This window comes from Saccharopolyspora sp. NPDC045941, from assembly GCF_056431445.1.
On the sequence record NZ_JBWKKU010000038.1, the window covers coordinates 37,242 to 91,428 of the forward strand.

Here is a 54,187-nt window from a genome sequence, read left to right on the forward strand (position 1 = left end):
CGTCTTCGGCTTCGGCGACGGGGCGTCAACCACAGGTGCCGTCTTCGGCTTCGGCGACGGGGCGTCAACCACAGGTGCCGTCTTCGGCTTCGGCGACGGGGCGTCAACCACAGGTGCCGTCTTCGGCTTCGGCGACGGCGCATCACCCACCGAGGCCGTGGCCGGTTTCGGGGTTTCGGACTGCTTGGGGTGCAGGGCGTCCGCGATCGACGGGCGCGGCGTCGTCGGCTCGATGATCGTCGGGACGCCCAGCCTCGGCGTCGACTGCGGCGTCGTCGGCTTGGCCGGTTCCGGCTTGTCCCGCTGGGTTTCGCCGAAGACCGGCGGGGCCGCGTCCGGCGGTGTGCCGAACAGCTCCTCCGGCTTGCTCTTCAGCCGGGACTGGTTCTTGCGCTCCTGGCCACCGCCTTGGCCGCCGGCCATTCCGCCCATCGGCATCATGCCGCCGTACATGCCACCGGCCGCGGCGCCGCCCGCCACGGCCGCGCCACCGGCGGCGGCAGCGGCCGCAGGCGGAATCGCCGAAGGCTCCCCGGCCCGCGTGGTGTCGCCCGGGGTGAGCTCCTGCTCGGCGCCTCCGGCAACCGTGGTGCCCGAAGCACCAACCGCGCCACCACCACCGGCAGAACCGCCGCCACCAGCACCACCGGCCGGTTCGCCGCCACCGGACGCGCCGCCACCAGCACCACCGGCCGGTTCGCCGTCACCGGCAGCGGCCGGTTCGGCCGCGGCGGGATCGGCGGGCGCCGGAGCCGCCGGGGCGTTGAAGTCCCAGGCCTCGGCGGGCATCCGGTGTTCGAGCTTCGCCGGACCCGCGGAGCGGCCCGCGGCCACGTCGTCGCAGAACCGGGCGAACGCGCGATAACTGTCCGAAATGGACTCCGTCAGTTCCTGCGCGGGCTGCGCCAGCTCCGCGAGGTGCTTGCGCGCCCGCTTGTGGCCGTCTTCCGGCTCCAGCAGCGCGCCGGACACCGAGTCCGCCGCCTCCGCGACCAGCGCGCCCAGGTCCTCGAACTGCGACTGCAGGGCATCCACCGTGTGATCCAGCACATCCGCCAGCGCGCGCATCGTGTCGACCAGGTCGTGGCCCGCCAGGCCGACCTCGCGGATGTGCCCGAGGAAAGCGTCGGCGTCCTTGCCCTGCCAGGCCGAATCGATCCCGCCGAGCTTTCCCTGCACGCCTTCCGCGGCGTGCTCGATGCTTTCCGCGCCTTCGCGCCAGACCTGCGCGGCTTCGAGTAGTTCCTCGTGGCGGCCGACCAGTTCGGCGAGGTCGGCGGGGATCGAGTTCGCGAAGTCCAGTTCGTCGGCGACGCGGGACAGGTAGTCGAGGTGTTCGGCCACCTCGGGGCTCTTGGCCATGATCACGCCTCCTGCTTCCGGAACTCGACGGCGCTGTCGTCGTCGCCACCGCTGTGGAAGTCCACGACCTCGCCCAGCTCATCACCGGCCCGGGTCAGCGCCTCCCCCGCTCTGCGGCTCTGGTCCAGCAGCAGCTCGCAAAGCCGTTGGTACGCCTCGGCAGCGCCCGCCTCGCGGCCGAGCGCACCGAAGGCCTCCGGGGTCACCTCCGCGGCCGCCATGGCCGGCTGCGCGGCCGCTATCTCCTCGCCGGCGGCGCGCACCTCGCGCGCGCACGTCGCCAGCCATTCGACGTCGATCCGGATCCCCGACATCCGGCACCTCCCACGTTGGTCGCTTGTCTTTCAAGCGGCCCAGCCGCTCAGCCCGCCTGCGCGACCGGCACCGCTGCGGGCTCCGCTACCGGCACCGCCACGCAGGACGAGTTCGCCAGACCGCTCCTAAAACGAACCGCCCGCAGCTCACCGTGGGCTGCGGGCGGATCGCTTGTTCCTCGGACGTTCGAGCCGACCAGTTCGGTTCCAGGTTCGCGGGTGGTTCTGCACGACCACCCGCGAACCGTCAGCTACCTGGCTGGACGCCTCCGGCTTGCTGCTGTTGCTGCGGGTTCTGCGGCGGGCGGTTCACCCCGCCCGGCCCCACCGGGACCGAGTCGTAGGTCAGGCTCGCGTTCGCCGGGTCGAGGAAGTCGCCCTTCGGCAGCACCCGCATCAGCCAGGACGGCCCGGCCTTGATGTCCCCGGCGCCACCGATCACGCCGAGTCCCTGCGCGGTCGCGACGTCCTTGATGCCGAACTGCACGCCCTGGTCGGAAACCAGGAAGATCGGGCCGCTGTCCGCGCCCGCCTCGTTCGACGCGCCGCGCACCACGGCCGCCTTGCCCGGCGGCATGTAGAAGTAGTCCACGTTCTGCCCGGCACCGTCGTACTGGGCCAGCTTCACCGGCGGCTTCGCCGTCGGCGAGCCCTTGTGCACGGTCACCGTGATGTTCTGGTCACCGTTGACGTTCTTCCAGCTCAGGCACGACGTGTCGGACTGCTGGAAGGTGACCGGGGTCGGCACCGCCATCGGGAAGCCCGACAGGTTCAGCTGCTCGGAGGTGTCCGCGATCGGGGCGTCGGTGACCGCACCGGTCGCATTCGGGACTTCCTGGCTGTTGGTCTTCGACGCGTGCAGCACGGCCGCCGCGCCCTCGCTGATCTCCTGCTTCCCGCTCGGCAGCAGCAGGAAGAACTGGTCCGGCTGGCCGGGCACGGTGCGCTTGACCACGTCACCGGCCTGGTAGCGGGACATGTAGGTCAGCTGCGTGCCCTCGCTGGGCACGGTGGGCACCTGCAGCGCGGGCACCTCCGGGATCGCGTTCAGCATGTTCGTGCTGATCGTCCGCGGGGTGGCGCCCCGCAGCCGGAAGATGTCCATGACGGTGGTCTCCGTCTGGTCGATCTTCGACTTGACCGTGTGGGTGTGCGCGCGACCCGGCAGGTCCTTCACGCGGTAGACGAGGTATTCCTGGCCGGACGTCTGGTCCTTGACGTACAGCGACTGGTTCGGCGCGATCTCCGTGCCGTGGTTGCCGTCACCGCCGATGACCGTCGTCTCCACCTTCGCCGACGCCTCGACGCGGGCGCTGTTGAGGGTGTCCCGGACCTGGCCGACATCGCAGATCGCCCAGGACGGCTCGGCGACGTTCTTCGCGTCCGGCAAGTAGGTCGGGGCGTTGACCATGCCGGTCAGCGCGCCGCGCGGGAAGTCCGCCAGCGCGGCCTGCTTCACCGTCGTGGTCGGCACCGGGCCGCCGCCCTGGCCGCCACCCTGGGCCATGACCAGCAGTTTCGCCGATGCCATGTTCATCATCGGAATCAGCCGCTTCTGGGCCTGCTGGTCGGAAGTGACGACGAAAACGCTGCCGCTTTCCTTCGCGATGATGATCGATCCCGGTTCCGGCACCGAACCCTTGCCGCCGAAAAGACCCCAAACCAGGAAACCGATCATGCCGACCGCGGCGAGCACCGCGCCGGCGACCGTGGCCCGCTTGTGCGAGCCCATCGGATCGTGGAGCATCACCGCGTCTTTGCGCACCAGCGCCGACTCCATGCGGCGCAGCACGAACCGATACGCCTGAACCTGTGACTTCGTTGTGGGTGTTGATGCCATTCTTCGCCTACAGCTCTCCCGTCCGAGGTACGGTTTCGCAGGATAGTCGCAGAGAGATACCGAATGGGTGCGGTTCGACCGAGTCCGTCAGTATTCTCGTCAGGCGGCTGACTCCAGAACGCGTCCCAGCGCACTGTGCGCCGCACCAACCTGCGAGGGGGAGAGACCGAACGGATGTCCGTGACCACACAACATCCGGCCCAGCCGACTGCTCCCGGGCCCGCCAATCCGCCCCGCGCTCGAATTCGCGCGCGCCGTCGGCGGATCAACGGCGTGACGCTCGGCGGCATTCCGGCGGCCAACATCGTGCTCATCGAGGTGGGCCTCGCCATCGGGCTCATCCTGGCGATCATCGGCGCGAAGCTGAACCTGGTGCAGGTGCTGCTGCCGGTCGGTGCCGGGATCGCGCTGCTGTCCATCATCATCGCGCTGCTGCGGCGGCGCGGCCGTTGGTTCACGCAGTGGTTCGGGCTGGTGCTCGAATACCGCGGTCGCAACCACACCCGCGTTTCCCAGCCGGCCAGCGTCGATGCGATGGAACCGGCTGAGGACAAGGACGGCGACGGCATCATCGGCCCGGACGAGAACCACCGGGTCGCGCTGCTGCGCCTGGTCGTCGAGGACCTGGTGATCTCCCGCGCCCAGGACCACGACCGCAACCCGGTCGGGATGTCCTGGCACAAGGGCAAGTGGACCGCGGTGCTGATGGCCGAGCCGTCGCCGTCGCTGCTGAACCCCATCGAGGACACGCCGAACCTGCCGCTGGGCGTGCTGACGCCGTGCCTGGAGGACCGCGGCGTAGTGCTCGACGCGATCCAGGTCATCTGGCACTGCTACCCGGGAAGCGCGGCGCTGCCGTCGAATTCCCCGGCGCTGAACTCCTACCTCGAGGTCCAGGGTCGGCTGCCCGCGGCGGCGCGGCGCACCACCTGGATCGCGGTGCGGCTGGACCCGCAGCGCTGCGCCAAGGCGATCGGCGAGCGCGGCGGCGGCATCATCGGCGCACAGCGGGCGCTCATCGGCGCGCTGTCCCGAGTGCGCAACGCGCTGGAGCGCAGCGGCATTCCGACCCGCCCGCTGGACCCGGACGAGCTGCTGCAGGCCGGGATTTCCTCGGCAGAACTGCACAACGTGCTCGGTTCGCAGCGGCCCGTGGGCCTCAAGGAGCGGTGGGACGGCGTGACCGCGGGTGGCGTCGGCCACTCCAGCTACGCCATCACCAGCTGGCCGAACCAGATGAACGACAGCCTCAACGTGCTCACCGGGATCCGCGCGCTGTCCACCAGCATCGCGCTGTCCATCTCGCCGGTCGGCGAGGCGGACGAGGTCGGCCTGCGCGGCCTGGTCCGGGTCAGCGCCCGAACCCCCGCCGAACTCGACACCGCCGACGAGCGGCTGAAGGCGATCAGCAACCGCATCGGCCTGACCCTGACCCCGCTGCGCGGCTCGCAACTGGCCGGCTACGCGGCGACGCTGCCGCTCGGAGGTGCGGCATGAGCCGAAGCAGAACCATCGACGTGCCGGGCAGCCGCGGCGCGGCACCGGAATTCCTGGTCACCCCGGAAACCCTGGACGCGATCAGCCCGTCCGCCGACCGCGGCGGCGTGATCATCGGCTCGGACCCGCAGGGCAACGCGCAGGCCGCGTCGATGCTGCGGCCGCACCCGACCCGCATGGTCACCGTCGGCGGCCTGTACCTCGCCCGCCAGCTGGCGCTGCGCGCGATGGCCACCGGCGCGTGGGTGATCGTCGCCACCGGGCGGCCGGCGGCGTGGAAGATGCTGGAGCGGGCGGCCGGTCAGACCCCGGACGGGAAGCCGGTGCCGCTGGTGCAGATCCGGCGGCTGGCGCCGTTCGACCTGCCCCGGTCCAGTGAGGACACCCCGCTGCTGGTGATCCACGACGGCGGCGCGGTGCCGCAGGAGCTGTTCCCGCCGCGCGCCCCGTGGCAGACGACCATGTACGTGCTGCCCTACCTGCACCCGCAGGTCAGCAGCGGCACCGCGGCGAACACGGCGGACCTGGTGCTCCTGCAGCGCCTTCCGCTGAACCAGGCGCAGCTCGCCCAGCGCATCTGGAGCCTGCACGGCCACCAGGTCCAACAGCTCACCCAGCTCAAGGACGACCAGGCGATCGCCCTCGGCAACATGACGTGGACGATGATCCGCCTGGTGACGAAGGCGATGGAACAGGAAATCCTGGGCCCGATCCGCCGAGGCGACTGACCTCTCCGGCAAGCAACGAAGAAGCCCCGGCCAAAACGGCCGGGGCTTCTTCGTTTCCGGCACTGCGCACAACGAGTGATAATAGCCGCTGTTCATTCCGAACGCTGCGCGAGCGAACGACGACGAACGGCGATCGAATCGGGAACTCCCGGGCGATGGTGCACGCGTTGCCGGTCAGGTAGAGGCCGTGCCCGAAACCGTTGTAGCGCACCGTGGCCGAGCCCGGCACCGCCAGCACGTCCTGTAGACACCGTGGATCACGCGACGGCACTCGGAGCTCTTCAGGTCGTCGTCGGCCAGGCCTGCCTGGAGAGCTTCGACGCGGGTGAACAACCCGGGGTGTTGGCCAAGGCGAGTGCGTTGACAGTCGTGCACCCAAGGTTTCCGAGCGGACTATCGAGTCCTCTGTGGATAGACGACCAGCCCCGAACGGGTCAGCCTGTCCAATTTCAGGCAAAATTGGAGGCGCCGCTCCGCCTGAACCTCAGGGGAGGGTTCGCATCGCCCGGGTCTGGGTGGCCCTGGTTTCGAGGTCTTCGTCCGACGGGTAGTCGATCGCCGTCAGCGTCAGACCGTGGGCCGGAGCCACCGCCGTTGTCCGGGTGGTGGATTCCAGGAGCTCCGCCGGCCACGGCTCGGCCTTCCGGCCGTCGCCGACCATCAGGAGCGTGCCCACCAGGCTCCGGACCATCGAATGGCAGAACGCGTCCGCGCTCACGCGCGCGACGATCAGGTGCTCCGCCACCCGCTCCCACTCGAAGCGCTGGAGCTCGCGCACCGTCGTCGCGCCGTCCCGCGGCTTGCAGTACGCCGCGAAGTCGTTGAGCCCCAACAACTCCTGCGCAGCGGCGTTGAGCGCCGCCACTTCCAGCGGCCGGTTCCAGGCGAGCGTATCCCGGCGCCGCAGCGGGTCCACGCCCCACGGCGCGTCCGACACCTGGTACCGGTAGTGCCGCCGCAGCGCCGAGAACCGCGCGTCGAACGCCGTCGGCACCACTCGGGCCCCCAGCACCCGCACGTCCGGCGGCAGGATCCGGTTCCACCGGTGGACCATCCGGCCCAGGTCCGGAATCCCTTGCTCGTCAACGGAAATCCGCCCGCCACCGGCCGGGTCGTGGGGCACGACGTCGAAGTGCACGACCTGCCCCGAAGCGTGCACCCCGGAGTCCGTCCGCCCCGCGACCACCACGTGGCGCGGCACCGACCGCCCCGGCGGCTGCTTCGCCAGCGCATCCTCCACCAGGCCCTGCACGGTGCGCTGGCCCGGCTGCGTCGCCCAGCCGCAGAAATCCGTTCCGTCGTAGGACAAATCGAGGCGCACGCGAACGAGCCCGCCCTCCCCAGCGGGAGCGACGGGCTCGTCCACAGCAGTACTACGTGCCTGAATCAGGACTCGTCCTTCTTCTCGGCAGCGGTGTCCTCGGCCTTGGCCTCGGTCGCCTCCGGGGCCTCAGCGGCCTCGGTGGTCTCCGCCTGAGCCTCGGTCGCCTCGGCCTTGGGGGCCTCCGCGTCCTTGGCGAACTTCGTGCCGCGAGCGGCCTCCGCCTCGGTGGTGACGAGCTGCTCGGTCACCAGCGCGATGACGGCCATCTTCGCGTTGTCACCCTTGCGCGGCATCGTCTTGATGATGCGGGTGTAACCGCCGGGGCGTTCGGCGAAGTGCGGACCGATCTCCGCGAAGAGCTTGTGCACGACGTCCTTGTCGCGGATGGTCTTCATGACCTCGCGACGGTTGTGCAGGTCGCCCTTCTTGGCTTTGGTGATCAGCCGCTCGGCGATCGGCCGCAGCCGCTTCGCCTTGGCCTCGGTGGTGGTGATCCGGCCGTGCTCGAACAGCGAGGTGGCCAGGTTGGCCATGATGAGCCGCTCGTGCGCCGGCGACCCGCCGAGACGCGGACCCTTGGTCGGGGTGGGCATCGGTTGCTCCTCTCAGGGCGCGCCGGTGTACCCCGGACGCGCAACACAGCTACAGCTGCTCTGTCTCCGCGTAGTCCTGACCGTCGTCGTAGCCGTTGTCCTCGACGGGCCCGACCGCGCCGACGGTGGTCTCCTCGGAGGACCAGCCTTCGGACGGGTACTCGGCCGCCGCGGCCGACGGGTCGAATCCGGGCGGGCTGTCCTTGAGCGCGAGCCCAAGGCCGGCCAGCTTCATCTTGACCTCGTCGATGGACTTCGCACCGAAGTTGCGGATGTCCAGCAGGTCGGCCTCGCTGCGCGAGACCAGCTCGCCGACGGTGTGGATGCCCTCCCGCTTGAGGCAGTTGTAGGAGCGCACCGTCAGGTCGAGGTCCTCGATCGGCATCGCGTAGGCCGCGATGGTGTCGGCTTCCGCCGGCGACGGGCCGATCTCGATGCCTTCGGCGTCGATGTTGAGCTCGCGGGCGAGCCCGAACAGCTCGACGAGGGTGCGTCCCGCCGAAGCCACCGCGTCGCGCGGGGTGATCGACGGCTTGCTCTCCACGTCGAGGATCAGCTTGTCGAAGTCCGTGCGCTGCTCGACACGGGTCGCCTCGACCTTGTAGGTCACCTTCAGCACCGGCGAGTAGATCGAGTCCACCGGAATGCGGCCGATCTCGGCGCCGGTCTGCTTGTTCTGCATCGCGGGGACATAGCCACGACCACGCTCGACGACGAGCTCGATCTCCAGCTTGCCCTTCGCGTTGAGGGTGGCGATGTGCAGGTCGGGGTTGTGCACCGTGACGCCCGCCGGCGGCACGATGTCGGCCGCGGTGACCTCACCCGGACCCTGCTTGCGCAGGTACATCGTCACCGGCTCGTCTTCCTCGGAGCTGACGACCAGCTCCTTGATGTTCAGGATGACGTCGGTGACGTCTTCCTTCACACCCGGAATCGTGGTGAACTCGTGCAGCACACCGTCGATGCGCAGGCTGGTGACCGCCGCCCCCGGGATCGAGGAGAGCAGGGTACGACGCAGCGAGTTGCCGAGGGTGTAGCCGAAGCCCGGCTCCAGCGGCTCGATGACGAACCGGGAGCGCGTCTCCGACACCGCCTCTTCGGACAGTGTGGGTCGCTGGGAGATGAGCACTTCGTTTTCCTTTCCTCACGACGCCCGCTATTTGACGCCGATGGAATGGCGTTGCCCGCGAAGCGCGGGCCGGTGGCGGATTCCTGCACCGCCACCGCTGGCTGCGAGCCGCCGGCGGCCGTACCCCGAAGGGAGCCGCCGGCGGGACGCGTCACTTCGAGTAGAGCTCGACGATGAGCTGCTCGGTGACCGGAGTGTCGATCTGCGCGCGCTCCGGGCGCTGGTGCACCAGGATCCGCAGGGTCGAGGGCACGACCTGCAACCAGGCCGGAACCGGACGCTCGCCGAAGGTCTCCTTGGCGATGATGAACGGCGTGGTGCCCAGGGACTTCGGCTTGACGTCGACGATGTCCCACTTCGAAACCTGGAAGCTGGGGACGTTCACCTTCTTGCCGTTGACCGTGAAGTGGCCGTGGCTGACCAGCTGACGCGCCATGCGGCGGGTGCGGGCCAGGCCGGCCCGGTACACGACGTTGTCGAGCCGGGACTCCAGCAGCTGGAGCAGGTTGTCACCCGTCTTGCCGGGACGCCGGTTGGCGTTCTCGTAGTACGAGCGGAACTGACGCTCCAGCACACCGTAGGTGAACTTCGCCTTCTGCTTCTCCTGGAGCTGCAGCAGGTACTCGGTTTCCTTGATGCGCGCGCGGCCGTGCTGACCCGGGGGGTACGGACGGCGCTCGAACGCCTGGTCACCACCGACGAGGTCAACCTTGAGACGGCGGGACTTGCGGGTCGCGGGACCGGTATAACGTGCCATCTTTGTCTACTCCTTCCCGCGCCTCAGACCCGACGCCGCTTCGGCGGCCGGCAGCCGTTGTGCGGCTGCGGGGTCACGTCCTGGATGGTGCCGACCTCGAGACCGGCGGCCTGCAGCGAGCGGATCGCCGTCTCGCGGCCCGAACCCGGGCCCTTGACGAAGACGTCGACCTTCTTCATGCCGTGCTCGGCGGCCTTGCGGGCCGCGTTCTCGGCGGCCATCTGCGCGGCGAACGGGGTGGACTTGCGAGAGCCCTTGAACCCGACGTGGCCGGCGGAGGCCCAGGCGATCACCGCACCGGTGGGGTCGGTGATCGAAACGATGGTGTTGTTGAACGTGCTCTTGATGTGCGCCTGGCCGTGAGCGACGTTCTTCTTTTCCTTGCGCCGCACCTTCTTGACGGCACCAGCGCGAGACTTGGGTGGCATGGCTTAGCTGACTCCTAGCGAGGCTTACTTCTTCCCGGCCTTCTTCTTGCCGGCGACCGTCTTCTTCGGCCCCTTGCGGGTACGGGCGTTGGTCTTCGTCCGCTGCCCGTGAACCGGCAGGTGCCGGCGGTGCCGAAGCCCCGCGTAGCAGCCGATCTCGATCTTCCGGCGGATGTCGGCCTGGACCTCGCGGCGGAGGTCACCCTCGACCCGGTAGCTGCTCTCGATGTAGTCGCGCAGCTTGGTCAGCTGCTCGTCATCGAGGTCGCGCGGCCGGGCGTCGGGCGAGATTCCGGTCGCGGAGAGGATCTCCTTCGACCGGGTCTTGCCGATCCCGTAGATGTAGGTAAGCGCGATCGCCATGCGCTTTTCGCGCGGCAGATCAACGCCGACGACCCGTGCCATCTGGCCGGTTCTCCTTCGTTTTTCCAGGTCTGCTCCCTCGCCGCCCCCGCAACTGGTGCGGAGCCCCGGCCTGGTCCGGGGGTCAGTCGGCCCGCGTTAGGGCCGACAGGTCAAGGGAGTTCCTTCTCGATCCTTGCGACGCTGTGCTGCGCTCAGCCCTGACGCTGCTTGTGACGGGCGTTGTCGCAGATCACCAGCACCCGCCCGTGACGGCGGATGACCTGGCACTTGTCGCAGATTCGCTTCACACTCGGCTGGACCTTCACGGTCGTGCTCTCCTGCTCGGACGCGTGTCCGGTCACCCGGACACCGTGGAGGTCACTTGTAGCGGTAGACGATGCGCCCACGGGAAAGGTCGTACGGCGAGAGCTCCACCACGACCCGGTCCTCGGGCAGGATGCGGATGTAGTGCTGACGCATCTTGCCACTGATGTGTGCGAGGACCTTGTGGCCGTTTTCCAACTCGACACGGAACATCGCGTTGGGAAGCGGTTCGATCACCCGACCCTCGACCTCAATGGCCCCGTCTTTCTTGCCCATGTCCTCCGCGTTTCGTGACGGTGACGGTTTGCGGACCTAAGTCCCGCCGCGTGCACCGGAGGCCCCGGCACCCGCGACGGGCACACCGCAGCCCGGCCCGAAACACCGATGACGACCCGATCCGGATGTTCGGAAGCGGATACCCAGGCACAACGAACCGGCGCTACGAGTGCGCCGATGTTCCACTGTACGCCCCGCCGATCGGGCACTCCACATCGGGGCAGCTCAACGCCGCCTTGGTCACTCCGCGCAACATTGATGTCACGCTGCACGACTGCACCACTGCGGCGGGTTGCGTGGGCGCTCCGAGCCTCACTACGTTCGATCACGCTCGACACCGGGGTCGAGGCCGACACCGTGGGACAACCGAGGAGAAGCGTGACGCCCCAGCAGGACCAGCAGATCGGCAAGGTCGGGCAGAACTCGACCAGCAAGCTGGACGAGTACCGGACCTTCTTCCAGACCGCGGTGCGCAACCCCAGGATGGTCGGGGCGGCGACTCCGACGTCCGCCGCCGTCGCCGCCACGGTGGCCCAGGTGGTGCCGACCACCGGCACCCCGGTCGTGGTCGAGCTCGGTCCCGGGACCGGCTCGTTGAGCGACGGCATCCACCGCCGGCTGCCCACGGGCGCCCGGCACGTCGGCATCGAGCTCGGCGAAGGCATGGTCGAGCACCTTCGGGCCCACAAGCCGTGGATGGAGATCGTGCACGGCGACGCGAGCGACCTGCTCGCGCTGCTCGACAAGCACAACATCGACCGCGTCGACGCCGTCATCAGCAGCATCCCGTGGTCGCTGCTGCCGAGCGACGCGCAGAACCACATCCTGCGCCAGGCCGCCGAGGCGCTCGCCCCGCAGGGCGCGTTCACGGCGCTGACCTACCTGCCCGCCGACCAGACGCCGGGCGGCCGCCGCTTCCGCGCCCGCCTGGCGCACACGTTCGACGAGATCATCACCCACACCACCTGGCGAAACATCCCGCCGATCCTGCACTACATCTGCCGCCGGCCGCTGCGCTGAGACCCCGACAGGGGGTGGCTCGGGTCTCGTCCGGGGCAACCCCGGAGGCCGCCGGGCACGACGGGGGCGCAGGCTTTGCGCATGAGCGAGAGCACCCCCGCAACGCGACTTCGTGAAAACGCCCTGCCACGCGCTGCGACCCGCGGACGGCAGCGGGACGCTGCGATGGAAGCACCAGCTACCACCGCCGCGTTCGGCGAACGGGCAGGAGCAGCCGTGAGCAAGCGAAAGAAGCTGCGCGAGTACTGGACGTTCGTGGGCCGCGCGGTCCGCCAGCCGTCGACGTTCGGCGCCGTGCTGCCGACCTCCCGGCACGTCGCAGCCGCGGTGGCCACCGTGGTGCCCAGCTTCGGCACGCCGACGGTGCTGGAGCTCGGCCCGGGCACCGGTGCGCTCAGCAGCCCCATCCAGCACCGGCTGTCCGAGGGCGCGCGGCACCTCGCGGTCGAGATCGACCAGGAGATGGTCCGCTACCTGCACCGCACCAAGCCCTGGCTGGAAGTCATCGCGGGCGACGTGACGCATCTGCGCGAACTGCTGGACTCCGCCGGGGTCGACCGGGTCGACGCGGTCATCAGCAGCATCCCGTGGACCCTGCTGCCGCCGGACAAGCAGCGCGAACTGCTGGAGCAGGCAGTCTCGGTGCTGGCGCCGGGCGGGGTGTTCACCACCGTCACCTACCTGACGACGCTGTGGCGACCGTCCACCCGCGAGTTCGTGTCGGCGCTGGAGGACACCTTCGACGAGGTGCTGCCGCGCACCGCGATCTGGCGGAACGTGCCCCCGGCCCGCGTCTACGCCTGCCGCCGGCCGAAGTGACGGCACCCGACCAAGCGCAATTTCCATTGAAATCAGACATTCGATTTCCATTGAAATCGAACAAGTTGTCCACAACCTGCGGCGTGTCGCGGCCCGACACGCCGCAGGACCGCAAGTTCCATTGAAATCGAACCTTCGATTTCAATGGAACTTGCGTCGGGACCCGATCAGTCCTCGGCGGCGGTGAGGACCCAGGGGCCGTCTTCGGTAATCGCCACCGTGTGCTCCCAGTGCGCCGCGCGGGAGCCGTCGTCGGTCACGACCGTCCAGGCGTCGTCGAGCTCCTCGGTCTCCGCCGAGCCCAGCGTGAGCATCGGCTCCACCGCGATCGCCATGCCGACCCGCAGCTTCGGGCCGCGCCCGGGCTTGCCGAGGTTCGGCAGGAACGGCTCCATGTGCATCTGGGTGCCGATGCCGTGCCCGCCGTACTCCGCGATGATCCCGTACTCCAGGCCGTCGGCCTTCGCGGCCGCGCGGGCCGCGGTCTCCACCGCGTGGGAGATGTCGGTGAGCCGGTTCCCGGCCCGGACCTGCTCGATGCCGGCCCACATGCTGGCCTCGGTGGCCGCGGACAGGGCTCGGTCCTGCGCGCTGACCTCGCCGATCGCCAGCGTCACCGCGGAGTCGCCGTGCCAGCCGTCCAGGATCGCGCCGCAGTCCACCGACAGCAGGTCGCCCTCGGCGAGGACCTCGCTGCGGGACGGGATGCCGTGCACCACCTTCTCGTTCAGCGATGCGCAGATCGACGCCGGGAACCCGTGGTAGCCCTTGAACGACGGCACCGCGCCGGCGTCCCGGATCACCTGCTCCGCGACGGCGTCCAGCTCACCGGTGGTCGCACCGGGCTTCGCGTGCTCGGTCACCGCGGCCAGCGCGCGGGCGACGATCAGGCCGGCGGCGCGCATCGCCTCGATCTCGCCCCGCGACTTGAGCTCGATGCCCTTACCCCGACGCAACAAGGCACTCACCTTCAGGATTCTTTCTCGGATTTCGGTTCCGGCCGGCCGCCGCTGCGACCGGCCTACCGGCTCAAGCGCGGTTGCGCAGCGCTTCCAGCGCGCGGGCCGTGATCTCCTCGATCGAGCCGACGGCGTCGATCTTGACGATCCGGTCGCTGTAGAACTCCAGCAGCGGCTCGGTCTCCGACCGGTAGACCGCCAGCCGGCGCCGGATGATGTCCTCGGTGTCGTCCGCGCGCCCGCGAGCGAGCATGCGCGTGACGAGCTCTTCCTCCGGCACATCGAACTGCAGCACCGCGGTCAGCTCAGTGCCGCGCTCGCGCAGAATCTCGGCCAGCACCTCGGCCTGCGTGGTGGTGCGCGGGTAGCCGTCGAGCAGGAAGCCCTTGGCCGCGTCCTCGTCGGAAAGGCGGTCGCGCACCATCTCGTTGGTGACCTCGTCCGGGACCAGGTCGCCGGTGTCCAGGTAGCTCTTGGCCTTCTGGCCGAGCGGAGTGGCGTTGCCGATGTTCGCGCGGAACAGATCTCCGGTGGAGATGTGCGGAACGTCCAGCTGCTCGCTGAGCACGGCTGCCTGGGTGCCCTTGCCCGCACCGGGCGGGCCGACGAGAACCAATCGCACCAAGGGTCTGCCTCCGAATCAATCCGATCGCGCGCCAACTGCTGACGAGCTCCGCGGGCGCCCACCTGCATCGGGGCAGCCGCGCTCACACCCTACGCATGGGGCGACGCACCAGGTCGCCCCACCCGCAATGGGGTATCCGGGCATGCGTCGACGCGCGCCCGGACCGTCCAGCCTACCGGAGGAAACCCTCGTACTTGCGCTGCGTGAGCTGGCTCTCGATTTGCTTCACGGTGTCCAGACCGACGTTGACCATGATCAGCACCGCGGTGCCGCCGAACGGGAAGTTCTGGTTCCCGCCCTGGCCACCGGTGATGCCGAGGAAGAAGTTCGGCAGGATCGCGATGACGCCCAGGTACAGCGAGCCGGGCAGCGTGATCCGGGACAGCACGAAGCTCAGGTACTCGGCGGTCGGCCGACCGGGCCGGATGCCCGGGATGAAGCCGCCGAACTTCTTCATGTCGTCCGCGCGCTCTTCGGGGTTGAACGTGATCGACACGTAGAAGTACGCGAAGAAGATGATCAGCGACATGTACAGCAGGATGTGCACCCAGCTGGACGGCGACACGATGTAGGTCTGGATGAACCGCGCCCACCAGGTGTCCTGGTTGCCGGCGAGCTGGCCGAGCAGCTGCGGCAGGTACAGCAGCGAGGAACCGAAGATGACCGGGATGACACCGGCCTGGTTCACCTTCAACGGCAGGTACGTGGAGGTCCCGCCGTACATCCGGCGGCCGATCATGCGCTTGGCGTACTGCACCGGGATCCGGCGCTGGGCCTGCTCGATGAAGACCACAGTCGCGATGATCACGATGGCGAAGGCGCAGACCACGGCGAACACCAGGCCGCCGTGCGACTGCAGGATCGCGCCGCCCTCGGCCGGGATCCGCGAGGCGATCGAGACGAAGATCAGCAGCGACATGCCGTTGCCGATGCCGCGCTCGGTGATCAGCTCGCCCATCCACATCAGCACCGCGGCGCCGGCGGTCATGACGACCACGATGGTGATCAGGTTGAGCACCGAGTCGTCCGGGATGACCGACGTCGAGCAGCCCTGGAACAGCTGGCCGCGGACCGCGAGCGCCACGATGCCGGTGCCCTGCAGGATCGCCAGCGCGATCGTCAGGTACCGCGTGTACTGGGTCAGCTTCGACTGGCCGGACTGGCCTTCCTTCTTCAGCTGCTCGAAGCGCGGGATGACCACCTGCAGCAGCTGGATGATGATGCTCGCGGTGATGTAGGGCATGATGCCCAGCGACAGCACCGACAGCTGCAGCAGCGCACCGCCGCTGAACAGGTTGAGCAGCGAGTAAACGCTCTGCGAACCGCTGCCCTGGATCTCCTCGATGCACTGCTGGATGTTCGGGTACGACACCCCGGGGGCGGGGATCGTGGCACCGAGCCGGTACAGCACGACCATGCCCAGGGTGAACAGGATCTTGCGGCGCAGGTCCGGCGTCGCCAGAGCCGAGCGGAAGGCGCCGAGCACGCGAACCTCCTGTACGCGAGCCGGTCGGAACCGGCCGGGAAAGATGCGGCAATTTCCGCAGCACCCGATGTTTACGGCACTGCCGGGGCGACTCTAGCAGGCCCGAACGCGGCCACGGACGGCGACCGAAGCCTCACTGCTGATCACGGCGTCAGCCATTGGCGAACAAAGACATTCACAATTTCCCCGAAAACCGGGAAAACCACGTGGCAGCGTTCCCGGAATCTGCGAAATCGGCGGCGTCACAACGCAATTCGAGGGGCCCGAAAGTCCGAGTTGTCCGATCGGGAACGCCCCGCGCACTTCACCTGATCGAGAAAAAGGCCGAGGGCCGGGCGACTTGTCGTCGCCCGGCCCTCGGTGGGAAAACCGTTGTCAGCGGTCCAGCTTGGTGACCGAACCACCCGCAGCGGTGATCTTCTCCTGGGCGCTGCCGGTGAACGCGTGCGCGGTCACCTCCAGCTTGATGCCCTCCAGATCCCCGTCGCCGAGGATCTTCACGAGCTCGTTCTTCTTGACGAGACCCTTGGCGATCAGCTCGTCGATGCCGACGGTGCCGCCCTCCGGGAACGCCTGGACGAGCCGACCGATGTTCACACCCTGGTACTCGGTGCGGAAGCGGTTCTTGAAGCCCTTCAGCTTCGGGAGCCGCATGTGGATCGGCATCTGCCCACCCTCGAAGCGAGGGGAGACGTTCTTGCGAGCCTTGGTGCCCTTGGTACCGCGGCCCGCGGTCTTGCCCTTGGAGCCCTCACCGCGACCGACGCGGATCTTGTCGCGCTTGGCGCCGGGGGCCGGACGCAGGTCGTGCAGTTTGATGACCATGTCAGTCGACCTCCTCGACCGTCACCAGGTGACGGACGGCGTTGATCATGCCGCGCACGTTGGAGTCATCCGGACGCACCACGGACTGACGGATCTTGCGCAGCCCGAGGGTGCGCATGGTGTCGCGCTGGTTCTGCTTGGTGCCGACCAGACCACGCACCTGGGTGATCTTCAGCTGTGCCATGTCGATCAGGCCCCCTGCTGCGCCGCACGGGCCCGCATGATGAACGCCGGCGCGACGTCCTCGAGCGGCAGGCCGCGACGAGCCGCGACCTCCTCCGGGCGCTGCAGCATCTTCAGCGCGGCGACCGTGGCGTGCACGATGTTGATCGGGTTGTCGCTGCCCAGCGACTTGCTCAGCACGTCGTGGACACCGGCGCACTCCAGCACCGCACGCACCGGGCCACCGGCGATGACACCGGTACCGGCGCTGGCCGGACGCAGCAGCACGACGCCCGCAGCGTCCTCGCCCTGCACCGGGTGGGTGATGGTGCCGCCCAGGCGCGGGACGCGGAAGAAGTTCTTCTTCGCCTCCTCGACGCCCTTGGCGATGGCCGCCGGAACTTCCTTGGCCTTGCCGTAACCGACACCGACCATGCCGTCGCCGTCGCCGACGACGACCAGCGCGGTGAAGCTGAACCGCCGGCCACCCTTGACGACCTTCGCGACACGGTTGATGGTCACGACGCGTTCGAACTGCGGGGTCTTCTCTTGGGCCGCCCCGCCACGGCCGCCGTCGCGGCGGTCCCGGCGGTCCTTGCCGCCGGACTCCCCGCCCTCACGCCGAGTGCGTCCAGGCATCAGGCGTCCCTTCCGTTCTCGTTCTTAGCCACTTGTCAGAACTCCAGTCCGCCGTCACGGGCGGCGTCGGCCAGCGCGGCCACGCGACCGTGGTAGGCGTTACCGCCGCGGTCGAACACGACCTTGTCGATGCCGGCGTCCTTGGCACGGGCGGCGACGAGCTCGCCGACCTTCGTGGCCTTGGCCTTCTTGTCGCCCTCGAAGGCCTGGACATCGGCTTCCAGGCTGGTAGCCGAGACCAGGGTGTGGCCCTTGGTGTCGTCGATGACCTGCGCGACGATGTTGCGCAGCGAACGGGTCACGACGAGGCGCGGGCGCTCGGCGGTGCCGACGATCTTCTTGCGGATGCGCGTGTGCCGCTTGGCACGGGCAAGCCGACGCTTGGTCGAGATGTCCTTGCCCACCGGCTTGCGCTTGGTAGCTGTCGTCTCGCTCATGGTCACTTACCCGTCTTCCCGACCTTGCGGCGGATGATCTCCCCTGCGTAGCGGACACCCTTGCCCTTGTACGGGTCGGGCTTGCGCAGCTTGCGAATCCTGGCCGCGATCTCGCCGACCAGCTGCTTGTCGATGCCCTTGACCGAGAGCTTGGTCGGGCCGTCGACCGCGAACTGGATGCCTTCCGGCGGTTCGATCACGATGGGGTGGCTGTAGCCGAGGGCGAACTCGAGGTTCGACCCCTTCTGCATCACGCGGTAACCGACGCCGTGGATCTCCAGGTTCTTCTGGTATCCCTGGCTGACGCCGATCACCATGTTGTTCACCAGCGTGCGGGTGAGCCCGTGCAGCGAACGGCTTTCCCGCTCGTCGTTGGGGCGCTTCACCAGCACCGCGCCGTCCTCGTCCTTCTCGACGATGATCGGCTCGGCAACCTGGTGGTGCAGGCTGCCCTTGGGGCCCTTGACCGTCACCGCCGGGCCGTCGATGGTCACCTCGACGCCGGAGGGGACGGTGATCGGCAGCTTTCCGATGCGCGACATAGCCGCTCCTCCTCCCTTACCAGACGTAGGCGAGGACTTCCCCGCCCACGCCCTTCTTCATGGCCTGCCGGTCGGTCAGCAGACCGCCGGAGGTCGAGATGATTGCGACGCCCAGGCCACCCAGCACCTTCGGCAGGCCGGTGGACTTGGCGTAGACCCGCAGGCCGGGCTTGGAGACCCGGCGCAGGCCCGCGATGCTCCGCTCGCGGTTCGGGCCGTACTTGAGCTCTACGACGAGCTGCTTGCAGTGTTCGCCCTCTTCGACGCGCGAGCCGGACACGTAGCCCTCGCGCTTGAGGATCTCGGCGATGTTCGCCTTCAGCTTGGAGTGCGGCATCACGACCTCGTCGTGGTATGCCGAGTTTCCGTTGCGCAGACGCGTCAGCATGTCTGCGATCGGATCGGTCATCGTCATGACCTGCTCAACCTTTCTCGTCTGGTTCCGATGGGCCCCGATCGCGCACCACCCTGAGGTGGACGTCTGGGCCCTGGCCTGGACGAAGTTCGGGGTTTCCCGGCCGAGCAGCCGGTTCCCTTGTCAATTCGCGTGCAAGCACGGCTTACGCCGCGGAGCGTGGGCATCAGCCCTGGTAGCGCCTGCTGAGGGTACCGTCAATCGGTATCACCCCAGCAGGCGGGCAGTCACCAGGAGGACTTGCTCACGCCGGGCAGCTCGCCGGCGTGCGCCATCTCGCGGAAGCACACGCGGCACAGCCCGAACTTGCGGAACACCGCACGCGGCCGACCGCAGCGCTGGCAGCGGGTGTAGCCGCGGACGTTGAACTTCGGCTTGCGCGCCGCCTTGATAACCAGCGCCTTCTTGGCCATCGCTCAGTTCTCCTTGAACGGGAAGCCCAGGTGCTTCAGCAGCGCCCGGCCCTCCTCATTGTTGGTGGCCGTGGTAACGACGGTGATGTCCATGCCACGCGGGCGGTCGATGTTGTCCGGGTTGATCTCGTGGAACATCGACTGCTCGTTGAGGCCGAACGTGTAGTTGCCCTTGCCGTCGAACTGCTTCGGCGACAGCCCGCGGAAGTCGCGGATTCGCGGCAGCGCGATGGTGACCAGGCGGTCCAGGAACTCCCACATCCGGTCGCCGCGCAGGGTGACCCGCGCACCGATCGGCATGCCCTCGCGGAGCTTGAACTGCGCGATGGACTTCCGGGCCTTGCGGATCTCCGGCTTCTGACCGGTGATGATCGACAGGTCGCGGACCGCGCCCTCGATCAGCTTGCTGTCCCGAGCGGCGTCGCCAACACCCATGTTGACCACGACCTTGACCACGCCCGGCGTCTGCATCACGTTGGAGTAGTCGAACTCCTCGTTCAGCGCCTGGCGGATCTCCTCGCGGTAACGGGTCTTCAGCCGCGGGACGATCTTCTCAGCGGTAGTCATGATCAGATGTCCTTACCGTTACGACGAGAGATGCGAACCTTCTTGCCGTCCTCACCGATGCGGTAGCCGACCCGGGTGGGCTTGCCGTCGGAGTCCACGACCATCACGTTGCTCACGTGGATCGGTGCTTCCTGGGTGACGATGCCGCCGGACTGCGCGCCACGCTCGGTCCGCGAGACCTTGGTGTGCTTCTTGATCCGGTTGACACCCTCGACCAGGACGCGCTGCTCCTGCGGGATGGCCTTGATGACCTTGCCCTTGGCGCCCTTGTCCTTGCCGGAGATGACGACGACCGTGTCGCCCTTCTTGATCTTCATCACAAAACCTCCGGCGCGAGCGAGATGATCTTCATGAACTTCTTGTCGCGCAGCTCGCGGGCGACCGGACCGAAGATACGGGTGCCCCGCGGCTCACCACCGGGCTTGACCAGCACCGCGGCGTTCTCGTCGAAACGGATGTAGGAACCATCCGCACGACGCTTTTCCTTCTTCTGCCGGACGATGACGGCCTTGACCACATCGCCCTTCTTCACACCGGCACCGGGGATGGCTTCCTTGACGGTCGCCACGATGATGTCCCCGAGGCCCGCGTACCGGCGACCCGACCCACCGAGGACACGGATCGTGAGGATCTCCTTGGCCCCGGTGTTGTCGGCGACACGCAGTCGCGACTCCTGCTGGATCACGTCTTTCTCCTGACCCTAAGTACCCGGACCTGGCCCGGGCACACTCTGGCGCGCCAAATTTCCGACCTGACGCGCGCGGTCAACTTCCGGCACGAGAACGGCCGGCCGCTGGGAGGGTTCCCGGCGGCCGGCCGGCCGCACACCTTCGTTTACTTGGCCTTCTCGAGGATCTCGACCAGTCGCCAGCGCTTGCTGGCCGACAGCGGACGAGTCTCCATCAGCAGCACGCGGTCGCCGACACCGGCCGTGTTGGCCTCGTCGTGCGCCTTGACCTTGCTGGTCTGCCGCATGACCTTGCCGTAGAGCGCGTGCTTCTTGCGGTCTTCGAGGGAGACCACGATCGTCTTGTCCATCTTGTCCGAGACGACGTAGCCCTCGCGCACCTTGCGACGGTTGCGCTCCACGCCCTGTCCTTTCTCGCTCATGCCGCGCCCTCCTCAGCGCCTTCGGGGGAAACCGTCAGGCCCAGTTCGCGTTCACGCATGATCGTGTAGATCCGGGCGATGTCCTGCCGGACCGTGCGCAGCCGCCGGTTGTTGCTCAGCTGACCGGTGGCCATCTGGAAGCGGAGGTTGAACAGCTCCTCCTTGGCTTCCTTCAGCCGCTGCACGAGCTCCTCGGCGTTGAGTTCGCGGAGCTCGGATGCGGTGACACCCGCTGCCATCAGAAGTCACCACCCTCGCGGGACACGATCTTGCACTTCATCGGGAGCTTGTGCGCCGCACGGGTCAGCGCCTCGATCGCCGTCTTCTCGTTCGGGAAGGTCAGCTCGAACATGATGCGTCCGGGCTTGACGTTGGCGACCCAGGCCTCCGGCGAACCCTTACCGGAACCCTGACGGGTTTCGGCGGGCTTCTTGGTCAGCGGGCGGTCCGGGAAGATGTTGATCCACACCTTGCCACCACGCTTGACGTGCCGGGTGATCGCGATACGAGCCGACTCGATCTGACGGTTGGTCACGTAGCCGTGCTCGACCGCCTGAATGCCGTACTCACCGAAGCTGATCCGGGTACCACCCTTGGCCATGCCCTTGCGCTTCGGGGCGTGGCTCTTGCGCCACTTCACCCTGCGTGGGACGAGCACGTCTCAGCCCTCCGTCTTCTCTTCAGCCGCAGCAGCCTGCGGCTGCTCGCCCTCCGCGGCCTTCTCGGCCTTGGCGGACTTGTCAGCTGCAGCGCGGTCCGCGCCACCGGCACCCCGGCGACGGCCACCGCGGTCCGGACGGCCACCGCGGTCACCGCGGTCACCGCCGCCGCGCGGCGGACGGACCTCGGACTCCTGCTGCTTCTGCTTCAGGCCACCGACCAGCTCGCCCTTGTAGATCCACACCTTGACGCCGATGCGCCCGAAGGTGGTGCGGGCCTCGAAGAAGCCGTAGTCGATGTCCGCGCGCAGCGTGTGCAGCGGAACCCGGCCCTCGCGGTAGAACTCCGAGCGGGACATCTCCGCGCCGCCCAGGCGACCCGAGCACTGCACCCGGATGCCCTTGACCTGCGACGAGCGCATGGCCGACTGAATGGCCTTGCGCATCGCGCGGCGGAAGGACACGCGGTTGGACAGCTGCTCGGCCACGCCCTGCGCGACCAGCTGGGCGTCCGACTCGGGGTTCTTGACCTCGAGGATGTTGAGCTGGACCTGCTTGCCGGTCAGCTTCTCCAGCGAACCGCGGATGCGGTCCGCCTCGGCACCGCGGCGGCCGATGACGATGCCCGGCCGGGCGGTGTGAATGTCCACGCGGACCCGCTCGCGGGTGCGCTCGATCTCAACCTTCGAGATCCCAGCGCGCTCCATACCGCGAGACAGCTGCCGGCGGATCTTGACGTCCTCCGCGACGTACTCCGAGTACTGCTTGTCGGCGTACCAGCGAGACTTCCAGTCCGTGGTGATGCCGAGTCGGAAGCCGTGCGGGTTGATCTTCTGACCCACTACCGGGCACTCCCCTTCTGGCTCTTTCGGGACTTGGTCGCCGCCTTCGGCCGAGACTCGACCTCGACCGTGATGTGGCTGGTCCGCTTGCGGATCCGGTACGCACGACCCTGCGCGCGCGGCCGGAACCGCTTCAACGTCGGGCCCTCGTCCACGTACGCGTGGCGCACGACCAGCGTCTCGGGGTCGAGGGAGAGGTTGTTCTCAGCGTTGGCGATCGCACTGGCGAGCACCTTCGACACCGGACCGCTGGCGGTCTGCGGCGCGAACTGGAGCACGGCCAGGGCATCGGCGGCACTCCGGCCCTTGATGAGCTCGACCACGCGGCGCGCCTTCATCGGCGACACGCGGACGAACCGGGCCCGCGCCACTGCGTGCGGGAACTCCGCAGCAGTGTCGTCGGAACGGGCTGTCATCCTGCTACCCCTTGCTCTTACTCGTTCGTGTCACAGCCCCGGCTCAGCGGCGGCGCGACTTCCGGTCGTCCTTGACGTGGCCCTTGAAAGTACGGGTCGGGGCGAACTCGCCCAGCTTGTGCCCGACCATCGACTCGGTGACGAACACCGGGATGTGCTTGCGGCCGTCGTGCACCGCGAAGGTGTGGCCCAGCATGTCCGGGATGATCGTCGACCGGCGGGACCAGGTCTTGATCACGGTCTTCTTGCCCGACTCGTTAAGCGCGTCCACCTTCTTGAGCAGGTGGTCGTCCACGAACGGGCCCTTCTTCAGGCTGCGTGGCATGTTTGCTTACCTCCCTGCTCAGCGCTTCTTGCCGGTACGGCGACGGCGGACGATGAGCTTGTCACTGGGCTTGCGGCGGCGGGTGCGACCCTCCGGCTTGCCCTTCGGGTTGACCGGGTGACGACCACCGGAGGTCTTGCCCTCACCACCACCGTGCGGGTGGTCCACCGGGTTCATGACGACACCGCGGACGGTCGGGCGCTTGCCCTTCCACCGCATGCGGCCGGCCTTGCCCCAGTTGATGTTGGCGTGCTCGGAGTTGCCGACCTCGCCGACGGTGGCCCGGCACCGCGCGTCCACGTTGCGGATTTCGCCCGAGGGCATCCGCAGCTGGGCGTACGGGCCGTCCTTGGCCACCAGCTGCACCCGGGCACCGGCCGAGCGAGCGATCTTCGCGCCCTGTCCGGGGCGGAGCTCGATCGCGTGGATCACGGTGCCGGTCGGGATGTTGCGCAGCGGCAGGTTGTTACCCGGCTTGATGTCCGCACGCGCACCGCTCTCGATCGCGTCGCCCTGCTTGATGTTGTTCGGCGCGATGATGTAGCGCTTCTCGCCATCGGCGTAGTGCAGGAGCGCGATCCGAGCACTGCGGTTCGGGTCGTACTCGATGTGCGCGACCTTGGCCGGCACACCGTCCTTGTCGTTGCGGCGGAAGTCGATCACGCGGTAAGCCCGCTTGTGACCGCCACCCTTGTGCCGCGTGGTGATCTTGCCCTGAGCGTTGCGGCCCGCCTTCTTGTTCAGCGGACGCACCAACGACTTCTCCGGCTCCGACCGGGTGATCTCGGCGAAGTCGGACACGCTCGCGCCACGACGGCCCGGCGTCGTCGGCTTGTACTTGCGAATGCCCATTGTTAACGCAACCTCGTCCTAATCAGCACCGGTCAGGCGGCCGGTCCGCCGAAGATCTCGATCGGCTTGCTCTCCGGCGACAGGGTGACGATCGCCCGCTTGGTGTCCTTGCGCTTGCCGAACCCGGTGCGGGAACGCTTGCGCTTGCCGTTGCGGTTGATCGTGTTGACGCTGGTGACCTTGACGTCGAAGATCTTCTCGATCGCGATCTTGATCTCGGTCTTGTTCGAGCGCGGGTCCACCAGGAAGGTGTACTGGCTCTGCTCGAGCAACCCGTAGCTCTTCTCGGAGATCACCGGCGCAAGGATGATGTCTCGCGGGTCGGCGCTCACTGCTCTGCCTCCTCTGCGGAAGACGCGGCGGCCTTGACCGACCGGCCCTTGACCGGGCCCGCGACGAAGCGCTCGTACGCGGCCTTGGTGAACACCACGTCGTCGCTGTTGAGCACGTCGTAGGTGTTCAGCTGACCGGGGTCGATCAGGTGCACGTTCTGCAGGTTCCGCAGGCTCAGCCAGGAGTTCTCCTCCTCGTGGCGGTTGAGCACAATCAGAACCTTCTTGGCCTCGGTCCAGTTCCGCAGCGCGGTCTTGGCGGACTTGGTGGACGGCGTCTCGCCGCCGACCACGCCGGTGACCACGTGCAGCTGGCCGGCGCGAACCCGGTCGGAGAGGGCACCGCGCAGGGCGGCGACCTTCATCTTCTTCGGGGTCCGCTGCGAGTAGTCCCGCGGCTGCGGCCCGTGAACGATGCCACCACCGGTGAACTGCGGGGCCCGGATGGAGCCCTGCCGGGCGTTGCCGGTGCCCTTCTGGCGGTACGGCTTCTTGCCGCCGCCGGACACCATGCCACGCGTCTTCGTGGAGTGCGTGCCCTGGCGCGCGGCGGCCAGCTGGGCCACCACGACCTGGTGCATCAGCGCCACGTTGGCCTGCACGTCGAAGATCTCGGCGGGCAGTTCGACGGTGCCGTCGGTCTTACCGTCCGGGGTACGGACATCGAGCGTCAGGCTCATCACGCACCACCCTTCGCGGGACTCTTAACCAGGACCAGGCCGCCCTTGGGGCCGGGGACGGCACCCTTGATCAGCAGCAGGCCGGTCTCGGACTCCACCTTGTGGACCTTCAGGTTCTGCGTGGTGACGCGGTCGGAACCCATCCGCCCGGCCATCCGCATGCCCTTGAACACGCGACCGGGGGTGGCGCAGCCACCGATGGAACCCGGCTTGCGGTGCACGGCCTGGGTACCGTGGCTGGCGCCCTGGCTGCGGAAACCGTGCCGCTTGATGGTGCCCGCGAAGCCCTTGCCCTTGCTGGTGCCGACGACGTCGACAACCGCGCCCGCCTCGAAGACGTCCGCGCCGAGCTCCTGGCCCAGCTCGTACTCACCGGCGTCGGCGGTGCGCAGCTCCACGACGTGGCGGCGCGGGGTGACGCCGGCCTTGGCGAAGTGGCCGCTCCGCGGCTTGTTCACCTTGCGCGGGTCGATGGCGCCGAACGCCAGCTGCACGGCCGCGTAGCCGTCCTTTTCAGGGGTCCGAATCTGGGTCACCACGTTCGGCCCGGCCTGGACGACGGTCACCGGGACAATCCGGTTCTGGTCGTCGAAGACCTGGGTCATGCCGAGCTTGGTGCCCAGAATCCCCTTGATCTGCCTGTCAGACATAGGTCTCGTTCTCTCCAGCTACCTCGTCGCCGCGCTTACTGGATGTTCACGTCGACGCTGGCCGGCAGGTCGATGCGCATCAGCGCGTCAACCGTCTTCGGCGTCGGTTCGAGGATGTCGATGAGCCGCTTGTGCGTCCGCATCTCGAAGTGCTCCCGCGAGTCCTTGTACTTGTGCGGGGAGCGGATGACGCAGTAGACGTTCTTCTCCGTGGGCAGCGGCACCGGCCCAACGACCCGAGCGCCGGTGCGCGTCACGGTCTCGACGATCTTGCGTGCGGACGCGTCGATCGCCTCGTGGTCGTAGGCCTTGAGCCGGATGCGGATCTTCTGTCCCGCCATAGTGGCTTGCCGTTCCTCTAGTCTCGTGCCGCGGTTTCGTCTTGGGTGCGGGTGCACCGCACCCTCGCGGGCGGTGGTGCCCCACGCGGCCTCGGCCTTGCGTCATCCCGATGCCGGGAGGCGCCACAGCTCTCAGTCCGCCCCTGTTCAGGTATCTGGTGCCCGGTACACGCGGTCGGGCGTGTCGCCCGGCTACCGCATACCGGTCCCCTCGAACGTCGCCGATGGGGTGGGCCTTGCGGCCCGTACACCTTCTTGTGCCCTGTTCGGCTCGCCGCCGGCGAACCGGCGGCACCAGCACCGCCTGAGAACAGCCGGTGAACCAGAACAAGGGCGCGAGGCCCTCGCAGCAAAGCGGCCGTCGCTTCGAACCTTCTCGATTTCGATCAGTTCAAAACCCGGCCGCCCTGAACGAGCAACCCATACAGGATGACACACCCGTTTATCCAGCCCAAACCGGGGGTGGCATTACGGGAGAACTGTTGCCGGGCTCACCTCGTCCGGGTGGCCCCGTGGCGGGATCCCGGACACCGGTGGCCGGGGCCGAGCGGCCTCGCCGCCTCGAAGACGAAACTTCGGCAGGTTTGTCACCTGAAAAGCAAGAGGGCCCGCCCCCGAAGAACGGGAGCGGGCCCTCGCCACGTCACTTGTTGATCTTGGTGACGCGACCGGCGCCGACGGTGCGGCCACCCTCGCGGATCGCGAAGCGCAGACCCTCGTCCATCGCGATGGGCTGGATCAGCTGGACCGACATCTCGGTGTTGTCGCCCGGCATGACCATCTCGGTGCCCTCGGGGAGGGTCACCACGCCGGTCACGTCGGTGGTCCGGAAGTAGAACTGCGGACGGTAGTTGTTGAAGAACGGCGTGTGCCGGCCACCCTCGTCCTTGGACAGGATGTACACCTGAGCCTCGAACTCGGTGTGCGGGGTGGTGGTGCCGGGCTTCACGACGACCATGCCGCGCTCGACCTCTTCGCGCTTGACACCGCGGATCAGCAGACCGACGTTGTCACCCGCCTGACCCTCGTCGAGCAGCTTGCGGAACATCTCGACACCGGTGACGGTGGTCTTGATCGGCTTCTCCTTGATACCGACCATCTCCACCTCCTCGTTCACCTTGACCACACCGCGCTCGATGCGGCCGGTGACCACGGTGCCGCGGCCGGTGATGGAGAAGACGTCCTCGATCGGCATCAGGAACGGCTTCTCGATCTCGCGAACCGGGTCCGGGACGTTCTCGTCCACGGCGTCCATCAGCTCGACGATCTTGGCGCCCCACTCGGCGTCGCCCTCCAGCGCCTTCAGCGCGGAAACGCGGACGACCGGCACGTCGTCACCCGGGAACTCCTGGGCCGACAGCAGCTCGCGGACCTCCATCTCGACGAGCTCGAGGATTTCCTCGTCGTCGACCATGTCGGACTTGTTCAGCGCGACCAGGATGTAGGGAACGCCGACCTGGCGGGCCAGCAGCACGTGCTCGCGGGTCTGCGGCATCGGGCCGTCGGTGGCCGCGACCACCAGGATCGCGCCGTCCATCTGCGCGGCACCGGTGATCATGTTCTTCACGTAGTCGGCGTGACCCGGGGCGTCCACGTGGGCGTAGTGGCGCTTCTCGGTCTGGTACTCGACGTGCGCGATCTGAATGGTGATACCGCGCTCGCGCTCCTCCGGCGCCTTGTCGATCTCGTCGAACGGCGTGAAGGGGTTCAGGTCCGGGTACTTGTCGTGCAGAACCTTGGTGATGGCCGCGGTGAGCGTGGTCTTGCCGTGGTCAACGTGACCGATGGTCCCGATGTTGACGTGCGGCTTGTCCCTCTCGAACTTCGCCTTAGCCACTGGATTGTCCTCCTGGACTTGTTAACTTTCCGCCGTACGACTTGTTGTGCCAGGCGGAGTCCTGTCGGGTAGGTGACGGGTGGGCCCCCGATCCCGGAAGAACACCGTCCTTGCGGGATGGCGGCCCGTCCGCCGCCGAACTGGAGGGGATTGCTCCCCGGTCGCCTTCGCGAGGCGTTTGCCTCGTGCCCGGTCCCGGCTCAGCCGCGACCGGGCACCGGGTCACTCGCCCGTTGCCTTGGCGATGATCTCCTTCGCCACGTTCGCCGGAACCTCGGCGTAGGAGTCGAACACCATCGAGTAGTTGGCACGGCCTTGGGTCTTCGACCGCAGGTCGCCGACATACCCGAACATCTCCGACAGCGGCACGAGGGCCTTGACGACGCGGGTACCGCTGCGCTCCTCCATGGCCTGGATCTGACCACGGCGGGAGTTCAGGTCGCCGATGACATCGCCCATGTAGTCCTCGGGCGTGGTCACCTCGACCGCCATCATGGGCTCGAGCAGCGCCGGGGAGGCCTTGGCGGCGGCTTCCTTCAGCGCCATCGAACCGGCGACCTTGAAGGCCATTTCCGAGGAGTCGACCTCGTGGTACTGGCCGTCGAGCAAGGTCACCTTCACGCCGACCAGCGGGTAGCCGGCCAGCACGCCGTACTGCATCGCGTCCTGCGCGCCCTGGTCCACCGAGGGGATGTACTCGCGCGGGATGCGCCCACCGGTGACCTTGTTCTCGAACTCGTAGGTCGCACTCTCCGACGTCTGCTCGATCGGCGACAGGCCGATGATCACGCGCGCGAACTGACCGGAACCACCGGTCTGCTTCTTGTGCGTGTACTCGTACTTGTCGATCGACTTGCGGATCGTCTCGCGGTAGGCCACCTGCGGCTTGCCGATGTTGGCCTCGACCTTGAAGTCGGTCTTCATCCGGTTGACGAGCACCTCGAGGTGCAGCTCGCCCATGCCCTTGATGATGGTCTGACCGGTCTCCTCGTCCAGCTTGACCTGGAACGTGGGGTCTTCCTCGGCGAGCTTCTGGATCGCCGTGGAGAGCTTCTCCTGGTCGGCCTTCGTCTTGGGCTCGATGGCCACCTCGATGACCGGAGCCGGGAAGGTCATCGACTCCAGCACGATCGGGTTCGCCGGGTCGCACAGGGTGTCACCGGTCGTGGTGTCCTTGAGCCCGATCACCGCGTAGATGTGACCGGCCTGGATCTCATCGACCGGGTTCTCCTTGTTGGAGTGCATCTGGAACATCTTCCCGATGCGCTCCTTGCGCTCCTTGGTCGAGTTGATGACCTGGGTGCCCGCGGCGACCTTGCCCGAGTAGACCCGGACGTAGGTCAGCTTGCCGAAGAACGGGTGCACCGCGATCTTCGAGACCAGCGCGGCGAACGGCTCGTCCGTGCTCGGCTTGCGCTCGGCCGGGGTGACGCCGTCGGGCAGCAGACCCTGCACCGGCGGAACGTCCAGCGGCGACGGCAGGTAGTCCACCACCGCGTCCAGCATCGGCTGGACACCCTTGTTCTTGAACGCGGTACCGCACAGGACCGGGAAGGCCTCGCGGCTGTTGGTCAGCTTGCGGATGCCGGACTTGATCTGCTCTTCGGTCAGCTCCTCGCCACCGAAGTAGGCCTCCATCAGGGCCTCGTCGGACTCCGCGACGGCCTCGACCAGCTTCTCGCGGTACTCCGCGGCCTTCTCGGCGAGGTCGGCCGGGATGTCCTCGACCTCGTAGTCCTCGCCCTTCTTGACCTCGCCGCGCCAGGTCAGCGCCTTCATGCGGACCAGGTCGACGACGCCCTGGAAGTCCGACTCGGCGCCGATCGGCAGCTGCAGCACCAGCGGCCGGGCGTGGAGGCGTTCCTCGATCGTCCGAACCGTGAAGTAGAAGTCCGCACCCAGCTTGTCCATCTTGTTGACGAAGCAGATGCGCGGAACGTCGTACTTGTCCGCCTGACGCCAGACCTGCTCGGACTGCGGTTCGACACCTTCCTTACCGTCGAACACCGCGACCGCGCCGTCCAGGACGCGCAGCGACCGCTCCACCTCGACCGTGAAGTCGACGTGGCCCGGGGTGTCGATGATGTTGATCTGAGTGTCGCCCCAGAAGGTCGTGGTAGCAGCCGAGGTAATGGTGATACCCCGCTTCTGCTCCTCTTCCATCCAGTCCATCGTCGCGGCGCCGTCGTGCACCTCGCCGATCTTGTACGTGATCCCCGTGTAGTAGAGGATCCGCTCGGTCGTGGTGGTCTTGCCCGCGTCGATGTGGGCCATGATGCCGATGTTGCGGACCTTGGTCAGGTCTGTCAGCACGTCGCGTGCCACGAGTTTCTTCCCCGTTCCCTACAGCAGGTGCAAGCTGTCGAATCGGTGCGCCGAGGCGGGCAAGAGCCGACCCGACGTCACCAGCGGTAGTGCGCGAAGGCCTTGTTGGACTCCGCCATCTTGTGCGTGTCTTCACGCTTCTTGACGCTCGCGCCGAGACCGTTGCTCGCGTCCAGCAGCTCGTTCATCAGGCGCTCGACCATGGTCTTCTCGCGGCGCTGCCGGGAGTAACCGACCAGCCAGCGCAGCGCGAGGGTGGTGGAGCGGCCGGCGCGCACCTCGATCGGGACCTGGTAGGTCGCGCCACCGACGCGGCGGCTGCGGACCTCCAGGGTCGGCTTCACGTTGTCGAGGGCACGCTTGAGCGTGACGACCGGGTCGGTGCCGGTCTTCTCCCGGCAGCCTTCCAGCGCCGCGTAAACGATCCGCTCGGCCAGCGAGCGCTTGCCGTCCACGAGGACCTTGTTCACCAGCTGCGTGACCAACGGCGCGCCATAAACGGGATCGGCGTGCAGCGGCCGCTTCGGGGCCGGACCCTTGCGGGGCATCAGCTCTTCTCCTTCTTCGCGCCGTACCGGCTGCGAGCCTGCTTGCGGTTCTTCACACCCTGGGTGTCAGCGGAACCGCGGATGATCTTGTAGCGCACGCCGGGGAGGTCCTTCACACGGCCGCCACGAACGAGCACGATCGAGTGCTCCTGCAGGTTGTGGCCTTCACCCGGGATGTAGGCCGTGACCTCGATGCCGCTGGTCAGCTTGACACGAGCGACCTTGCGCAGTGCCGAGTTGGGCTTCTTCGGGGTGGTCGTGTACACGCGGGTGCACACGCCACGCCGCTGCGGGCTCCCCTTGAGCGCCGCAGTCTTGGTCTTGGCGACCTTGTCCTGGCGGCCCTTACGGACCAGCTGCTGGATGGTGGGCATGGACCGGCTTTCTGTCAGCGTTCGCGTCTTCTGGTACTCGACCAAGCGGCGCTCGTTCGAGCTTCGGCGTGCCCTGGCGTCGAGCACCTGTCAGGCACTGTGTTTCGGGACTCCTCCCGCACCACGAGGTCGGGCGTGTCGCCCGCTCCTCGGCCTTTCGGCGCCGATGCGCCCCAATGGGAACGACCCCAGAGGGTTGTCGAGAGGAGTTCCACACATCCTCGGCGCTGGCGCGGTCTCAACCAGCGGCTGGCGACCACGTCATGCACGGGCATGCGGATCGACCCGATGGGTGTCGGGTCCGATAAACAAAGATACCTGCCCCGTTCTCAGAGGGTCAAAACGGGGTCCCCCTTGACCTGCTCGATCACCCGGCACTACGACGGCGCCACCTCGGGGTGCGAGCTCGCGGCTTCCCTCCCGGACACTCTACCCAGGCCGACAAGGGCCTCCCGCGGAGCGAGATCGGTCACACCAGCGGGTCATTCGGCCGGCCACACCACGACCCAGCTGGCCTGCCCGATCGGCCGCCCGGCCGCCGGGTGCTGGCGCTGGATGCGGCCGTGGTCCCGGCGCAGCGGGCGCGGGTCGCCGTCCGGGCCGCCGACGACGACCTCCACGCCGACGGCGTTGGCCACCGCGAGCGCCTCCGGCGGCGTCCGGCCGACCAGGTCCGGGATGGGCCGCGGATCGCCGTAGTAGTCGAGGTACCGGTTTACTCCGCGCGCCGGCCTCATGACGCCGCCCCGGGGCCGGCGGGCGTGGTGAGGAGGGCCCTGCGCAGCGTTGCCAATGCGGCCTCCTGCCATGTCGCCCCCGAAGATCGCCATGCGGGAGCGTACCGGCGGCCGTGCCCACGTCCACGCCCCCGGATGGACCAAACGGACGCCGGTGAGCGGAGGTGTTTCCGCTGGTCGTTCCGACTGTCTGGTCAGACCTCCGCGAGCCAGCCGTCCGCGACCAGCGCGCTCACATCCGCCGGGAGGACGAAGGCGGTGCCGCCGCCGACCTGGCCGAAGTCCGGCTTCGCCACGCCGGAGATCACCTGGAAACCGGTCCGGACCCGGTACTTGCGGTATTCCCCGGCCGGCTGCTGCGGCGGCGCGGATCGCTGCGGCAGCGTCGTGCCCGCGACGAAGACCGTGTTGCCCGCCGGGTCGCCGAACCTGTCGACCTCGTCACCCGCGCGCAGGTCGACGAGGAACTTGTCGTCGTAGGCGTCCAGCGTCGGCTCGCCGGGCAGCGGCCGGATCGGGCACTCGAAGTCGGCCAGCGGCTCGTCGGGCGCGCGCAGGAACTGGTCCCGGGTCAGCGCCATCGCGCCGATCAGGTGCGCGGCGGCGGAGAACGGCTCCGGGAACCGGGACTTGTTCTTGACCGCGCCGCCGTCGACGCAGAACACCGCCCACCAGCCGTCGAGCTCGCGGAGCATGCACCAGCCGCCCTCGACGGGCTGTTCGAAGCTGTAGAACCGGCGGCTCATGCCCATCGCGCCGATGAATCCCCTGGCCAGCGCGATCGCTTCGGCCGGCGGGACGTTCTCCAGCGCGTCCGCGTCGGCGCCCAGCACCAGCGCCTTGGCCTCCGCCGCGGCGCGCTCGGCGACGACCTCCGGCGGCCGGTGGCCGTTGCGCCGGACGTGCTCGAGGAAGTCGCGCGGCGGCGCGATGTCGTGCACCCCCAGGTAGTAGGCCATCGCCAGCGGCCACACCCAGGTGCCGTCGGTGTGGAACTGCTTGGGCACCTCCGGCGGCTGCTGCGGGTCCACCTCGTCCGCCGAGGTGCCGGGGGCCGACAGCAGGATCTCGCCGCCGTAGAGGTAGTCCAGGACCGTCTGCTTCTCCGCCCACGACAGCACGGGCCGGTGCGCGAACGGTCGGTCGTCGGCGCCGCGGCCGTCGAAGACCTGGACCATGCGGACGGGGTCGGGGACCTGGAAGCCGCCGCGGTTGTCCGCGTGGTGCTGCCACGCGGCTTCGAACAGCCAGTCCGGCGCCGTCGTCCGCGGGTAGAAGCGCAGCTCGTCGTAGTAGGCGCGGAAGCCCTCGTCGGGGCGCGTCCACTGCGGATCATCGTGCCCGGTCCGGTAGTCGGCGCCGGCGCGGCTGATCGCGATGCTCGCCGTGGTCCACGCACCGGTGTCCGGGCGGTACTCGACGTTGCGGAGCCCGCGCAGCACGTCGACGACCTCCTGCGCCGGGATCCACTGGTGCTCTTCGTCGGTGGTGACGGTCGCGGTGATCTCGATCCGGGTGCCCAGGGCCGTGCAGTTCACCCGGGCCTCGCGCCAGCCTTCCGGCAGCGCGGCGGCGAGCGCGCCGTGCAGCGAGTCGACCAGTTCCTGCCGCAACGCCGACCGGTCCGGCACCGAACCGTAGGACGCCGGCGCCGGGAACTGCGGGCGCACCGGGTGGGCGTCGTCCTCCTGCTCGAAGAACACCGCGGTCACCTGCTCGACCGGGATCGCATCGGGCCTGCCGTTGATCCGCGCCCCGCCGTCCCGCAGGTCGATCACCAGCTGGGGTTCGCCGTCGATGACGCCGTACAACCCCGGGATGTGCGTACCGAGGATCACTTGCCCTCCCCTTCGAAGGTCTCGGTGCGAACGACTCCGTTGATGCGGCGCGGCGCGGGCTTGGGCGCCGGGAACTCCGCGGCGGGCTCGTCACCGGCCGTCCGCAGCGCGGGCTCCGGAACCGACCACTGCGGGCGGGCCGGATAGCGCTCGTTCCAGTCCTCGTCGGTCGGCGGCTCGATCGCGGCCGGCCCCGGCTGGAACGCGCCCCGGCCGAACTCGGCGACGCAGTCCAGCGCCACCTGCTCGACGACGTCGCGCAGCTCCAGCTCCGCGAGCCAGTCGACCGGGAGGGCGCCGACGCCGAGCAGCGCGCCCACGATGTTCCCGCAGATCGCACCGGTGGAGTCGCTGTCGCCGTCGTGGTGCACGGCGATCCGCAGCGCCAGCTCGACGTCCTCGCCGCCGACCAGCGCCGCGCACACCGCGATCGCCAGCGCCTCCTCGCCGACCCAGCCGCCGCCGAGCGTCTCGGCGACCTGCTGCGGCGTCGGCACACCGGCCTCGGCCAGGTCCACGGCGGCCTTCAGCATGGCACTGGTCTCCTCGTGGTCCTCCCAGGTCTCCAGGACCTGCAGGGCCAGCCACACGCCGTCGTCGAGGCCGCGGCCGAGCAGCGCCTGCTGGACGATCACGGCGAGCGCCCCGGCGGAGTGGTAGCCGGCGGGGTGGCTGTGGGTCAGCGCGGCGGTGCGGGCGGCCAGCCGGAACACCTCGGCGGGATCGGTGGAGCACAGCGCGGCCGGGGCGGCGCGCATCACGCCGCCGCAGCCCTTCGAGTCGTTGATCTTCTCGGTGAACGAGCCGGCCGGCTGGCCGTCGCCGAACCGGGCCAGCGCGCGGAACACGGTCTTGCCGGGGGCCCGGGTCTTGAACAGGCCGGGCACCTCGATCAGCCAGCCGTCGGGCGCGGGGTAGTCGGCGAGGAACCGCCCGGCGGCGGCATCCCACTCGACGCCCTGCGTGTGCAGCCAGCGCTGGTAGGCCAGCTGGACCTCGGGCAGCGGGTCCTCGACGCCGAGCATCCGGGCGGCGACGCTGCCGCGGATCAGGCCCTCGGCGGTGAACAGCGTCATCTGGGTGTCGTCGGTGATCGCGCCGTGCACCCCGTACGCCTCGCGCAGGCCGCTCGGCCCGTCGGGGCCGAAGCGCTTGGTGATCTCCTCGGCGGTGATGAACTCCAGGTCGGCGCCCAGGGCGTCGCCGAGCGCCCCGCCGAGGAAGCAGCCCAGCACCCGCTCGGTCAGCGACGGCGCGCTGTCGTCGGGCCGGTCGGCCTTGGCGTGCTCGCCGCGGACGATCGGCTGCACCGTCGCCGCGGGCTCCGCGGGCTTCGGTTCGGTTGCGGCCTGCGGCGCCTCGACGACGTCCGGCGTCTCCGGCTCGGCGGCCGGTTCGCGCTCGCCGACCTCGGCCCGCTCTTCCGGCTCGGTGCCTTCGGGCACGGCGCCCTGGAGGTCGGCCTCTTCACGCTCGGTGTCTTGGAGCACGGCGTCCTGGAGCTTGAGCTCTCCGAGCACGGCGTCCTGGAGGACGGTGTCCTCCAGCTTGACCTCTTCGCGCTCGGCGTCTTCGGGCACGGCATCTTCGGACTCGCCGTCATCGAGCACGACGTCCTTGAGCCCTTCGGGCACGGCATCTTCGCGCACCACGTCCTGGAGCACGACGTCTTCAAGCTCGGTGGCGGCTGGCGCGGTGGGTTCGGCGAGGCTCGGCCGGGCGATGTGATCGGCTCCCAACGGCTCGGTCTCGACCTCCGCCGCGACGGGTTCGATGCCGTCCCGCTCTCCGGGCTCCACCGGGTCGGCGTCGAGCGGCTCCACCGATTCGAGCTCGGTGGGTGCCGGTTCGGCTTCCTCGACCGCGGTGTCTTCCGCTACCGGCTTGAGGACGCTCGGCCGGGCGATGTGGTCGGGGCCGAGCACGGGCTCGTCGGCCCGCGCTTCTCCGGCATCGGATGCGTCGGACAGCCCGAACGGCTCCACCCGCTCGACGTCCGTCAGCGAGGGCTCCGCGAAGGCCTGGAAGACCGCCCCGTCAGCCTCCGGCTCGTCGGCTTCTGCCGGGTCGGCGTCCGCTTCGAGCGGGTCCGCCAGGTCTTCGCCAGGCGTCGCGTCGAAATCGGTCGGTTCGAGATCGATCGGTGCACGCGCGGGCGGCTCCATGTCGACCGGCTCGCGCTCGACCGGTGGCGCGGCGACGGACAGGTCTTCGGCGGAAACGTCCTCTGCGAAGGCTCCCAGCGATGTGGACATCGCGGGCTCCTGCGCTGTGCCGGCGACGCTCAACCCCTGCTCGGCGACGTCCTCTTCCAAGGCGCCGGTAGCGACCTCCGCGCCATCGGCACGTCGCTCGGCGGCGATGTCGTCGGGCTCCGGCACGATGATCCGCGCGAAGGCCTGGTCCGCGGCCTGCGTCTCGTCCGGTGCCGAATCGGGCTCGGCCGGGGATTCGGCAGGCGTCGCGCGGACTTCCGGGGCCCGAGCCGCGGCGCGGGGAGCGGCCAGCGGTGGGAAGGCCCCGATCTGCGGTTCGGCGTCGACCTGCTCGGCCGGGGTGTCGACCGCCGGGAACACCGCGGTGGTTTCCACCGGGGCCCCGTTCGACAGCAGGCGCGGCACCGGGATCGGGCCGGTGCTCGACGGGTCGGTCACCGTGAATTCCGCCGGGGGTTCGGTGCGGGCCGCCGGGAACGTCGGCGCCCCGATGCTCTCCGAGCGCGCGCTCTGCGGCGCGATGCCCTGCGGGGGCGTGTCGACGGCGTCGTCCGGCGCGGCCGTGATCGCGGGCATGATCATGGTCTGCTCGGCGGAGCCTTCGACGGTGTTCGGCGTGCCGGCGGCGAGTTCCCGGGGTCCGCCGAGCGGCCGGTTGTTCGGCGCGTACCGCTGGGCCCACTGCGGCGGCGGTGGCGGTGCGAAGGCTTCGGTGGCGTCCGCGCAGAGGATCTCGATGATCTCGCGCAGTTCGAGTTCTTCCCCCCACTGCGCGGGAATCCCGCCCGGCCCGTAGATCGCGCCGGCGAGCTGCCCGGCCAGCGCACCGGTGACGGTGCTGTCGCTGGACTGGTTCACGGCGACCCGCACCGCGTCGGCGAAGTTCCGGGTGCTGCCCACCGCGGCCAGCGCGATGCCGAGCTCACCGGGCTTGTTGTAGGTGTCGAACTCGATGTCGAGGTCCGAGGGAGAAGGGCGAACGCCCCGCTGCCCGACGAACATCGCCGCGTGCACGGTCCGCCGGACGTCGGCGGGGACCTCGCGGACCTGGTACGCGCTGCCGAGCCGGTTGCGATCGGATGCGGTCACCGCGTCCCACAACGGCACCCCGCGGATCAGCTGGGCCAGCACGTCGGCGTGCATGCCGGCCGCGCTGACGGAGTTCGGCGCGGAGGTGAACAGGTTCGCGGTCGCGGCGCCGGTCGAGTACACGGCCTCCGGCGCGTTCGACCACACCATGGCCGGCGCGGCCCAGGCCACGCAGCCAGCCAAACCGTCGATGCCGGTCGGCGGACGCAGCAGGCCGTCGGCCCCGAGCGGGGACTGCCGGGCCATCCGCCCGAGCAGGGAAATCGCCGCGCCCTCCGGGTTGCGGGTCGAGTACAGCTCCGGCCGTTCGAGCAACCAGCTGTTGGGCGCGGGTTCCGTCGACAGGTACGCCGACATCGCGTAATCCCACGGGACGCCCTGGGTGTGCAGCCAACGCAGGTAGTTGGTGAAGACGAACTCGGTCGGCAACCACCCGTTGCCGACCGGGTTCACGGCCTTCGCCCGCAGCAGGGCTTCCATGGTGAACACGGTGAGCTGGGTCAGATCGCTGACCGCGCCGCGCCGCCCGAAAACGGGCAGGTAGTCGACGACGCCCTGCGGGCCGAACCACTGCTGGAGCTCGGCGGTGCTGGTGTTGCGCACGCCGGCGCCGAGCGCGTCGCCGACGGCCCCGCCGAGCATGGCGCCGCGGAATCGCTCGGCCCACGACAGCTGCGGCGGTTGAGCGTCGGTCATCGCGATGTCTCCCTCATGGTCACCAGGCGGGGTACCGCCGGGTCCACCCCGGATCGGTCGGCGGCCCGGGGCTGAACTCGACCAGCGCATCCTTGGCCAGCGTCTCGACGAGCTCGCGCAGCTCCAGGGACGCGAGCCACTCCGGAGGAACGGCCCGAGCCCCGTAAAGAGCCCCCGCAATGTTGCCGCACACGATCCCCGTGGAATCGGAGTCCCCCGAGTGGTTCACGGACAACAGCAGCGCGTCCCTCAAGTTATCGGTGGCCAGCGCGGCGTAGAGCCCGATCGCGAGAGCTTCCTCCCCGACCCACCCCTGACCGAGTGTGTCCTTGATCTCCTCGGGGCTGACGGCACCCTTCTTCGCGAGCTCGACGGCGGCGTCGAGGAACCGCAGCTGCTCCTCGTGCCCGCGCCACCGCAGCAGCAGATCCCTGGCCATCCGGACACTCTCCGGCAGGGGCACGTCACGGATCAACTGGTGCACGATCACTGACAACACCCCGGCCGAAAGGTAGCCACTGGGGTGGCTGTGCGTCAGCGCGGCGGTCCCAACAGCGGCGTAGAAGACCTCGGCCGGATCGTTGGACCACACCGCGACCGGCGCGGCCCGCATCACCCCACCGCAACCCTTCGAGTCGTTGATCTTGAACTGCGGAGTGGCGTGCTGATGCGTCCGCGCGAAGTTCGCCAGCGCGGACATGCAAGTGCTCCCCGGAGCCCGCGAGCTGAACAACTCCGGATGCGTGATCAACCACCCATCAGGCTGCTGCAAATGCCGCGCATAAGGCCCACCCGCGCGATCCCACGGCTGGCTCTGCGTATGGAACCACCGCTGATAAGCATGCTGAACCTCAGGAACAGGATCGTTATCCGTCGGATTGATCCGCCGAGCAACATGAGCCCGGATCAGCCCCTCAAGGGTGAACAACATCATCTGCGTGTCATCAGAAACCTGCGCAACACCATCGCGAAGCACAGGAGAGGTGAGCCCAGCATCCCCGTGATCCCGCCGAATCATCCCGATGTCATGGAACTCAATGGCAAACCCAAGAGCATCCCCCATCGCCCCGGCGACCATCGAACCCATGAACCGCTCGTGAGCATCCAAGGTCTGCAGAGGCTCAGCCGGAGCAGGATCAGCGGGCTGCGACGGGGAGTTCTCATTTCGGACATCGGGTTGCGGGGTGATTCTCACCTCGTCCGGACCGAATTCGGTCATGAAAGTTCCAGCGACGGATTCGAGCTGGCCGACGGGTTCGAGTTTCCGGCGCCACAGCAGCGGGAATGCCTCCGCGCCGTGTCGCGCGCCGGTGAGCAGACCGGACACCTGCGCATTGCGGGACCGGCTCCCTCCGGCGAAGGCATGGAGGACCTCGGCCCATCCGCCGGTGTTGCGAGCCCCGAGGCAGAGTGCCCGGGAGACGACCTCCGGCCCGGAGAAGCCGTCACCCAGCTCCGCGAGAATCCCCTGCTCGTTGGCGTCATCGCGCACTGTCGCAAGATATTCCAGCCTGCGGCGGAGCTCAGCGTGCTCACTGCCCAACCGCTCCAGCAGTAGCTCGGAGATCTGGTCGAGGCGGAGATTCTGGCCGTTGAGCGCTCGTACGAGCGCCACGGCGAACACGCCCGCACTGGCGCATTCCTCCGGGGGCTCGCTGAGCAGTTGGGCCAGTCCCGCAGCTCGGCGGAACGCGTCTTCGTCCGGGCTGGTGACGCTGACCAGCGCGGCCGGGATGGACGCAGCGAAACATCCGAGAGTTCCGGCGAATTCCGCTTCTCGGGCACGCGCCATCAACGCAGCGTCGAGATCCCCGCCCTCGCCCTGATCTGCGTGGGCGCGTGTCGCGATCTCGACAGCGCTGACCAAGGCCGCCGAGTTCGGTGCCTGCCACGGCCGCGACCGGATCGCGGCCAGCAGCGCACCCCCGGTCCCGATTCCTTCCGCTTCAGCCGTGGCCCCGAGGCAATCTCCCAGCGCCCCGCCGACGAGCATGCCCATCACCCGGCCGAGGACCTGGTACTGCCGCCGCGGCCAGGCGAGCGGATCGTTCCGATCACCCCCGAAGACCATCCCGACCTGGCGGTCGACGCCCTCGAACCACGACATCGGGAGCAGCCTCGGTCGGGACTTGATGTCCCGCCACGCCTGCAGCGTCTTCCGCTCGTTCGGGGTCAGCTCGTCCTGAGCCGTGATGCTGTCGTTCATCTGCTACTCCCCGCTCAGAACCCCGGGTAGGGGCCGGCCCAGTCGGGCGTCCAGACCCGCTCCGGCAGCCCGACCTGAACGGCCGCGACGTCGAAGACCAACCGATCCACCACGTTTCGAAGCTCCAGCCGCTCCAGCCACTCTCGCGGAAGTCCCTGCTCACCGTTTCGCGCGCCGTGAAAGCCGCCGACCAGTGGCGCCGCGGCGGGCAGGACCTCGGCCGCGCGCCGCACGGCGGACTCGAAATCGTTGTCCCGCGCCGCGACCACCACGGCGACGGCCAGCGCATTTGGAGCCGCACCGTCCTCCACCAGTGCTGACAGCTCACTCGGAGACGGCGGCGGACCGGTCAGCGTGCAGGAATCCAGCAGGCGCCGAACGTTCTCGTCCGGCCACTTGACCAGCTCGTCCGCAACCACCTCGATGCCGTCTTCCAGCGTTCCCCCGGACAAAACCGTGTTGACCAGGACCGCGTACGCGCCGGCGCTCAGGTATGCGTCGGGGTGTCCGTGCGTGAGCAGTGCGTTCGCGACGGCCTGCTCGAAAACGCGCTCCGGAATGTCCGACCACGCCGACAGAGCGATCGCCCTGGGCACCGCAGACGGAGTCCGTGCCCTGTTGATCGGCTTCGAGAACCACCCCGTCACGTCCCTTTCCGCGAATGCGGACAGCGCCTCGATGCACACCGGATCCGGGTCGCGACGCTCGAAGAGTTCCGGGACCTTGATCAGCCACCCGGTCGGTTCGGGGACTTCTTCCAAGATGCCCGCGGTCACGGCCCCATTCCACGGGACGCCCTGGGTGTGCAGCCATCGCAGCAGGCCCAGCAGACTGATCGTGCGCGGGATGAGCCTCTTCGTCTGACGCAGCCAGGTCTCCGTGCGCACCACCGCGTCGAGGCAGAACAGCGTCATCTGGGTCGACGAGGAGAGCCGTCCGTGCACGACCATGTCGGCCAGCGCGGACTCCAACGCCGCGAACGGGAAATGCATCCCGATCCCGTAGAACAAGGACGCGTCTTTGATGGTCTTGTCGTAGCGCAGTTCCTGGCAGAACTCGTCACTGCTGCGTCCGAAGACCCTCCGCACCCGCTGGGCGTCCCAATAGCCCATGACACGTTCGCCGTTGCGCCATTCGTAGTCCGTCGTCGTGTCCGACCGACCGCGGGTCTCCAGCACGACCTGCTCGTCGAGAGTCAACGACTCCGCGACCTTCCCGGTCAGCGCCGCGCTCGGCCCCTGATGCTGATCCATCGCTCACTCCCGCCCGCGGTCGATCAGGTGGATCTTCCACTCACCCGATTCAGGGTCGAAATACTGCTTCGAGACCTCGAAGCGATTGCCATCCGGCCACAGGATTTCCCGCTCGTCCGGGTTCATGAACTCCAGATCCTTGGCATAGCGGGGCTCTTCGATGACGAACTGAACCCGATGCCTGCCGTCCACCTTGCCGAACTGGTCGAGCGGAGCATCCTTGCTTGCGCTGGTGAACGCGTTCTCCGTGACCGTGCCGCCTGGCTTGTAGCGCTCCAGCAGCGCGTCCAGGTCTTGCGGTTCGACGCTGATGTTCCGGTAGGCGGTCGAGCCCGCGTAGTCCGGCATCTGGTTGAGGGCGCTGCGCAGGGCCTTGATCTCCGGCGCCAGGTACTCCAGGTCGATTTTGTCCAGGGTCCGCAGCGCATGATTCATCTGCATCGCGTCCTCGCCCACGTAGCGGCGGAAGGCCACCGCTTCGACGTCGGGGAGGTGCGCCAATTGCGGGTACTCCGCGCGCAGCTTGGCGACGCTCTCCTCGAACGTCGTGCCACGCAACCGGCTTCTTTCGATGCGTTCCCGGTATACCTGGCGATCCGCCTCAGTAGCCCGGAAGTCGGGACTCTGCTCGCCGACCACTTCGAGCGCGTCCGGCTTTTCAGACTCGGGCGCGTGCGAGCCCAGACCAGAGTCGTGCCCATCCAGGTCGGGCGCGTGCGGGACCGCATCTGGAGCGTGCGTGCCCAGGTCGGCCCCATGGGTGGTGGGAGCGCTGGGCGAGTCGCCGGAACCTCCCAGGAGATCCTCGATCTTGGACCGCACTCCGGGCTCGTGCGTGGTCGCCGGCCCGTCGAAGTCCGAGAGGCTCTTCGACGAGCTGTCCGTGGAGGAGCCGGGGCTTCCGCCGCCAGAGTTGTCGCCCAAGGTGTGCCTCGGGGTGACGTCCACCCTGGCCCACGACTCGCGAGCGCTCAAACCGGGTCCGGGGGTATCCGCCGGCTCCCCGGCGTGTGAGGGGTCGGGGCTCGACTTGGGCGGGTCGAACGGGCTGTGCCCATCAGCGCCGTGCCAAGGCGACGAGCCCGAAGTCCCCGACTGCTGGTCGGAGTCCGCACCGCTGGACGTGTCGGCGTCGGCATCGTGATCCGATGCCGGGGTCGGCTGCGAAGCCGGGTCCGGCTTGGGATCGAACGGGCTTCCGCCGTCCGATTCCCACCACTTCGGCGCAGGCTTCGTGGCGTCGCTCGGGCTTGGGGCGTCGGTCTCGGTGTCCAGGTCCCCGTGCTGGCTGTTCGACGGGCTGGATGACTGGGACGGAGTCGGCTCGAAGTCCTTTTGCCAGTCCGACGAATCCGCGCCACTCGCCGAGTCCGCGGGCTCGGGCGACTTCTGCGGGGCGGGTTCGAAGTCGTTCCGCCAGCTTTCGGGCTGCTGGTCGGTTCGCGGCGCGGTCGTGTCCGTCGGCTTGCCCGGCTCCGGGGCGTGCGGCGGCGCATCGGCCGGCTTCGGCCCGGGGCCGTTGGTCTCGGCGGGTGACTGGGGCGAAGTGCCATGGCCTTGTGCGGGATCCGGTCGGCGCGGGGCTTCCGGTGATTGCGGTGGCCGGGGGCCGCTGACGTCTGCGGGCGGTTGGGCAGCACGCGGACTTCCAGGCGTCGGCGCTTGGCCGGCAGCATCGGTGGATGGCGCCCTGGTTTGGGACGACGGGCCGTCCGTGCGGGGGCCTCGGACATCCACCGGCGGCGCCGCCTGGCGCGGAGCCGCCGGCGCTGGGCGCGGACCGCTGACATCCGCAGGCTGCGGTGCCGGCGGACGCGCAGATGGCGCTGCGGGCTGCTGAGGCGCACTCGGCTGCCGACTCGCCGGGAACTGCGGTGCCTGGTGTTGCTGGCCAGCGGCGGGTGGCCCTCCTGCCGCAGGTTGGTTGGGCTGCTGGGGCGCTTGCTGTGCATTCGCAGCGGGCGGCTGCTGACGCATCCCTTGCTGTTGCGGCGCGCCATGCGGCGTGGCTGCCGGGGCTTGCTGCTGACGTGCAGGGGGCGGCTGCTGCCCGAACTGCGGCGCAGCAGCCGGCGGCTGTTGTGGTTGCCGCGGAGGTTGTGCCGGTTGCTGCTGCATCGGCTGCTGACCGGCATGTGGTGCCGCAGGCGGCTGCTGCCCCGCGTGCGGGGGTGCGGGTTGCTGCCAGGTGCGCGGAGCGGCCGGTTGCTGCTGCATCGGCTGCTGTCCCGCGTGCGGAGCGGCCGGTTGCTGCTGCATCGGCTGCTGTCCCGCGTGCGGAGCGGCCGGTTGCTGCTGCATCGGCTGCTGTCCCGCGTGCGGGGCAGTCGGCTGCTGGTAGTTCGGTTGCTGCGGAGCCTGCTGCTGCATCGGCTGCTGGTGCGGCGATTGCTGAGGTGCCGCCGGGTGCTGTCCGGCCTGCTGGTGCGACCCGTATCCGGACTGCGCCGTCATCGGCTGCGGAGCCTGAGGAGGTTGCGAGTGCGGCGCAGCTGGTGGCGGCTGCTGGGCCTGACCTGCGTTCGGTGCCGACTGATGTCCTGGTCCTGCCTGCGGCGGACCGGCGTGGGGCACCTGCTGCGGCGGGGTGTTCGGGACGAACTGGGCGGTGTTCCGGTCGACGTAGCCCGTGGGTTCCCACTTGTGGTTCTGCGGGTTGAACCGGCCCAGGTCGTGGTAGCCGTCGGCGTCGCGGTGGACCGGGATCCAGCGGCCGAACTCGTCGGTTCGGCCGTGCGCGACCCACGCGCCACTTTGGTCGTAGTGCCCGTTGGGGACCAGTTGGCCGTTGGCGTTCAGGTGTCCCGGCACCCAGCGGTTGAGGTTGTCGAGCTGCCCGTGCGGGATCCACTTGCCGTGGACGTCGAACTCGCCGTGCGGCACGAACTCGCCGTTCGGCATGAGGTGCCCGGGGACCGGCTCGTTGTAGGCGTCGGGCCGCGAATGCCAACCGCCCCAGGCGGGACCGCCCGGATGCTGGAATTCCCTCGGCGGCTGATCGCCGTAGCCGCGTTGGTGGGCTGCGTCGGCTTGGTGGCCGAAGCGGGTCCACTCCGGTTCGTGGCCCGGGGGGAACGGGCTGTCGTGGACCGCTTTCGTACCGTCCGGGCTGAAGCTGACCCATTGGCCCGGCTCGTCGAAGCGCGGTTGCGGCGTGCCCGAGGCGTCAGCGTCGAACTCCGCGCGGCTGCCGCTGGCGTACATGTTGCCGAAGTTGTCGACCCAGGCGTCCTTGTTGGGCGCCAGGACCTCCACGCCGAGTTCCTTCGACAGCTGCTGGGCGAAGTTCGGGGACCCGTCGGGCAGGTCGGCGCCGGTCTGGCAGGACAGCAGGCGCACCGGCTCGCCGTGCTTGTACCCCGGCGCGCCCTTGATGATCTCGGCCAGCTCCTTGGCCGAGAGCTCCTTGCCGTTGAAATGCACGCCGTTCGGGCTGCCGTGGACCTCGACCGTGAAGCGCTTCGGGTCCACGGCCGGCCGCGGCATGCGCTGCGCGGCATGCGCCCCGTTGAAGTGGGAGCGCGGGAGGTCCCGGATCATCGAGAGCCCGGAATCCGTGTTGCGGATCGCGAGGCCCCTGCCGCCGAGCTTCTCGCGCAGCTCGTCGGAGATGTCCAGCGGCTCGCCCTCGCCGACCCTGTGGTTCCGGCGGTGCTCGAACGGATTCTCCGGCGGCCTCTCCGCCGCCATGGACTCCGAAGTGGAGCGCGGCGGCGCGTCCGGGGCCGCCGGTTCCGGGGCGTGCGGGGCATCCGGTTCGTGGTAGCCGAGCGACTCGGCGCGGATCCGGGCGTCCTCGACCATCCGCTGCTGCCAGCCGGGGCCCCAGTGGCGGACGCCTTCGCCCTTGACGTGCGCGAAGTCCCCGTGCTTCACGTCCGCGTACTGGTAGCGATCGGCGTCGGCATGCCGGGCCGCCTGCGGGCGGCTCGGCTGCGGCGCGTGCGGTGCGTCCGGGCGCGGGCCGTCGACGTGCGGCGCATCGGGACGCGGCGCCTCGACGCGGGGGGCATCCGGGCGCGGGGCGTCCAGATGGGTGCCCTGCGGGCGCGGATTGGCTGGATCGTTCAGGCGGGACGGGGTTTCCGGCTGCCGCTGGCGCGGCATCTCCGGGCCGCCGTCCGTCCGTCCATTGCGGACAGATCCATCGGGGACGCCGGGGCGGGATTGGCCGTCGGGACGGGACGAGCTGTTCGGACCGTCCGGGCGCGACGGAGCGTCCGGGCGAGCGGGACCGTCTGGACGCATCGGGCCGTTGGGCCGCGACGGGGCGTCCGGACGAACCGAGCCATCAGGTCGCGTTGGGCCGTTCGGCCGCGACGGGGTGTCAGGAGCGCCTGGACTCGTCGGGCCGTTGGGGCGGGACGGGGCGTCCGGACGAGATGCGCCGTTCGGAGCGTCTGGACGCAGCGGGCCGTTCGGGTGTGCCGGGGCATCGGCGCGCGGTGCGGCTTGGGGACCGGTCGGACCGTTCGGCCGCGCCGGGGCATTCGGGCCGTCTGGGCGGGCCGGGCCGTTCGGCCTGGGCGGGGCGTCCGGGTGTGCCGATCCGCTGGGACCGTTCGGGTTCGCCGGGGCATTCGCATGCGCCGGGCCGTTGGGGTGTCCGGGCCCGTTCGCATGCGCCGGACCTCCCGGCCCTCCGGGCCGGGCCGGTCCTGCCGGGCCGTCGGCCCGCGGCGGCCCTGCCGGGCCTCCCGGCTGCGCCGGGCGCTGACCGGCTCCGCCGGGGCGGTGCGGCGCGTCCGGCTTCGCCGGTCCGCTCCTCGCCGGGGTGCCCTCGGGGCCGCGTGGCCGCGGCGCCTCGGGCCCGCTGGGCATGCTTCGCCCGGCTGCGCCGGGGCTTCCGGGCGTGCCCGTCCAGCCGCCGCCCGAGCCCGGACGGCTGCCGCCCGGTGAGGAGGACGGTGCACCTCCCGATGCGCCTGCGGCCGGGCCGCCTGCGGCTCCACCGGCGGGCTGGTCCGGGCGTGCCGAGGGAGCGTTGGGGGGCGGCGCGGCGACGCCCATGTCCGCGGGTCGTTCCGGCGCGCTCACGCTGGCGCTCGAAGTGTGGGCCGGGGTGGACGGCGGGCGGTTCGAGACGTCCGGGCCGAAACCGCTTCCGGTGGGAGCCGGGCCGCCGCCCGAGCCACCACCATGCGCCGGGCCACCGCCGGAACCGCCACCGAAATGAGCCGGGCCTCCCCCGGAACCGCCGCCGACGTGCGGCGACCCGCCGCCCGAGCCGCTCCCGCCGGTCGCCGATCCGCCGCCGGAGTGCGACCCCGCACCGGTACCACCGGCCGACGGCCCGTCCGGGGCCGACGCCACGCGCGGGCTGCCTTCCGGGGCTGCGGACCGCACGTCCGCGCCGCCGTGGCCGCTCTGCCCGGTGTCCATTGAGGACGCACTTCGCGGCGCATCGGCCGATCCGCCGGGACCCGTGTCGGCGGCGCTGCGACCGGACGATTCCGGCGCGTGCGGGGCCGAATCCGTCCCGGCGCGCGGCGAATCCGAACCGCTCGGCGTACCGGAGGAGCCGGAACCGCCGTGCGAACCGGAACCATCGGCCGAAGAACCGGAACCGCCATGCGAGCCCGGACCATCGGGCGACGAGCCGCCGTGCGAGCCCGAGCCACCGGGCGAAGAACCCTGCGAATCCGGGCCGTTCGACGAGGAACCCGACCCGCCGTGCGAACCCGAACCATCCGGCGACGACGACCCGCCGTGCGAACCCGAGCCGGGAGCGTCGGTGCCGCCGCCCGTCGACGTGGAGCCGGAACCGCTGCCCGAGGGGCTCGAAGTCGAGCCGCTACCCGAGCCCGTTCCGCTGCCCGAAGAACCGGAGCCATCACCGGTCGAGCCGCTACCCGAACCTGATCCCTCACCCGAAGAACCGGAGCCGCTGCCCGATCCCGTTCCACCGTCCGTCGAGCCGGAGCCCGACCCCGTTCCGCTGCCCGAGGAACCCGACCCGGTCCCGGACGAGCCGCTGTCGCTCTCGCCGTCCGAGCCGCCGCCCGGGGCGTCCGGGCCGCCGAACTTGGTGTTGTGCTTGCCGACGACGTCCGTGCCGAAGACGTCGTCGACCTTCTTCCAGGTCTTCTCCGCCAGCTTGTCGCCCAGCTTGCCCGCGACGTCCAGCTTGTCCGCGACCTTGCCGACGTTGGTCGCCGCGGTCTTCACGCCGTCGGCCGCTCGTTTCCCCAGCTTGCCGAGGGCCTTCATGATGTCGCCGAAGACCTCGACCAGCTTGGCCAGCTTCGGCGCCACGTTGCTGATCGTCTTGATCAGCTTGGTGACGATCTTGGTGATCTTGCCGACCGTCCTGGCGATGAACGAGACCGCCTGCGGCACCACCCAGGCCAGCGAGACACCCGGCGGGGCCAGCGCTTCCAGCGCGTAGGTGATCAGCCGCGAGATGCAGTCGGCGACCAGGTCGCGGACGAATTCGCGGACGAACGAGACGACCTCGCCCATCACCGTGACCACGGTGCTGATCGTGTTGGCGAGTTCCGCGGCGCCGGCGAGGGCTTCGCCCTTCTCCCCCGCCTGCTGGCGGTAGGCGTCGCCGGCCGCGCCGGTCCACTGCGCGGTGTCGGCCTTGACCGCGTTGTTGTACTGGGTGGCGGCTTCGCCCACCGCCTTGCTGACGTTGGCCCAGGTCTCGCCGTACGCCTTGACCCCGTCCGGGTCGCCTGCGAACCAGTCCAGCGCCTCCTTCAGCGGCTCGACGTGCTCGATCAGCCACGACAGGCCGTAGGACAGCAGGGTGCCGATCGGGTCGGTGGCGATGCTGACGACTTCCAGCGCCAGCCCGCCGTAGGCCAGCCCGCTCTCGACCCAGCTCGAACCGTCGTTCAGCGACGAGACGTCGTTGATGGACTCGGCGATGCCGATCCCGGTGCCCCACCCGGCGTCGCCGGTGCCCGCGGTGAGCGGGCCGGGGCCGTCCGGATTCTCCTTCTGCTGCGCGACGAGCGGGTTGCTCATACCTCGACCCCGCCGATCACGCCGCTGCCCGCGTCGTCGGCGGACTGGTAGTCCTCCGCGGCGCCGCGCACGTTCTCGGCGACCTCCTGCATCGCCTCGACGGCCTTCTGCAGCGTCTGGACGCCGTGCTGCTCCACCGGGTCGAGCATCCAGGCGAAGGGTCGGCAGAGGATCCCGTACGCGTCGTTGTCCAGCGAAACCTGCTGCGACGCGTCGACGGCGACGTTCAGCTGGTCCACCACACCATCCACTTTGGACGCATGGGTGCGCAGGTTCTCAATGACGACGTTCATCTCGTCCGGCATCGCAAAGGGCCCCTCGGGTCGGCTCGGCAGGATCAGCGCAGGAAGGAGCCGCCGCCGAAGTCGTCGTCGGCGAAGTCGTCCGGGCGACGGCGCGACGGCGGCTGCTGCGGCGGGGCGGCCGGGCGCTGAGGCGGCGCCGGCGGAGCCGGGGGCTGGCGCCGCTGCTGCGGCTCCTCGTAGTCGTCCTCGACGCCGTACCGCAGCTCCTGCAGGCCGGAACCCGACTTCTGCGGCTCTTCCTCGTCCTCCGGCATCTCCGGGAAGTACTTGCGGGCCTGGCCCAGCACGTGCTGCGCGGCGGAATCCTCCAGCCCGACCGTGCCCGCCACGGCCTGCTGCATGAGTTCGGGAACCTTCGCCTGCGCGGTCTGCACGGCGCGCATGATCTCGGCCGCCAGCTTCGCCATCGGGCGGTTGCTGGCGTTCTCGGAGAGCTGCAGGCTCTGCAGGATGCCGGCGGAGTTCACCGTCACCGCGATCGCGCCGTCCCGGGAGGTCTCCGTCACCGAGATCTGCTCGATCTCCTGCTGCATCCGGCCGAACTTCTCGGCCTTCTCGGTGGCCCGCTCCTGCCAATCGCGAACCATCCGCTCGGCCGCGCCGATGTCGCGTCCGAAGTCGTCCTCAGGCAACCCGTCCCCCGAACCGCTCCACCGCGCACCGGCGGGAGCGCTGCGCCACCACCCGGCGACAGTCCGCGTTCCCCGGCCCTGGCACGGTTTCCCACTCGATCTCGTCCGGCGGGAACCGTATCAACCGCGCGCGCGAGGCCGGGACGGATCGGCCGGATTACCCGTGTAGTGACGATCACCAACAGGGGCCCGGACGGGAGAACGGCGCAAAAGGCTCATAGCGCCGCGACCGCGCTGGAAGCCGGTGCGTCGTGGGCCTTTCAGGATGCGGCGTCAGCCGCATGCGGTGTGGGACTCAACCAGCACCGCCGCGGGTTCTCAGACGTCGTCTGGCGAGGACAGCCCCGAGGCCGCGTATTGGTCATACACAAGTCGGGGATCCCGGAGTCCAGACGGCGGCCGTAACTCCCGCAGGGGGGCCGCTACCCGCACCGCCAGGCACGGTGAGCCTGGAACACCTCTGAGCCGGGATCGGCGAATCGGGCACTTCGGTAAGGTCGGTGGTTGTGACAGTCGGATGGCCCGCTTCGCTGGATCTGCACCTGGACTGGGCGGGCCGGCCGGACAGCAGCAGGCTGGCCGAGGCGCTGCGCACCGCGATCCGCGACGGCCGCCTCCCGGCCGGCAGCCGCGTTCCGTCCACCCGCGCCCTGGCGCAGGACCTCGGCGTCGCCCGCGGCACCGTCACCCGCGCCTACGACCAGCTGGTCACCGAGGGCTTCCTGCTGTCCCGCCAGGGCGCGCCGACCACCGTCGCCGAACGGCTGGCGAGCCCGGACCCGATCGCCGCCCCGCCCGACCCGGAAACCCCGGCGCCACGCTGGGACTTCCGGCCCGGACGACCGAACCTCAGCTCCTTCCCGCGCCGGGACTGGCTGGCCGCCAGCCGCCGCGCCCTGCAGTCCACCCCCGACGGCGACCTCGACTACGGCGATCCGCAGGGCCACCCGGCGCTGCGGGAGGCCCTCACCGAATACCTGGCGCGGGTCCGCGCGGTGGCCACCACGCCGGAGCGGATCATCATCTGCAACGGCTACTCCCAGGCGTTGTCGCTGCTCAGCAAGGCCCTGCACGACCAGGGGCTGGACTCGATCGACTTCGAGGACCCGTCCCTGCCGCAGCTGCGCGCGATCCCCGCCGGCTTCGGCATGGCGGTGCGCGGCGTGCCGGTCGACCACGACGGCATCGACATCGCGCAGCAGCTCAGCCGGGCCGTGGTGGTCACCCCCGCGCACCAGTTCCCGCTCGGCGTCGCCATGAGCTCGGCCCGCCGGACGGAGCTCGTGCAGCTCGCGAAGGCCGAGGACCGGCTGATCATCGAGGACGACTACGACGGCGAGTTCCGCTTCGACCGCAGGCCGATCGGCTCGCTGCAGGGCATGGCGCCCAACAACGTCGCCTACGCGGGCACGGCCAGCAAGACCCTCGCCCCCGCCCTGCGGCTCGCGTGGCTGGCGCTGCCTCCGCACCTGGTGGCGCCGGTGCGCACGCTCAAGGAGCAAAGCGGGCTGCACGCCCCGCTGTTCGAACAGCTGGCCATGGCGGAACTCATCCGGTCGGGAGCCTACGATCAGCACGTCCGCCGATCGCGCGCCGTGTACCGGAGGCGACGGGAGCAGCTCCTCGATGCGCTGAGCGACCTGCGCGCGCACCACCGGCCCTACCCGGCCGGGATCTCGGCCGGACTGCACATCACCCTGCAGCTCGACCCGGAGGGACCGACGGAGCGAGAAGTCCTGACTCGGGCGCGGAAGCATTCGGTGGAGCTCGAGGTGCTCGGACCGCACTGGGCCGCGCCCGGACAGCATCCGCCCGGCGTGGTCGTCGGCTACGCCGCCCCCGCGGAACACGCCTTCCGCCCCGCGCTGCAAGCATTGGTCACCGTTCTGCAGCGGTGACCTGATCGGGCGGCGCCGCCGGACCGCCCGACATGTCCGCACCAACAGAGGGGAACAACTGTTCTATTCTGGGTTCCCCTCGCCGCGACACACAGGAGACAGAATTGACCGAAGAGCAGACGAGCACCGAGCAGACCGCGTCGGCCCAGTCCGAGCAGGCGGCCCAGCCCGAATCGACCCAGTCCGAGTCGGCGCAGCCCCAGCCGGAGCAGTCTGAGTCGGCGCAGCCCGAGGCCGAGTCCGCCGCCGAGGCGGCGCCGAAGAAGCCGCGGGCCCGCAAGCAGAGCACCGTCAAGAAGACCCGGACGATCGAGCTCACACTGACGGTCACCGGCACCGCCGACGGCGAGTGGCAGGCCGACCTGATGCACGCGGGCAAGCGCATCGTGCAGGGCCTGCCGGTCGCGGCGGCCGCGGTGTCCAAGGCGGCCGCCGAGCTGCACCAGGACATCTCCGACACGATCGAGAGCGTGCTGAACGAGGCGCGCCAGCAGCACGAGGCGAAGCTCGCCGAACTGGAGGCCGAGGTCGAGCGGGTCCGCAAGGCCCTCGCCGAGCTCGAAGGCTGACAGCCGCGAACAGCCGGGCATGCCGTGCCGGCCCCTCGACGACACGGCATGCCCGCCGCAGTCCCGACCCGGTCGGCTCCGCCGACCGCATTGACGCGGGGCGAGCCGCGAGGCTGGGAGACTCCCAGATTCGGCGGCGACCCCGCAACTTTCGATACCGGCCGGTCGGTCGAGCTCATGCTACGCCGGACGACATGCGCTTCCCGTCCTCAGAGCCCGGCCGCCTCCCGGCGATCCGCCCGGAAAACGCGTTTGGTCGAGCCAATTCCGCGCGGCCGATCGAGAAACTGCGCCCGTCATTGCGGTAGACCGCGGCATCGCGGCCGATGAATTCGGTTCCGAAAGCCGGGAAATCGAACGCAGTGGCGATGACCAGCCGGTACTCCCGGACTGGAAACGGTTGCGCCATCTCCGGGATTTTTTCAAGTACTCGACCCGCCACTCCGTCCGATGGGCAAGGATAGCCGATCAGAACCAATCAGCACTGGGCCGAGGAGGCGAATCATGTCCGCGGATCTGGATGATCTGCAACGCAAACTGGACGCGCTCAAGGAAGCCGGCCGCCGAGCCGAGGAACGAATGGGCGATTTCGGCCAGATGCGCGAGCAGATCAGCGAGCTGCAGGTGGCCGCCACGTCCGCGGATCGCTCGGTCACCGTCACCGCCGGCCCCGGCGGCGTCACCGGCATCGAGTTCACCCAGGACGCGATGCGCCTTTCTCCCGCGCAGTTGTCTGGCACCGTCATGAGCACCTTGCAGCTCGCGGTCGCCGAGGCCGCCCGCAAGCAGGCCGAGATCGTGCAGGAGTACGTGCCGGACAGCGACGTCCTCGACCGAGTGCTGCGCACCCAGGAAGAGCTGTTCGGCGCCCAGCCCGAGCAGCACGAAGTGCCGGTCGACGACGACGAGCAGCCGGATTCCTTCCTCGACGGCAGGAGATGACGATGCCGGGGTACAGGGCACCCGCCGAAATGATCATGCAGTGCGGCGGCAACATCGGCGGGATGAACGCCGACGCGAAGGCCGTCCGCGACAAGGTCGCCGGCGCGGAGGTCCCGGAGGTCTCGTGGGGGCTGCTCGGCCTGGCCACCACCTACAGCTCCTACCGCGACCTGCTGGAGAAGTTCAAGCAGCACCTCGACGAGATGAGCGAAGGGCTGGTCAAGGCGGGCGAGGACATCACCGCCTGCGGCCGGGACTACCAGGAATCCGACGAGTCGATGGCCGAGATGTTCGGCAAGATCCTCGGCGAGGTCGGCAAGGGCGGCGGCGGTGGCGGAGGTGGTTCCTGGTGACCACCAACGCGGAAGCGATCGGCGAGAACAGCGCGCTCAACCCGGCGGCCCCGCGCGTCGACGGGTCGGCGTTCGGGAAGCTGCCGTTCGTCAAGGACATCATCAAGGCCAGCGACGACGCCGGTAAGGGCGACGTCGAGGCGCTCAAGGGCGACATCGAGAGCTACCTGTCCAGCGCGACCAGCTTCGCGCTGGACCCGATGGGCTTCCTCATCGGCACCGGCGTCGAGTTCGTGATCAACTTCGTGGCCCCGGTGCGCGACGCGATCCAGCTCGTCACCGGCGACAGCGAGGCGCTGGCCAAGAGCGCCCAGTCGTTCGCCGAGGTCCAGGACGAGATCAACAAGCTCGGCCAGAACCTGACCGACAGGCTGGACAGCGAGCTCGGGGACTGGGACGGCGAAGCCGCCGACGCGCTGCGCAAGAAGATGGCGAAGTTCATCGACGGCGTGCAGGCCACCGGCGGCCAGGCGAACAACATCTCGCAGCTGCTGCAGATGAGCGGCACCATGATGGAAGCCGCCGAGGGCGTGATCAAGGGCATCCTCTCCGACTTCCTGACCTGGGCGATCACCACCTGGATCACGGCGACGGCCTCGGCGGGCCCGACCTTCGGCGGCTCCATCGCCGCGGCCACCGCGGTGACGACGGCGGAAGCGGGCATCACCTGCGCCCGGGCCGCCCAGCAGATCCAGAAGATCACCAAGATCATCGGCCACATCATGGACGTGATCACGGCGATCAAGGCGATCCTGGACACGATCCGGATCATCGAGAGCGTTCAGCAGATCACGGACGGGAAGCCCGGCGGAGACGGCGGCAAGAGCCTGGCGGACATGGGCAGCAAGATCCTCGGCGGAGTGACGAAGGAAACCGCGGACGAGCGCAAGGTCGTGGGCCAACTCGGCACGGGCTTCCAGTCCGAAGCCGAAGACCGCGGCTACACCGTCGACGGTGACGGCGACATCGCGTCGGTCGGCGAAGACGGAACCCGCACCAAACTCGACGAACACGGCAACCCCGTCCGCGACGAGCACGGAAACCCCGTCACATCGGAGAAGCCCACACCGTCCTACGGCGCGAAGGACGTCGCCAAGTCCGGCTTCAACCAGGTCGCCGGCGGCCTCGGCTCGGCCGCGGACGCTCTGGAGAAGCAGGCTCAGGGAGGCGGCTTCACCAACGTACCCCCGGACGAAACGATCAGCGGCGACCTCAATTGGTGAGCCCTTGATCGCTTAGCGGGTGAAGGGCACCGTCGCGCTGAAGTGGTCCCCGGAAGTTGGACTCGGTAATTGAGAGTCTAGGCAGCGAGGGTCTGGGCCCGGTATTGCACCGGGCTCAGGCCCTCGCAGTGTGTGTGG

Annotated in this window: 57 protein-coding genes; 9 read left to right on the plus strand and 48 right to left on the minus strand. The window is 69.2% G+C overall.

Annotated features, from left to right (window positions below):
• The 3 genes from AC07FN_RS27625 to eccB all read right to left on the minus strand — a co-directional run.
• The coding region (locus tag AC07FN_RS27625) for a WXG100 family type VII secretion target (protein ID WP_478398266.1) at positions 1-1,362 on the minus strand (1,362 nt) is incomplete at its 3' end.
• A gap of 2 nt (positions 1,363-1,364) precedes the next feature.
• Complete coding sequence (locus tag AC07FN_RS27630) at positions 1,365-1,676, minus strand: hypothetical protein (protein ID WP_478398267.1); 312 nt, start codon at positions 1,674-1,676, stop codon at positions 1,365-1,367.
• A 247-nt stretch (positions 1,677-1,923) separates the two neighbouring features.
• Positions 1,924-3,516 (minus strand): type VII secretion protein EccB, encoded by a 1,593-nt coding sequence (gene eccB / locus AC07FN_RS27635; protein WP_478398268.1) that lies wholly within the window; start codon positions 3,514-3,516, stop codon positions 1,924-1,926.
• Positions 3,517-3,690: 174 nt separating this feature from the next.
• Between eccB and eccE the strand changes: the two genes are divergently transcribed.
• On the plus strand, positions 3,691-5,013 hold the full coding sequence (eccE, locus tag AC07FN_RS27640; protein WP_452637320.1) for a type VII secretion protein EccE: 1,323 nt from the start codon (positions 3,691-3,693) through the stop codon (positions 5,011-5,013).
• Complete coding sequence (locus AC07FN_RS27645; protein ID WP_093265610.1) at positions 5,010-5,741, plus strand: hypothetical protein; 732 nt, start codon at positions 5,010-5,012, stop codon at positions 5,739-5,741. The genes eccE and AC07FN_RS27645 overlap by 4 nt, the downstream gene beginning before the upstream one ends.
• Before the next feature lie 484 nt (positions 5,742-6,225).
• On the opposite strand, the gene truA is transcribed toward AC07FN_RS27645, so the two are convergent.
• The 8 genes from truA to infA all read right to left on the minus strand — a co-directional run bounded on the left by truA (position 6,226) and on the right by infA (position 10,917).
• A complete protein-coding gene (gene truA / locus AC07FN_RS27650) occupies positions 6,226-7,062 on the minus strand; it encodes a tRNA pseudouridine(38-40) synthase TruA (RefSeq protein ID WP_478398269.1) in 837 nt (278 codons plus the stop codon).
• Between the two features lie 65 nt (positions 7,063-7,127).
• Positions 7,128-7,658 (minus strand): 50S ribosomal protein L17, encoded by a 531-nt coding sequence (gene rplQ, locus AC07FN_RS27655; protein ID WP_452616353.1) that lies wholly within the window; start codon positions 7,656-7,658, stop codon positions 7,128-7,130.
• 49 nt (positions 7,659-7,707) lie between these two features.
• Positions 7,708-8,787: a DNA-directed RNA polymerase subunit alpha gene (locus AC07FN_RS27660; protein WP_132493021.1), complete on the minus strand. Its 1,080-nt coding sequence runs from the start codon at positions 8,785-8,787 to the stop codon at positions 7,708-7,710.
• A gap of 151 nt (positions 8,788-8,938) precedes the next feature.
• Complete coding sequence (rpsD, locus tag AC07FN_RS27665) at positions 8,939-9,544, minus strand: 30S ribosomal protein S4 (RefSeq protein WP_452616352.1); 606 nt, start codon at positions 9,542-9,544, stop codon at positions 8,939-8,941.
• A 23-nt stretch (positions 9,545-9,567) separates the two neighbouring features.
• Positions 9,568-9,972 (minus strand): 30S ribosomal protein S11, encoded by a 405-nt coding sequence (gene rpsK, locus AC07FN_RS27670; RefSeq protein ID WP_132493023.1) that lies wholly within the window; start codon positions 9,970-9,972, stop codon positions 9,568-9,570.
• A 24-nt stretch (positions 9,973-9,996) separates the two neighbouring features.
• Positions 9,997-10,377: a 30S ribosomal protein S13 gene (gene rpsM / locus AC07FN_RS27675; RefSeq protein WP_132493024.1), complete on the minus strand. Its 381-nt coding sequence runs from the start codon at positions 10,375-10,377 to the stop codon at positions 9,997-9,999.
• Between the two features lie 152 nt (positions 10,378-10,529).
• Positions 10,530-10,643, minus strand: coding sequence for a 50S ribosomal protein L36 (rpmJ, locus tag AC07FN_RS27680; protein ID WP_010315372.1), 114 nt, complete (start codon positions 10,641-10,643; stop codon positions 10,530-10,532).
• Positions 10,644-10,695: 52 nt separating this feature from the next.
• A complete protein-coding gene (gene infA / locus AC07FN_RS27685; RefSeq protein WP_009948665.1) occupies positions 10,696-10,917 on the minus strand; it encodes a translation initiation factor IF-1 in 222 nt (73 codons plus the stop codon).
• A gap of 378 nt (positions 10,918-11,295) precedes the next feature.
• Here infA and AC07FN_RS27690 point away from each other — a divergent pair, with 378 nt between their 5' ends.
• Positions 11,296-11,937, plus strand: coding sequence for a class I SAM-dependent methyltransferase (locus AC07FN_RS27690; RefSeq protein WP_478398270.1), 642 nt, complete (start codon positions 11,296-11,298; stop codon positions 11,935-11,937).
• Between the two features lie 216 nt (positions 11,938-12,153).
• Complete coding sequence (locus AC07FN_RS27695) at positions 12,154-12,756, plus strand: class I SAM-dependent methyltransferase (RefSeq protein WP_478398271.1); 603 nt, start codon at positions 12,154-12,156, stop codon at positions 12,754-12,756.
• Between the two features lie 167 nt (positions 12,757-12,923).
• Here AC07FN_RS27695 and map read toward each other — a convergent pair whose 3' ends face one another.
• The 36 genes from map to AC07FN_RS27875 all read right to left on the minus strand — a co-directional run bounded on the left by map (position 12,924) and on the right by AC07FN_RS27875 (position 49,064).
• Positions 12,924-13,715 (minus strand): type I methionyl aminopeptidase, encoded by a 792-nt coding sequence (gene map / locus AC07FN_RS27700; protein ID WP_478398287.1) that lies wholly within the window; start codon positions 13,713-13,715, stop codon positions 12,924-12,926.
• Between the two features lie 70 nt (positions 13,716-13,785).
• Positions 13,786-14,340: an adenylate kinase gene (locus AC07FN_RS27705; protein WP_478398272.1), complete on the minus strand. Its 555-nt coding sequence runs from the start codon at positions 14,338-14,340 to the stop codon at positions 13,786-13,788.
• 172 nt (positions 14,341-14,512) lie between these two features.
• Positions 14,513-15,826, minus strand: coding sequence for a preprotein translocase subunit SecY (gene secY, locus AC07FN_RS27710; protein ID WP_093265624.1), 1,314 nt, complete (start codon positions 15,824-15,826; stop codon positions 14,513-14,515).
• 375 nt (positions 15,827-16,201) lie between these two features.
• Positions 16,202-16,651 (minus strand): 50S ribosomal protein L15, encoded by a 450-nt coding sequence (rplO, locus tag AC07FN_RS27715; protein ID WP_452616349.1) that lies wholly within the window; start codon positions 16,649-16,651, stop codon positions 16,202-16,204.
• 1 nt (position 16,652) lies between these two features.
• Positions 16,653-16,835 carry a 50S ribosomal protein L30 gene (rpmD, locus tag AC07FN_RS27720; protein WP_132493029.1) on the minus strand — a complete coding sequence of 61 codons (183 nt, stop codon included), beginning with the start codon at positions 16,833-16,835 and terminating at the stop codon, positions 16,653-16,655.
• Between the two features lie 5 nt (positions 16,836-16,840).
• Positions 16,841-17,452 carry a 30S ribosomal protein S5 gene (gene rpsE, locus AC07FN_RS27725; protein ID WP_132493030.1) on the minus strand — a complete coding sequence of 204 codons (612 nt, stop codon included), beginning with the start codon at positions 17,450-17,452 and terminating at the stop codon, positions 16,841-16,843.
• Positions 17,453-17,487: 35 nt separating this feature from the next.
• Positions 17,488-17,889 carry a 50S ribosomal protein L18 gene (rplR, locus tag AC07FN_RS27730; RefSeq protein ID WP_235884041.1) on the minus strand — a complete coding sequence of 134 codons (402 nt, stop codon included), beginning with the start codon at positions 17,887-17,889 and terminating at the stop codon, positions 17,488-17,490.
• Between the two features lie 2 nt (positions 17,890-17,891).
• Positions 17,892-18,431: a 50S ribosomal protein L6 gene (rplF, locus tag AC07FN_RS27735; protein WP_093265631.1), complete on the minus strand. Its 540-nt coding sequence runs from the start codon at positions 18,429-18,431 to the stop codon at positions 17,892-17,894.
• A 16-nt stretch (positions 18,432-18,447) separates the two neighbouring features.
• Positions 18,448-18,846, minus strand: a complete 399-nt coding sequence (gene rpsH / locus AC07FN_RS27740) for a 30S ribosomal protein S8 (protein WP_478398273.1) — start codon at positions 18,844-18,846, stop codon at positions 18,448-18,450.
• 227 nt (positions 18,847-19,073) lie between these two features.
• The gene (locus AC07FN_RS27745; RefSeq protein ID WP_010315398.1) at positions 19,074-19,259 is read right to left on the minus strand and encodes a type Z 30S ribosomal protein S14; all 186 of its coding nucleotides are present in this window, start codon (positions 19,257-19,259) and stop codon (positions 19,074-19,076) included.
• 3 nt (positions 19,260-19,262) lie between these two features.
• Complete coding sequence (rplE, locus tag AC07FN_RS27750) at positions 19,263-19,826, minus strand: 50S ribosomal protein L5 (protein ID WP_132493032.1); 564 nt, start codon at positions 19,824-19,826, stop codon at positions 19,263-19,265.
• A 2-nt stretch (positions 19,827-19,828) separates the two neighbouring features.
• Positions 19,829-20,143: a 50S ribosomal protein L24 gene (rplX, locus tag AC07FN_RS27755; protein ID WP_132493033.1), complete on the minus strand. Its 315-nt coding sequence runs from the start codon at positions 20,141-20,143 to the stop codon at positions 19,829-19,831.
• Complete coding sequence (gene rplN, locus AC07FN_RS27760; RefSeq protein ID WP_010315405.1) at positions 20,143-20,511, minus strand: 50S ribosomal protein L14; 369 nt, start codon at positions 20,509-20,511, stop codon at positions 20,143-20,145. The genes rplX and rplN overlap by 1 nt, the downstream gene beginning before the upstream one ends.
• 149 nt (positions 20,512-20,660) lie before the next feature.
• A complete protein-coding gene (gene rpsQ / locus AC07FN_RS27765) occupies positions 20,661-20,936 on the minus strand; it encodes a 30S ribosomal protein S17 (protein WP_132493034.1) in 276 nt (91 codons plus the stop codon).
• Positions 20,933-21,175, minus strand: coding sequence for a 50S ribosomal protein L29 (gene rpmC / locus AC07FN_RS27770; RefSeq protein ID WP_093265636.1), 243 nt, complete (start codon positions 21,173-21,175; stop codon positions 20,933-20,935). The genes rpsQ and rpmC overlap by 4 nt, the downstream gene beginning before the upstream one ends.
• Positions 21,175-21,594 carry a 50S ribosomal protein L16 gene (rplP, locus tag AC07FN_RS27775; protein WP_132493035.1) on the minus strand — a complete coding sequence of 140 codons (420 nt, stop codon included), beginning with the start codon at positions 21,592-21,594 and terminating at the stop codon, positions 21,175-21,177. Before rplP ends, rpmC begins: the two co-directional genes overlap by 1 nt.
• 3 nt (positions 21,595-21,597) lie before the next feature.
• Positions 21,598-22,437 (minus strand): 30S ribosomal protein S3, encoded by an 840-nt coding sequence (gene rpsC, locus AC07FN_RS27780; RefSeq protein WP_478398274.1) that lies wholly within the window; start codon positions 22,435-22,437, stop codon positions 21,598-21,600.
• Positions 22,437-22,853, minus strand: coding sequence for a 50S ribosomal protein L22 (gene rplV / locus AC07FN_RS27785; protein WP_093265641.1), 417 nt, complete (start codon positions 22,851-22,853; stop codon positions 22,437-22,439). The genes rpsC and rplV overlap by 1 nt, the downstream gene beginning before the upstream one ends.
• Positions 22,854-22,896: 43 nt before the next feature.
• Positions 22,897-23,178 (minus strand): 30S ribosomal protein S19, encoded by a 282-nt coding sequence (gene rpsS, locus AC07FN_RS27790; RefSeq protein ID WP_184476345.1) that lies wholly within the window; start codon positions 23,176-23,178, stop codon positions 22,897-22,899.
• Between the two features lie 18 nt (positions 23,179-23,196).
• Positions 23,197-24,030 (minus strand): 50S ribosomal protein L2, encoded by an 834-nt coding sequence (rplB, locus tag AC07FN_RS27795; RefSeq protein WP_093265644.1) that lies wholly within the window; start codon positions 24,028-24,030, stop codon positions 23,197-23,199.
• Between the two features lie 32 nt (positions 24,031-24,062).
• Positions 24,063-24,362 (minus strand): 50S ribosomal protein L23, encoded by a 300-nt coding sequence (gene rplW, locus AC07FN_RS27800; RefSeq protein WP_132493037.1) that lies wholly within the window; start codon positions 24,360-24,362, stop codon positions 24,063-24,065.
• Positions 24,359-25,042 (minus strand): 50S ribosomal protein L4, encoded by a 684-nt coding sequence (gene rplD / locus AC07FN_RS27805; protein WP_132493038.1) that lies wholly within the window; start codon positions 25,040-25,042, stop codon positions 24,359-24,361. The genes rplW and rplD overlap by 4 nt, the downstream gene beginning before the upstream one ends.
• Positions 25,042-25,692, minus strand: coding sequence for a 50S ribosomal protein L3 (gene rplC, locus AC07FN_RS27810; protein ID WP_093265649.1), 651 nt, complete (start codon positions 25,690-25,692; stop codon positions 25,042-25,044). Before rplC ends, rplD begins: the two co-directional genes overlap by 1 nt.
• 35 nt (positions 25,693-25,727) lie before the next feature.
• Positions 25,728-26,033 (minus strand): 30S ribosomal protein S10, encoded by a 306-nt coding sequence (rpsJ, locus tag AC07FN_RS27815; RefSeq protein ID WP_009948626.1) that lies wholly within the window; start codon positions 26,031-26,033, stop codon positions 25,728-25,730.
• Positions 26,034-26,676: 643 nt separating this feature from the next.
• The gene (gene tuf / locus AC07FN_RS27820; protein WP_093265650.1) at positions 26,677-27,870 is read right to left on the minus strand and encodes an elongation factor Tu; all 1,194 of its coding nucleotides are present in this window, start codon (positions 27,868-27,870) and stop codon (positions 26,677-26,679) included.
• 222 nt (positions 27,871-28,092) lie between these two features.
• Positions 28,093-30,195, minus strand: a complete 2,103-nt coding sequence (fusA, locus tag AC07FN_RS27825; protein WP_452616348.1) for an elongation factor G — start codon at positions 30,193-30,195, stop codon at positions 28,093-28,095.
• Between the two features lie 77 nt (positions 30,196-30,272).
• Positions 30,273-30,743: a 30S ribosomal protein S7 gene (gene rpsG, locus AC07FN_RS27830; RefSeq protein WP_010315434.1), complete on the minus strand. Its 471-nt coding sequence runs from the start codon at positions 30,741-30,743 to the stop codon at positions 30,273-30,275.
• The gene (gene rpsL, locus AC07FN_RS27835; RefSeq protein ID WP_009948619.1) at positions 30,743-31,117 is read right to left on the minus strand and encodes a 30S ribosomal protein S12; all 375 of its coding nucleotides are present in this window, start codon (positions 31,115-31,117) and stop codon (positions 30,743-30,745) included. Before rpsL ends, rpsG begins: the two co-directional genes overlap by 1 nt.
• Positions 31,118-31,599: 482 nt before the next feature.
• Positions 31,600-31,854 (minus strand): hypothetical protein, encoded by a 255-nt coding sequence (locus tag AC07FN_RS27840; RefSeq protein WP_452616347.1) that lies wholly within the window; start codon positions 31,852-31,854, stop codon positions 31,600-31,602.
• A 194-nt stretch (positions 31,855-32,048) separates the two neighbouring features.
• Positions 32,049-33,692, minus strand: a complete 1,644-nt coding sequence (locus tag AC07FN_RS27845) for a TNT domain-containing protein (RefSeq protein ID WP_478398275.1) — start codon at positions 33,690-33,692, stop codon at positions 32,049-32,051.
• On the minus strand, positions 33,689-37,693 hold the full coding sequence (locus tag AC07FN_RS27850) for an ADP-ribosylglycohydrolase family protein (protein WP_478398276.1): 4,005 nt from the start codon (positions 37,691-37,693) through the stop codon (positions 33,689-33,691). The genes AC07FN_RS27845 and AC07FN_RS27850 overlap by 4 nt, the downstream gene beginning before the upstream one ends.
• Before the next feature lie 19 nt (positions 37,694-37,712).
• Entirely contained in the window at positions 37,713-39,692 is a 1,980-nt protein-coding gene (locus AC07FN_RS27855; RefSeq protein WP_478398288.1) for an ADP-ribosylglycohydrolase family protein, read from the minus strand.
• A gap of 221 nt (positions 39,693-39,913) precedes the next feature.
• Positions 39,914-41,152: an ADP-ribosylglycohydrolase family protein gene (locus tag AC07FN_RS27860; RefSeq protein WP_478398277.1), complete on the minus strand. Its 1,239-nt coding sequence runs from the start codon at positions 41,150-41,152 to the stop codon at positions 39,914-39,916.
• Between the two features lie 3 nt (positions 41,153-41,155).
• On the minus strand, positions 41,156-48,127 hold the full coding sequence (locus tag AC07FN_RS27865) for a WXG100-like domain-containing protein (protein ID WP_478398278.1): 6,972 nt from the start codon (positions 48,125-48,127) through the stop codon (positions 41,156-41,158).
• Positions 48,124-48,432, minus strand: coding sequence for an ESX-1 secretion-associated protein (locus AC07FN_RS27870; RefSeq protein WP_478398279.1), 309 nt, complete (start codon positions 48,430-48,432; stop codon positions 48,124-48,126). Before AC07FN_RS27870 ends, AC07FN_RS27865 begins: the two co-directional genes overlap by 4 nt.
• Before the next feature lie 32 nt (positions 48,433-48,464).
• Positions 48,465-49,064, minus strand: a complete 600-nt coding sequence (locus AC07FN_RS27875) for a YbaB/EbfC family nucleoid-associated protein (RefSeq protein WP_478398280.1) — start codon at positions 49,062-49,064, stop codon at positions 48,465-48,467.
• Positions 49,065-49,570: 506 nt separating this feature from the next.
• On the opposite strand from AC07FN_RS27875, the gene pdxR reads away from it, so the two are divergent.
• Complete coding sequence (pdxR, locus tag AC07FN_RS27880; protein ID WP_478398281.1) at positions 49,571-50,962, plus strand: MocR-like pyridoxine biosynthesis transcription factor PdxR; 1,392 nt, start codon at positions 49,571-49,573, stop codon at positions 50,960-50,962.
• Between the two features lie 104 nt (positions 50,963-51,066).
• Positions 51,067-51,531 (plus strand): DUF6319 family protein, encoded by a 465-nt coding sequence (locus AC07FN_RS27885; RefSeq protein ID WP_478398282.1) that lies wholly within the window; start codon positions 51,067-51,069, stop codon positions 51,529-51,531.
• 175 nt (positions 51,532-51,706) lie between these two features.
• On the opposite strand, the gene AC07FN_RS27890 is transcribed toward AC07FN_RS27885, so the two are convergent.
• Complete coding sequence (locus tag AC07FN_RS27890) at positions 51,707-51,940, minus strand: hypothetical protein (protein WP_478398283.1); 234 nt, start codon at positions 51,938-51,940, stop codon at positions 51,707-51,709.
• Between the two features lie 95 nt (positions 51,941-52,035).
• On the opposite strand from AC07FN_RS27890, the gene AC07FN_RS27895 reads away from it, so the two are divergent.
• Genes AC07FN_RS27895 through AC07FN_RS27905 form a run of 3 tightly spaced genes read left to right on the plus strand, consistent with a single transcriptional unit; the run spans position 52,036 to position 54,049 of the window.
• Positions 52,036-52,473 (plus strand): YbaB/EbfC family nucleoid-associated protein, encoded by a 438-nt coding sequence (locus tag AC07FN_RS27895; RefSeq protein ID WP_478398284.1) that lies wholly within the window; start codon positions 52,036-52,038, stop codon positions 52,471-52,473.
• Between the two features lie 2 nt (positions 52,474-52,475).
• Positions 52,476-52,826, plus strand: a complete 351-nt coding sequence (locus AC07FN_RS27900) for a WXG100 family type VII secretion target (RefSeq protein WP_478398285.1) — start codon at positions 52,476-52,478, stop codon at positions 52,824-52,826.
• A complete protein-coding gene (locus AC07FN_RS27905) occupies positions 52,823-54,049 on the plus strand; it encodes a WXG100 family type VII secretion target (RefSeq protein ID WP_478398286.1) in 1,227 nt (408 codons plus the stop codon). The genes AC07FN_RS27900 and AC07FN_RS27905 overlap by 4 nt, the downstream gene beginning before the upstream one ends.
• Positions 54,050-54,187: the final 138 nt, after the last annotated feature.

Excerpts from the sequence above, each read along its gene's own strand:
- rpsH (WP_478398273.1), bottom strand. The coding sequence starts at position 18,846 with ATGACGATGACCGATCCGATCGCAGACATGCTGACGCGTCTGCGCAAC.
- infA (WP_009948665.1), bottom strand. The coding sequence starts at position 10,917 with ATGGGCAAGAAAGACGGGGCCATTGAGGTCGAGGGTCGGGTGATCGAA.
- rplB (WP_093265644.1), bottom strand. The coding sequence starts at position 24,030 with ATGGGCATTCGCAAGTACAAGCCGACGACGCCGGGCCGTCGTGGCGCG.
- rpsE (WP_132493030.1), bottom strand. The coding sequence starts at position 17,452 with ATGCCTGGACGCACTCGGCGTGAGGGCGGGGAGTCCGGCGGCAAGGAC.
- rpsG (WP_010315434.1), bottom strand. The coding sequence starts at position 30,743 with ATGCCCCGCAAGGGTCCGGCCCCGAAGCGGCCGCTGCACGCCGATCCC.
- AC07FN_RS27870 (WP_478398279.1), bottom strand. The coding sequence starts at position 48,432 with ATGCCGGACGAGATGAACGTCGTCATTGAGAACCTGCGCACCCATGCG.
- AC07FN_RS27860 (WP_478398277.1), bottom strand. The coding sequence starts at position 41,152 with ATGGATCAGCATCAGGGGCCGAGCGCGGCGCTGACCGGGAAGGTCGCG.
- rpsD (WP_452616352.1), bottom strand. The coding sequence starts at position 9,544 with ATGGCACGTTATACCGGTCCCGCGACCCGCAAGTCCCGCCGTCTCAAG.
- AC07FN_RS27865 (WP_478398278.1), bottom strand. The coding sequence starts at position 48,127 with ATGAGCAACCCGCTCGTCGCGCAGCAGAAGGAGAATCCGGACGGCCCC.
- rplE (WP_132493032.1), bottom strand. The coding sequence starts at position 19,826 with ATGACTACCGCTGAGAAGATCGTCCCGCGGCTGAAGACCCGTTACCGC.
- rpsM (WP_132493024.1), bottom strand. The coding sequence starts at position 10,377 with ATGGCACGGGTCGTCGGCGTTGATCTGCCGCGCGAAAAGCGCATGGCG.
- AC07FN_RS27855 (WP_478398288.1), bottom strand. The coding sequence starts at position 39,692 with ATGGGCATGCTCGTCGGCGGGGCGCTGGGAGATTGCCTCGGGGCCACG.
- AC07FN_RS27895 (WP_478398284.1), top strand. The coding sequence starts at position 52,036 with ATGTCCGCGGATCTGGATGATCTGCAACGCAAACTGGACGCGCTCAAG.
- AC07FN_RS27745 (WP_010315398.1), bottom strand. The coding sequence starts at position 19,259 with ATGGCCAAGAAGGCGCTGGTTATCAAGGCGGCGCGCAAGCCGAAGTTC.
- AC07FN_RS27645 (WP_093265610.1), top strand. The coding sequence starts at position 5,010 with ATGAGCCGAAGCAGAACCATCGACGTGCCGGGCAGCCGCGGCGCGGCA.
- AC07FN_RS27890 (WP_478398283.1), bottom strand. The coding sequence starts at position 51,940 with ATGGCGCAACCGTTTCCAGTCCGGGAGTACCGGCTGGTCATCGCCACT.
- rplC (WP_093265649.1), bottom strand. The coding sequence starts at position 25,692 with ATGTCTGACAGGCAGATCAAGGGGATTCTGGGCACCAAGCTCGGCATG.
- rplO (WP_452616349.1), bottom strand. The coding sequence starts at position 16,651 with ATGGTCATCAAACTGCACGACCTGCGTCCGGCCCCCGGCGCCAAGCGC.
- rpsK (WP_132493023.1), bottom strand. The coding sequence starts at position 9,972 with ATGCCACCCAAGTCTCGCGCTGGTGCCGTCAAGAAGGTGCGGCGCAAG.
- rpsJ (WP_009948626.1), bottom strand. The coding sequence starts at position 26,033 with ATGGCGGGACAGAAGATCCGCATCCGGCTCAAGGCCTACGACCACGAG.
- eccE (WP_452637320.1), top strand. The coding sequence starts at position 3,691 with ATGTCCGTGACCACACAACATCCGGCCCAGCCGACTGCTCCCGGGCCC.
- AC07FN_RS27630 (WP_478398267.1), bottom strand. The coding sequence starts at position 1,676 with ATGTCGGGGATCCGGATCGACGTCGAATGGCTGGCGACGTGCGCGCGC.
- AC07FN_RS27900 (WP_478398285.1), top strand. The coding sequence starts at position 52,476 with ATGCCGGGGTACAGGGCACCCGCCGAAATGATCATGCAGTGCGGCGGC.
- rplR (WP_235884041.1), bottom strand. The coding sequence starts at position 17,889 with ATGAGCGAGACGACAGCTACCAAGCGCAAGCCGGTGGGCAAGGACATC.
- rpsQ (WP_132493034.1), bottom strand. The coding sequence starts at position 20,936 with ATGAGCGAGAAAGGACAGGGCGTGGAGCGCAACCGTCGCAAGGTGCGC.
- eccB (WP_478398268.1), bottom strand. The coding sequence starts at position 3,516 with ATGGCATCAACACCCACAACGAAGTCACAGGTTCAGGCGTATCGGTTC.
- rpmD (WP_132493029.1), bottom strand. The coding sequence starts at position 16,835 with ATGGCACAGCTGAAGATCACCCAGGTGCGTGGTCTGGTCGGCACCAAG.
- AC07FN_RS27850 (WP_478398276.1), bottom strand. The coding sequence starts at position 37,693 with ATGACCGACGCTCAACCGCCGCAGCTGTCGTGGGCCGAGCGATTCCGC.
- rpsS (WP_184476345.1), bottom strand. The coding sequence starts at position 23,178 with ATGCCACGCAGCCTGAAGAAGGGCCCGTTCGTGGACGACCACCTGCTC.
- AC07FN_RS27840 (WP_452616347.1), bottom strand. The coding sequence starts at position 31,854 with ATGAGGCCGGCGCGCGGAGTAAACCGGTACCTCGACTACTACGGCGAT.
- rpmC (WP_093265636.1), bottom strand. The coding sequence starts at position 21,175 with ATGGCAGCGGGTGTCACCGCATCCGAGCTCCGCGAACTCAACGCCGAG.
- rplX (WP_132493033.1), bottom strand. The coding sequence starts at position 20,143 with ATGAAGATCAAGAAGGGCGACACGGTCGTCGTCATCTCCGGCAAGGAC.
- rplQ (WP_452616353.1), bottom strand. The coding sequence starts at position 7,658 with ATGCCCACCCCGACCAAGGGTCCGCGTCTCGGCGGGTCGCCGGCGCAC.
- rpsL (WP_009948619.1), bottom strand. The coding sequence starts at position 31,117 with ATGCCCACCATCCAGCAGCTGGTCCGTAAGGGCCGCCAGGACAAGGTC.
- rplF (WP_093265631.1), bottom strand. The coding sequence starts at position 18,431 with ATGTCGCGCATCGGAAAGCTGCCGATCACCGTCCCCTCCGGCGTCGAG.
- rplD (WP_132493038.1), bottom strand. The coding sequence starts at position 25,042 with ATGAGCCTGACGCTCGATGTCCGTACCCCGGACGGTAAGACCGACGGC.
- rplV (WP_093265641.1), bottom strand. The coding sequence starts at position 22,853 with ATGACAGCCCGTTCCGACGACACTGCTGCGGAGTTCCCGCACGCAGTG.